Below are 54,538 nucleotides of genomic sequence, written 5' to 3'. Positions count from 1 at the left end.
ACGAAGTCCGGGTCGGTTTGGATGGCGGTGGTGGTTAGGGCGTGTTCCATCCGGGTGATGGTGTCTTCGTCGGTGAGGTTCCGGACCTTGTCCAGGGCGGTGCTGATGATGGTCGCGGACCGGGACGGCACCAAAGCGGCCTCAACCGCTGCGGCGAGGACTTCGCGGCGGGCCGGGATTTCCTGCCCGGTCATCCCGGTTTGGGGGAGGACGTCGGGTGCGAGGGCGAGCCTGCGCCGGGCTTCACCGATGCCGATCCGCAACCGCGCCCGAAGGAACTCCGCCGCATTCCGGTACCCGTCATCCAGGGGATTGGTCCGTGCAGGACTTTCGGCGCCGGACCCATTGGAGCCTGAGCCACCGGGTCCCGGCACTCCGGGAGAAGAATTTCCCGGCGACACGCCTGCCCCGGCCTCTTCCGAGCCTGCATCGCTCGTTGAATCTGATGAGGTTCCGGTGCCTGCTGTCCGTTCGGTCCAGCCGGTCCGCCACATGGTGGCCGCCGCTGAAGCCTGTCCGGCCGCCGAATCCTTGCCGGCCGACGACCTGCACGGCTGCGCATGCTGTGCCTCAACGCGGGTCCGCTCCACAGCCTGCGCCGCAACAACCTGCACATACTCCAGCGCCCTAGCGATCTCCTCTACCCTGCCCGCGAAATCCGCGGCCTCAATGAACCCAAACAAGCGCGCTTCCGAGGCCGCAGACGAACGCACGGACTCCACCGCCGCAGCGCATTCAAGCAACGCCGTGATGAGTCCAGACGCGTCATCGGCGGAACCCAACCGTGGGGGAAGACCATCAAGGGACCCAAGTGGCGAAGTGCACAACAAATCAGCGGAGCTGGACTCCGGTGAGCCGGCCAAAGGCTCAGTGCGAGCCAACCCAAAGCCAGGCAATCCGGCGCCCCGGGAGATATCCGCGGTGGGAGCTACCGCCGTCGTGACCTTGAAAGCCGCGAGCCGGGCGGAGCCGCTTGCAGCCCTCAGGGACCGTTGACGCAGCAGTTCACTGGCGCGCGGCGAACCTGCCCGCCGTGCCACGATCTGCCCGATGATTCCCATAACTAAACCCTGTCACGAGGCTCTGACATTTTTAGCCACTTGCCTCCCGGACGTTGGGAAAGCTCCTACAGGAAGGGATTCGTCCAAGGTGCCTAGAGTGTCGGCAGCAGGAATGCCGGTTCAGGCCGATGCACGCCGCGGGGCCGGTATCCCAAAGCTTCGGCGCTCCCGAGAAGGTCCGCGAGGTACCAGATGATGGCCAGCCACATCTCGGTTCCTTGAAGGGTTGGCAAATGCTGACTGCCGCTTTCCGGCGCAGCGCTGAAGGCAATTCCCTCGCCCGGATGCCACCGGGCAAGGGCCTGCTTCAGCTGAGTGCCAGCCCACGCCTTCATCTCTTCCCGGCGGTACGAGGTCTGCTTCGACGCCAGCCATAAGGGATGGACAACGTCCAGGACATTGCACGCGTTCTGCCGGCCGGGGGCGAAATACCGCGGGTCCTTGGAGTGCTCAAGGACGGTATCCACCAGCCGCTCAACATTGGGCACCGGCAAGCCGAACTGGGCGAATGTGCCACGCGTCAGGCGGTAGTACCCGTTGACTACTTTCAACCGGGTGTCGGCCGTGGGGGTACCCCATGTCCCGGTCCCTGGATTGACGTGCGTCAACAGCCAACCGAACATCGCCTCAACTGAACCAGGGGAGTTCGGATGCATTTGGGCAAGGTTCCAGTAGGCAGCGGTTCCCCAAGCGTCCACCCACGCACCGGATTCCCAGGCTTCCTTTCGCCAAGGCAGGCCCTCCAGGGACGCCACCAACGCAGTTGGGTCCATCTCTGCCACGGCATGCACCGGGTAACGGAACCGGCTGCCCAGAAGATCCAGTGCGTAACCGACAGACAACACATGGTAGGTGGCGGGGCCGGAACCGAACCGAAGTTTGTTATCTGAACCCTGTGGATCACAACCCAGCTCCGGAACCAGGCCTGTCGAAGGATCCTGGAGACTCTGCAGTTGCGATATGTGCTCCTCCCGCGACAGTTCCAACGGGGCACAACCCAAAAGCAGGTCCGCTATTTCAATCGCGTCGCAGTGCGCCCTGACGGTCGGCGCAGCGCCAGGCCGGTCAACATAACGGCCGCCGGCGGCAGACGTCCAATTCCTCGAAAGAATCGCAGGAGCGTCAGCGCGTGCTGCATCGGCGAAGGCCGCCACCCAGGCCAACAACCCGCCGTCGAACGCGGTTTCCCCGGCACCGGACGGTCCGGCCGAAGCGGCATCCCGCCTGTCCCGGATCCGGCGGGCGGGGTTCCCTCCAACAATCGTCCATTCCGGGACGTCCTTGGTGACCACCGCGCCGGCGGCAAGTACTGCGTGCGATCCGACGGTGACGCCATCAAGGACAACCACGTTGGAACCGATCCAGACGTCGTCCCCTAGGTGGATACCCTTGCGGGTTAGCGGCTGCTTGAAGACAGGTTCGGACGGATCCATTGAATGGTTGAAGCCAAGGATGGACGTATGGGCACCTATCCGCACGCCGTTGCCCATGGTGACGTTGCCTCGAACCACGGTGAAGGCATTGACGGTGCAGTCGTCGCCGATGGTGATGGTGCCGGTGACGTATGCGTGAGCAGCAATAAACGAATCGTCGCCGATGGAGAGGGCATCGGGGTCCACACTGGCAAGGGGCGACAGGAATGCCCGTTCACCTATGGTCACTCCCGCCCGCTCCGCGAAGACCTTTTGATACTCGTATTGTGCTTCGCGCTCGGCATCGGATGCGGAACTCCAGAACGTCCAAGGGGAGTAGTCGTAGCTGAGGTGGTGAGGGGAATTCACGTCGTTGACTCCGCGGTGAGTGAGGGAAAGCGCTTCCCCTATTATTCGCGCCGGTCACACGCCGGTCAATGCGCCCATCACAAACGATCACGTTCGTTCACTCCGGGTAGCCGTACTCCTCGTCGCTGACCAACTCGCCCCAGGTCGTCTCGGAACCGTCAGCAACCCCGGTGGTTTCCCACATGGCTAAGTGGCTCATGAAGTGGTCAGGGGCAGCGCCGTGCCAGTGCCACTCTCCTGGTGGTGTGTAGATGGTTTGTCCCTGCTGGACCACCTTTACCTCGCCACCGCGGGCCTGAACCAAGCAGACTCCGTCAGTGACGTGCAGGGTTTGCCCGGCGGCATGGGTGTGCCATGCGGTGCGGGAACACGGTGCGAAGCGGACGATATTGACCCGGAGCTGCGAGGGATCTTCCCCCTTGGCAATGACGTCAAAGTAGACGTCGCCCGTGAAGAGTTCCGCCGGTCCTTTGGTGCTGATGGTCTTAGGGAAGATGTCCATGGTTCCTTTATCGTTCTGGGTTACTGGTTGTGGATGTTTCGGACAGGTACTGGTTCCCCGGGAAGCTCCAGCGTGGTGGCGGCCCAGCTTGCGAGCAGTTGCAAGGCGTCCGCTGTGCCCGTGCCGGGCTCGGCGTTGTAGACGGTCAGGGTCAAGCCGGCGTCGGCGGATAGATCCAGTGCCTCGTACAACAGATGCAGGTCGCCTACGATCTTGTGACGGAAGTGCTTCTTCCCGGTGTAGTGCTGGCGGACATTGTGGGACGCCCATCGGACCCGGAATTCCTCGCTGCGGGTAGACAGCTCGCCTACCAAGTCACTGAGCCCCCTGTCATAGGGATCCCTGCCCGCTTCGGTCCGCATGATGGCCACGGTGTCGTTGGCGGCGCGTTCCCAGTCCGTGTAGAAATCGCGGCTGCGTGGGTCAAGGAAGAGGAACCGGGCATGGTTGGGTGGTCCGGCCGGGCTGTCGTAGATGTCCGAGTACAGGGCCCGCCCCAATGCGTTCGTAGCCAGCAAATCCAGGCGACCGTTGCGGATGAATGCGGGCGATCCGGTGATTGCATCCAGAGTAAGTTGCACGCCTGGCCGGATGGCCTGCTTTCGGACCGGACGACGGCGGGACCTGCCGCCGTCGCTCGCTGCCCGGGCGAGGTCGTAAAGGTGGGCGCGTTCAGCGTCGTCGAGCTGCAGTGCGTTGGCCAGGGACTCCAGCACGCTTTCGGAGACGCCGGAAAGGTTTCCGCGCTCCAAGCGGGTGTAATACTCCACACTCACTCCGGCGAGCATGGCCACTTCCCCGCGACGAAGTCCCGGGACACGGCGGTTGCCGCCATAAGCCGCCAGTCCAGCCTGCTCCGGGGTAATTTTCGCCCTCCGGGTAGCAAGAAAGTCGCGTGTCTCAGTCCGGTTGTCCATGCTTCCAACGGTATGGCCTTTGACAAGCTAAGGGAGTCCCTGTCATTACCCCTAACAGCAGTAACTCCTTCCGTTCAGGGAATCAGGGTTAGATGGAGTCATCCAACAAAGTGAACCACGCAGGAGAAACATGCCTACCGCTAACGCTTACGCTGCACCTTCGGCCACGGGCGACCTGGCCCTGACCACCATCGAACGTCGCGAGGTTGGCCCGAACGACGTCCACATTGACATCAAGTTCGCCGGCATCTGCCACTCGGACATCCACACGGTCCGGGGTGACTGGGGCCCGCAGCAGTATCCGCTGGCTCCCGGACATGAAATCGCCGGCATCGTCACTGAGGTCGGCCCGGAGGTCACCAAACACAAGGTGGGCGACCGTGTTGGCGTCGGCTGCATGGTCAACTCCTGCAAGGAGTGCAAGAACTGCCTGGCCGGAGAAGAGCAGTACTGCCTCAAGGGAAACGTGGGCACCTACGGCGCCGTTGACCGCGACGGCACCATCACCCAGGGCGGCTACTCCAGCAACGTCGTGGTGAATGAAGACTTCGTGGTCACCATTCCGGAAGGTCTGGACCTCGACGTCGCCGCTCCGCTGCTGTGCGCCGGCATCACCACCTACTCGCCCCTGCACCACTGGGGCGCCGGCCCCGGCAAGAAGGTTGCCGTCGTCGGACTCGGCGGACTCGGCCATATGGCCGTCAAGATCGCTCACGCCATGGGCGCTGAAGTCACGGTCCTTTCGCAGTCCCTCAAGAAGATGGAGGACGGGCTCCAGCTTGGCGCGGACCACTACTACGCCACCAGCGATCCCACCACATTTGAACAGCTCGGCGGTACGTTCGACCTCATCATCAACACGGTCAGCGCCTCTATCGACATCAGTGCGTACCTTCAGCTGCTGACGCTTGACGGAACGTTGGTCAACGTTGGCGCTCCGGCCGAACCACTGCCGGTGAACGTGTTCTCGCTGATCACGGGCCGTCGCCGGTTCGCCGGTTCCGCCATTGGCGGCATTCGCGAAACGCAGGAAATGCTGAACTTCTGCGCAGAACACGGATTGGGCGCTGAGATCGAGGTCATCCCGGCCAGCAAGATCAACGATGCGTACGAACGTGTCCTTGCCTCGGACGTCCGCTACCGCTTTGTCATCGACGCCTCCACTATCGGCTAGAAGTCACAGCACTACAGAAGACTCAGCATTACAAAAGACACAGCACCGTAGAAGAAGCCAGAGGAAGGCCACGCCCGTTTCAATGGGCGTGGCCTTTCCCATGCCGGGCACCAGCGACAATGGTCTGGTGACTTTCAGACTGGACACCATCGGTAAGGGCTTGGTCTTCGCTGATTCCCTTGAGGCCTTGGCAAACGCCTTGAAAAGCCAGGGCGACGGCGGCACTGCAGTCGTGCAGGCACCACCTGGTACGGGCAAGACCACCTTGGTTCCACCGTTGTTGGCCAACCTCATCGATCAACGGCAGGCGGGCCGGACGCGCGTCGTCGTCACCCAGCCTCGGCGTGTTGCTGCCCGCTCGGCAGCCCGCCGTTTGGCGTCATTGGACGGCAGCCGCCTGGGCGGCAGAGTGGGCTACACCGTCCGCGGTGAGAGCAAGACCTGTCCGGAAACCATGGTGGAGTTCGTCACTCCCGGCATCCTTCTCCGACGCCTCCTCGCCGACCCCGGCCTGGAAAGCACCGAAGCTGTGGTGCTGGACGAGGTCCACGAGCGGGGCCTTGAAACGGACCTTCTCGTCGGCATGCTCAGCGAGGTCCGTGAGCTCCGGGGCGACCTCATGTTAGTGGCCATGTCGGCTACCCTCGACGCCGCACGCTTTGCCGCATTGCTGGGGCGGAACGGGTCAGGGGAGGACGACGACGGCGGGCCGGCTCCCGTGGTCGACTGCCCATCCGCGCTGTATCCCTTGGGCGTTCAATGGGCTCCTGCCGCTGAACACCGGCTCAACGACCGGGGCGTTGCCCGCAGCTTCCTGGATCACATCGCCCGCACCGCGGCGACAGCCCACGCTGAGGCGTTGGCCAAACACGACGACGTGGACGCGCTGGTTTTCCTTCCTGGCGCCCGTGAAGTGTCCGACGTCGCCACCCGCCTTCGCACTCAGGTGCCGAGGGGCGTGGAGGTACTTGAGTTGCACGGCCAGATCGGGCCGGACGCCCAGGATCGTGCCGTATCCGGCCGTGCGCCCGGAGGCCAGCCGCGGATCATTGTCTCGACTGCCCTGGCAGAATCGTCCCTTACCGTTCCCGGCGTGCGGTTGGTCATTGATTCGGGTCTGTCAAGGGAACCGCGTCGGGACTCAGGCCGTGGAATGTCCGGCCTCGTGACAGTGTCCTGTTCGCGGGCTTCGGCAGAGCAACGTGCCGGCCGCGCTGCGCGGCAAGGACCGGGGACCGTGGTGCGCTGCTACGACCAACAGGCTTTAGCGGCCTCCCCGGCACATCAGACGCCCGAAATCTCGGTCGCAGACCTGACCGGAGCAGCGCTCGTCCTCGCGTGCTGGGGTGCGCCGGGCGGCAACGGCCTGCAGTTGCCTGATGCGCCTCCGCCCGGAGCCATGAACGATGCCATGGAGATCCTTCGGGAACTGGGCGCTGCCGCAGCAGACGGCACAGTGACCGCCTTGGGCAAGACCTTGGCCCGTGTACCCGCAGATCCACGGCTTGCCCGCGCCCTCCTGGATGGATCTGCTGTGGTTGGCAAACGTGCAGCGGCTGAGACGGTAGCCCTGGTGGCCGGTGACCAGCGCGCGCAGGGCGCCGACCTCACAAGGCTCCTGGCCTCCCTGCGGTCCGGCTCCGACCCAAGCGCCCGGCGATTCGCTGAGGACGCGAAGCGGATGGAATCGATCGCGCGTCAGGAGGCGGCCGCCGTCGTGCATTCACTACCGAAGACAGAGGTCACTGCGAGGGAAGCGCCCGGCTTTGTGGTCGCGTTGGCGTTCCCTGACCGGGTGGCCAGGCTTGTTCCCGGTGATGGATCCACCACGTACCTGCTGTCGTCCGGGACGCGGGCAGGGCTGCCGGCGGGAAGTTCACTGTCCGGGAATGACTGGCTTGCGGTGGCCGAAGTCTCGCGCGCACAGGGTCGCGATGCGGCTGGAACGGGTGCCGTGATCCGCTCAGCTGCCCCCTTGACGGCGGAACTGGCCGAAGCGGCGGCGCCGGATCTTCTGGTCAGCAGGGTGCAGGCGAAGTTTGACCAGGGCAAGGTGACTGCGCGGCTGGAACGCCGACTGGGCGCGATCGTCCTGTCGTCCACACCTGTCCGTCCCAGCGCGGAAGCCGGACGTCACGCTGTTGCTGCGGCGCTGGGGAAGTCCGGGTTATCGACCATTGGTTGGTCAGCCACAGCGGATGCCCTGCGAAGGCGACTGGCGTTGCTTCATCACGAGCTCGGCGATCCATGGCCCGACGTCCGCGAGCCCAATCTCCTGGCCCGGCTTGAGGACTGGCTGGCCCCGGAACTGGAAGCGATGGCCACAGGGACCTCCGCTGATTCCATCAATCTCACGGAACCCTTGCGGCGACTGCTGCCCTGGCCCGAGGCATCCCGTCTGGACAGCCTCGCGCCGGAAAGGCTTGAGGTTCCCAGCGGCTCGCGGGTGCGGATCGACTACCCCGAGGTTTCGGATCGTGCGGATACGGACGACGTCGGCAGGCCGGTTGTGGCGGTCAAACTCCAGGAATGCTTTGGCTGGGACCGCACGCCGCACCTCGTCGATGGCCGGGTACCGGTGCTTTTTCACTTGCTGTCCCCGGCAGGCAGGCCCCTGGCCGTCACTGATGATCTCGCGTCCTTCTGGTCCGGCCCGTACTCCCAGGTCCGGGCCGAGATGCGTGGTCGCTACCCCAGGCATCCCTGGCCCGAAGACCCGTGGACCGCGCCGGCCACCGCCAAGACGAAGAAACGGATGCAGTCCGGCCCCTCCAGCTAGGCCAGCCGTTCCAGCATGAACTGGATCTCGCCGTCCACGAACGTTCCCACTACAGCGCTGGCGGCCAACTCGTCCGGGGCAGTGGTCAGGGGGTCGTGCTCGAACGCCGTGAAGTCTGCCCGTTTGCCTACTGTGATGGAGCCCGACACATTCCACAGGCCAGCAGCCTTCGCCGCGTGCGAGGTGTACCCCTCAAGCGCTTGGAGTGCGGTGAGGGCCTGGGCCGGCGCGATGGGTTCCTGCTCCGGATGTCCGGATCGCCGCCGCAACTGCGCATCGGCGATGATCGGAAGTGGCTCAAAGGGTGCGATCGGCCAATCCGAACCGATGCCCAACGTCACGCCTTCTTCGCGAAGGTCCCTGCAGCGCCATGCCCGGTCTGCCCGTTCCGCGCCGAGGCGGGTGGACCAGTTGTCACTGTGGTCCGCAAGGGAGTAGTGGGTGCAATGTGTCGGTTGCATGCTGGCCACTACGCGCGTTCCCTTGAATCGTGCGACGAGCTCATCCGGGACGGTCTCGATGTGCTCGATCCTGTGGACGGTCTGGCTCAGGACGTCCGCTGGAACAATGCCGGGGAGCGACTCCAATGCGTTCAACACGTGCTCCACTCCCGCATCACCAATGGCGTGTGTCGCTGTCGGGATGCCGCGCGATGCGAAGTAGCGGACAGCCGCGGAGTATTCCTCCGGCCGTGGCCAGAATGGTGCGGTGGACTGGCCGTGAACGTCAGGTTCATAGAGCCAGGCTGTACCGTTATCCACGGTTCCATCGACGAAGAGTTTGATGGCTTCAACGGACCACCGGCGGCCACCCGTACCAATGGTGCGGGCGAGTTCCTTCCAGTTGCTTTCATCGCTGCCCGGCATGCACCATGGCGCTGTCCGCAACCGCAGCGGCAGCTCGCCGTCGGCCTCCAACGCCTGGAAGAGCGCGCTGGATTCGTCGCTGTGGTCCATGATGTGGCCACCCGTCAGTCCCGAGCGGGCGAAGTCCCTCAGGAGATCGGCGAGGCGTGCTTTGCGCTGGCTGAAGGTCTCCTGCGGGATGTGTCGCTGGACGAGTTCCATGGCCGCGGCTTCAAGCAACAAGCCGGTGGGAACGCCGTCGGAATCGCACACCACTTCTGCAGCCTGCGTGAATTCGTGCCGACCGTGGATGCCGGCCAGTTCCAGCGCCCGGCTGTTCGCCAAGGCCGAGTGACCATCGAACAACCTGATCATTGCGGGCTTGTGGCCGCTGACGTCGTCCAACACGCTGCGATGCAGCGGCACTGTCCCGAAAGCGTTGGGGTTCAGTCCCCATCCTCGCAACCAACCGGCGTCGTTGGTTGCCTCCGACTTCAGCAGGGCATGGACTTCATCCAGCGTCGACGCTCCGGACAAGTCAACGCCGATAGTCAGGTCCAGGCCGAACACCGGGTGGATATGGCAATCCACCAGGCCCGGAGTAAGTATGGCGCTGCCCAAGTCAACCACCCGGGTGCCGGCTTGCTGCCACTGCTGGGCATCTTGGCGGCTTCCGACGGCGGTAATCACGCCACCGCTGACAGCCACGGCCTGGACAGGCTGCCCGTGGGGTTGCCCATCCATCGTGTGGATGGTGTCGGCAAGGACGATGAGGTCAGGAGTCATGGGTTTCGAAGCTTCCAATCCGGGCGAAGATGTCTGGGCGGGTGGTGCGCAGGCTGCGGGCAATCAGGATGCCTGCCAGGAAAACGATGGGGGCAACCAGCAGCAGGATGGTGTTGGTCAGTGCATCTGCAAAGGTGAGGAGCTCGATGTTGATGGCGATCAGGGCCACGACACCGAAGAGGAGAATGGCCGAGGCAACGCTGAGCGGAATGAGCAGGCGGTGGGTGACCGCCGCGGGGTTGCGGCGCAGGTAGATGAACGCTGCGACCGACACCAGGCCCTGCAGTGCAACAATCCCGAAGATCCCTGGCGTGTTGACCCAGATCAGCAACTGCTTGTACGGGTCGGCTCCTGCGATGGCGCAAATGATGATGACGACGGCGGCCAGGACGGTTTGGATCTGTCCGGCACGGTGGGGCGACTTGTATTTGGGGTGTGTCCGGCCGAGGAAAGCCGGGAGTACGCCGTCCTTGGCGAGCATGTAGACGTAGCGGTTAATGGCATTGTGGAAGGCCAGTTGCGAGGCGTAGACGCTGGTGACGATCAGGACGTACATAACTACTTCTGCCCAAGGACCCACGTACTGGCTGATGGTGGCGAAGAACATTCCATCGGCCAGTTCGCCGGCAGCTGCGACCACGTTTCCGTCACCGTAAGCCTGGATCACGGTCCACACGATGAATGCGTAGAACACGGACATGAACCCAACGGCGATGTATGTGGCCCGCGGGACGGACTTGTCCGGATTGCGGGCCTCACGCCGGTACAGCACGGTGGATTCGAAGCCCATGAAGGCCGCGAAGCAGATCGCCAGGATGGCAAGGACTCCGGGGGTGAACGCGTGCTCCGGGGAGAACGAGGCGAAACTGATTCCTTGGGCGCCGCCACGGGCGAGGATTCCGACGCCCATGATGCCCAGGATGGCGGTCTCAGCGATGAGTAGGACTCCCAGGACTTTAGCGCCGACGTCGATCCCGCGGTAGCCGAGGAACCACACGGCCGCAATGGCCACCAAGGCAACAACCGGCCACGGTACGTCCAGGCCGAATAGGGTACGCAGCATGGCCTGGGTTTGGACGGCGAAGAGTCCGTAAACACCGATTTGGAGGCAGTTGTAGGACACGATCGCCAGGATGGCCGAGGCCAGCCCCACGGTCTTGCCCATGGCCAGGGTGATGTAGGTGTAGAAACCGCCGGCGGCCTTGACGTGTTTGGTCATCGCCATGAAAGAGATGGCGAAGACCAACAGGACTGCACCGGCAATGACGTAGCCCATGGGGGCGCCGATGCCCCCGATGCCAATGGCGACAGGGGCCACGCCGGCCATGACAGTCAACGGGGCTGCGGCCGAAATTACCAGGAAGGCGATGCCGCCGGTGCCGATGGCATTGCGTTTGAGCCCATTTCCAGCATCCGCTGCTGGAGGTCGGGTTTCGAGGTCAGACATGGGGGTCCTCTGTGGTGATTGGGGGAGGGAAGTTTCCAGGGGGGTGTGGAACATAAAGCGAAAGGCTTTCGTTTATCGTAGAGTCTTGTGACTCGCAGCACAATACTTCGACGCAAAGTTCTGGCTAGAGTCGTAACAACAACCCTGAATGGAGACACCCGTATGGCACGCCCGCTGGTCCCGCTGATATCCATCGATGCACTCGTCACCGCCGCCCTTGAGCTGGTGGACGAAGCAGGGGACTTCAGCCTGCCGAAACTGGCCAAACGGATCGGGGTCAGCCAATCGTCCATCTACAACCACGTCAGTGGGCGTGAGGAGATCCTTGAACTGATGCGCGGCCGCATCATCGCCGAGAGCCCCTATGCCCTCGGGGACGGGGAGGACTGGGAGGCCGCGCTGAGGGCGATCGTCCGCAGTTACCGTGACGCTTTCGCCCGCCATCCCCGGCTCGCTCCGCTGTTGGTCCTCCAAACCGTTCAGGACGATCAGGTTCTTGCCCTCTACGAGAACCTTGCCGTGGCACTTGAAGGTGCGGGATTCCGTGGCCGGGACGTGGTGTCGGCGATCTCCACCATCGACAGTTTCGCGCTTGGATTCGCACTGGACCTCGCCGCCCCGGACGTTGTTTGGGCGCCGCCCGCTCAGGGATACCCCACGCTTACCGGCGCCCTCACCCAAGCAGGTCCGCCTGAGGAGCGCGGTGAGGCGGCCTTCGATTTCGGACTCGAGATCCTCATCGCCGGCCTCCACGCGCGCCTGCAGTCGACGGTGCTGTGACCATGGACGGCGCTGGGAACCTGGCTCAAACCTGGTGGGACGCAGTGGCGCGCGGCTTCACAGAGACCCACACCACGGCAGTGCCGTTGCCTGCGCTGCTCGGCATCCTCGCCTGTGCCGTCATCCTGAGTATTCCGCGCGCCACGTGGCGCTGGTTCGGTCTGTACGTCACCTTCGTCCACGAACTCGGCCATGCTTATGCCGCGCTGATGACCGGCCGCTTCGTGCACAGCCTCCGGATCGGGCTGGACCATTCCGGCCGCCTTGTCAGCAGCGGCCGGGGCGCTTTTGGTGCGGCATGGTCAGGGTTCTGGGGCTATCCCGCGCCCGCCGTAGTCGGGCTGGGCCTGATTGCCGCCTGCGCCGCAGGCAGGTCAGGCGCGGCCATGTCCGTCGGAGCCGTGGTCCTGCTGGTGTCACTGATCTTCCTGCGAAACCTTACGGGGATCCTCGTAGCCGTCCTCAGTGCAGCCATTGCCCAGGTCCTGGTTTTGTTCGCAGCCCCCGCCACCGTCAACTATGTCGTGCTCGCCCTCGGCATTGCCCTGTCCGTCGGCGGCGTCCGGGACCTCTTCAAGCTTGCCGGCGTCCACACCCGGCGTCGGGAAAGGCTTGCGGCATCCGATGCGTTCATCCTTGGCCGCACCACGGGCGTCCCCGTATTCGTGTGGTTATCGGGTTTCACTGCGGTGATCGCGGGATGCGCAGCAGCATCCGCCTGGTTGTTGTGGAGCATGCTCGCCGCATAGCCCGCTGTTCGGCGGGGGCTGCCGCGGCTCGACGGCCGTCCGTGAGTTTTGCCCGCTGCCTGCCCCTTGCCCTGCGGTCGCCTTTGGGTGTCCAATCCTCTTTAACGTTCGAACTGCTTGGCATTCGGACTCCGTGCCGGGAGACAACACCAGGAGGTGCCCATGTCCGCGAAGGGCACGCGCGAAACGGCAAAAGGAAGCGGCACCGGAACGCCCGAGGCCAAGCGGAGTGATAGCGGATCGGCACTGGCAGCAAGCGATCCTGCCCGAATCCGGAACGTTGCACTCGTCGGCCATTCGGCGGCAGGGAAGTCGATGCTGGTCGAGGCCCTGCTCGCAGCAACGGGAGCCATCTCCCGGATGGGCTCCATCAGCGAGGGAACCACGGTCAGTGATTCCGACCCTTCCGCGATCCACCAACAACGGTCCGTGACCATGTCCGTCGCACCAATCCTGGTAGGAGACGTCAAGGTCAATCTTATTGATACCCCTGGCTACACCGACTTCACCGGCGAACTTCGCGCTGGTTTGAGGGCCGCCGATGCGGCCCTTTTTGTTGTGTCGGCTGTCGACGGCATTGACGGCGCCACCATTGCCTTGTGGGGCGAGTGCGAGAAGGTCCGCATGCCCCGGGCGGTGGTGCTCAGCAAACTGGACCACCCGCGCGCAGACTTCAGTGCCGCCGTCGTAAGATGCCAGGAAGCCTTTGGCGAGTCGGTCCTCCCGCTGTACCTTCCGGCGTCCGGCAATGCCCGCCTTGTCGGAGTGCTGGAGGGCACCGATGATCAAGACCTGCCGCCGGTGGCTGACGTCGAAGAAGCCAGGGGAACCTTGATCGAAGGCATCATCGCCGAGAGCGAAGACGAAACCCTCATGGACCGGTACCTCGGAGGCGAGGAGTTGCCACTGATGGACCTGATCAAGGATCTGGAAACCGCTGTGGCCAGAGGGAGTTTCTTCCCCGTTATCCCGACGTCCGCCGAGACGGGTTTGGGCCTTCCGGAGCTCATGGCCCTGCTGACCGATGCGCTGCCGTCGCCGTTGGAACGCATCACTCCCGCTGTGATGAAACTCGACGGTTCATCCCTGAAGGCCTTGGAGTGTGATCCAACCGGTCGTCTTGCCGCCGAGGTGGTGCGGACCACTGTAGATCCCTTCCTCGGCCGCGTGTGCTTGGTCCGGGTCTTCTCCGGGACCCTGCGCGAAGATTCGTCGATTCATGTCGGCGGCAGGGGACTCGCGGACAGGGGACACGATGACCACGACGCCGACGAACGCGTCACGCATCTCTACTCGCCTGTGGGCTCCAGCCTGAAAGCCGTTCCACAGTGTATTGCCGGTGATATCTGCGCCATCAGCAAGCTTGCCAGCGCAGAGACCGGAGACACTGTCTCGGACCGCGAAGCTCCGCTGTTGATCGAAACCTGGAACATGCCCGAGCCATTGATGCCCATTGCCATCGAGGGCGCCTCCCGCAGCGACGAAGACGCCCTGGCCAAGAGCATCGGGAAGGTGGCGGCTGCCGATCCTACTCTTCGATTGGAGCGCAACCAGGACACCCACCAGCTCATCCTCTGGTGCATGGGAGAGGCCCACGCGGAGGTGGTTCTGGACAGGCTACGCAATCAGGGCGTCAAACTGCAGACCGTGGACGTGATCACCCCGTTGAGGGAAACCTTCGCCAGCAAGGCTGTGGGACACGGGCGCCATGTCAAGCAATCAGGTGGCCATGGGCAGTTTGCCATCTGCGACATCGAGGTGGAGCCACTTGGCCGGGGTGAAGGGTTCGCATTCAACGACAAAATCGTGGGCGGCGCCATACCCGGGACGTTCGTCACCTCCGTGGAGAAGGGAGTCCGTTCGCAGATGCTCAAGGGTGTGTCTGCGGGGTTCCCTGTGGTGGACATCAAGGTGACTCTGGTGGGCGGAAAGACCCACAGCGTGGACTCTTCGGACGCAGCCTTCCAAGCGGCGGGGGCCTTGGCACTCCGCGAGGCCGCCGCGGCCGCCAAAATCCAGCTGCTGGAACCTGTCTCATCGGTAGTCGTCAGCGTTCCCGATGATTATGTGGGTGCGGTCATGAGCGATCTTTCGGGGCGGCGCGGCCGGGTCACCGGCACCACCGCCGCAGATGGTGAGGGAACGGAAATCAGTGCGGAGGTTCCCGATCAGGAACTGCTGCGCTACGCGATCGAACTCCGCGCACTCACGGCAGGCACAGGCCGGTTCCGCCGCTCCTACCTTCGCCACGAGCCGCTGCCGAAGTAGCTCCTAAGGGGTGGCCCGGATGAAGGCGGCCACTGCGGGGGCAAGGGACGCACCCACCTCGGCGGCACTTCGCTTCAGGCCTTTGACCGCGAACGAATGGTCACCGCCTTCGCTCCACTGGAGTGTCGCCGTCGGACCTATCCTGTCCACCACGCCCTCCAGCAGTTCCGGTGTTGCGAACGTATCCCGTGTGCCTTGGAGGAAGAGCATCGGCACCGTGACGCCGTAGAGGTGTTCATCGCGCAGTTTCTCCGGTTTTCCGGGCGCGTGCAGTGGATAGCCGAGATACACCAAGCCTTTGGCAGGCATGCCTTCGGCGACGGCCATGGACGCCATGCGCCCACCGAAGGATTTGCCGGCAGCCCAGAGAGGCTCGCCACTGCTGAGCCCGGCGGCCTTGTCCATCACCGTGCGCCAGGTGGTGATGGCCAGGGGCGGTCGGTCGGGGAAACGCCTGCCGGCCTCGCGGTAGGGGAAGTTGAACCGCAGGGTAGCCACCCCTTGGTCAGCCATAGCCTCAGCGAACCCCTGCAGGAACGGGTGTTCCATTCCCGCCCCGGCGCCGTGCGCCACCACCAACGTGGCAAAAGGATTATCCGGCCGGATGTGGAGGGCGGATATGTCGGACTCTCCGACAGTGATGGTGACAGGTGTTTGCGTGTTTGGCATGTATCCATTTTTGCCCATTGCAGCAAAAACGCCGTGGGTGCTGACGCGCGTGGCCTTAACGGGGTAGCTTGTGCCCATGGCGAGCGAAGCAACCACCGTTACTGTGCCCGGTCCCGATGGCCCCCGGGAGGTCCGGATTTCCAGTCCAAGCCGGGTAATGTGGCCGGAGGCGGGGCTGACGAAACTGGACCTTGCCAACTACCTCATCGACGTCGGCGAAGCGTTTGTCACTGCCAATGGGAACCGGCCTATCAGCCTTCAGCGATATTCCGGAAACATTGAAGGCGAGATGTTCTTCTCCAAGAATCCACCCAAAGGCGCCCCGGAATACGTCCGCTCGGTTGTGGTGACCTATCCCAGTGCCCGGTCGCATCCACAACTGGTGATCGATGAGCCGGCAGCGGCCGTGTGGGCTGCGCAGATGAATACGGTGGTGTTCCATCCGTGGGCGTCCCGGGCCAACGATCCCGACAATCCGGATCAATTGAGAATCGACCTCGACCCCCAACCCGGCACCGACTTCGCCGACGCGATACCTGCCGCGCAGGAACTGAGCAGCGTCCTGGAGGAGGCCGGACTGACGGCGTTCATCAAGACCTCCGGCAACCGCGGACTCCATGTGTACGCGCCGATCCACCCCAAGCATGAGTTCCTCGACGTTCGCCACGCCGTGATTGCCGCTGGACGGGAGTTGGAGCGCCGCATGCCGGAGAAGGTCACCACCGCGTGGTGGAAAGAGGAACGCGGGACGCGGATCTTCGTGGACTTCAACCAGGCCAACCGGGACCGGACCATTGCCGGGGCGTACAGCCCACGGGCCGTGCCGTTGGCCCAGGTGTCCTGTCCGTTGACGTGGGATGAACTGGAGAACGCCGACCCCGCGAAGTACACCATCGCCACAGTTCCGGACCGTTTGGCGTCGGTGGGGGACCCGTGGGCGTCCATGCACGAGCATCCTGGCGGCATCGACGTCCTGCTCCAGTGGTGGGAGCGGGACGTGAAGAATGGCCAAGGCGAGATGCCGTTCCCACCGGAATTCCCCAAGATGCCGGGCGAGCCCATGCGCGTGCAGCCGAGCCGGGCCCGCAAAACGGAGGAGTGAGCGGGAGTCCGCGTGCCGGGGAGTGCAGCGGGATGGGCCCTGATCACCGCATTCGCGTGCGGGGTGTTCCTTTGCGGTTGCACAGGCACGCCGGAGCCACTGCCGTCCCGGCCAACCACGCTCGTTGAGCCTTCCCCGTCACCAACACCGGAACCTTCGACGCCGGAGACGCTGGCTGTTACGCCGGCCTTCCAGGAGGTCCGGGCCACCTTGGAACTCTTCGCCAGGGAGAAGATGGACGAAGGCGCCTCGGCGGTGCTCATTAAAGCGAAGGCCGGCCAGCAGGAGTGGACGCACGCAACAGGAGTGCGCAGCCGTGCAGAGCGGGTTGCAGTCCGGGCCGGTGACCGCTTTGATGTTGGGGATCAACTCAGGACCATGGTGGCTGTGTCCGTGTTGAAGCTCATCGAAGAAGGCCGGCTGGCCCTGGACGACTCCATCAACACACACCTGCCAGGATCTGTCCCGGCGGGCAGTCCAGTGACGATCCGCCAGCTCCTTGGTGACGCCACGGAACTGCCTGCTGCACCATCGCCCCAGGCTGATGCTCTGCTGGGCCTGTTGGTTGAACGTTATCGGGGTGTGCCCCTCGGGACTGCCCTGCGAACAGACATCCTGTCGCCTTTGAACCTTGATTCCACGGCCGTGCTTGTACCGGGCTCGGACGCTCCGGATGATGTGGTCCACGGATACATCCAGCTGCAGGGGGAAACGGTGGACGTGACGTTCCCCCACATACCGAACGGGGCTTCATCCGTACGACTCATGTCCACGGTGGAGGACCTCACCACGTTCCAGGCCGCGCTGCTGGAGGGACGGCTGTTGGCGACGCAGAGTCTCATTTCGATGAAAGGGAGCGTGTTCGCCGGCTACGGCCTTGGCCTGGACCATTGGGAAGACCATTGCACGAACGGCTCTTACTACGGCCATGCCGGTGATGTTCCCGGCTACGGGAGCATCAGCATGAGCAGCGCCGATGGGAACCGACAGCTGGCCATCTTCATGGCATATCCACCGCAACCCGTTGCACTACAGCCGTCAGCTCTGGCCTTGGAAATGACGGGAGTCGCGCAGGTGGCGTTGAATTCGAGTTGCCGTTTCCAGTTCCGCTGAGCCTACTCGAAGCGTGAAGGATCGCCCGTTCCGCGGCGCACAACTTCGGCCGCTCCACTGGAGAAATCGACAACGGTGGTGGGCTCGGATCCTGTGTCCCCGGCGTCGATCACGCCGTCCACCTGGTTGTCCAACCGTTCCTTGATCTCCCAGCCCTGGGTTAGGGGCTCTTCCTCGTCCGGCAGCAGGAGCGTGCTGGACAACAGGGGTTCACCCAGCTCCGCCAGGAGCGCCTGGACCACCTTGTGATCCGGAATGCGTACGCCTACAGTCTTCTTCTTGGGGTGCAGGAGCCGTTTGGGCACTTCGCGGGTGGCAGGGAGGATGAAAGTGTAACTGCCGGGCGTGACGGCCTTGATGCTCCTGAAAATGTCGTTGTCAATCATCACGAACTGGCCCATTTGGGCAAAGTCCTTGCAGACCAAGGTGAAGTGGTGTTTGTCATCCAGGTGCCGGATGCTCCTGATGCGGTCCAGTGCTTCCCTGTTGCCGATCTGGGCGCCAAGCGCGTAGCAGGAATCCGTAGGGTAGGCGATCAGGCCGCCGCCTTGGAGCATGTTCACCACTTGGCCAATGGCGCGTGGTTGAGGATCGTCCGGGTGCACGTCAAAGAATCTGGCCATGGAAAGAGCCTACGACAAAGCTAGGACAGGACGTCCTTGTTGGAGAATTTTGCGTAAGCCAGCGCGCCGCAGACTGCGATATATCCGGCTTGGAGGAGCCCATTGTCAGCGAACGACGTCCAGGATATTGGCTGGCGCAGCAGATCGGCGAACCCCAGCCAGTGGTGGCTGAAGAGCCATGGATGAAGCCATTCAAGCTGGGGCAGGTTGTCCAGTACTTGTGAAACCACCGAAAGGACGATCGTGGCAGCCATGGCACCCACCGGAACATCGGTGAACGTGGAGATCAGCAGTCCGATCGCGGACAGCCCAAGGAGTGACACCGTGATGTAGGCAGCGATCAGCAGTGACCTCAAGGCTGACTCGCCCACGCTGATGGTGTCGCCGGACAGCAAAGTCACCGGGCCCACGGGAAAAAGTACGACGCCGGCCAGGGCGCCTGAGGCAGCGACGGTCGCCGTCGCTGCGAAACAGAAAGCAACGGCGCCGGCATATTTCACCAGCAGCAGGCGGATCCGTCCCGCCGGAGCAAGGAGCAGATAGCGCAGGGTTCCCAGGCTGGCTTCGCCGGCGATGGTATCGCCGGCCACCACGCCGACCGTAAGTGGCAGGAACAGAGGAACGCACACCACCAGGGCAGTCACTGCGACGAACAGGCCGTTCTGGGTGATCCGGTCCAGGAACAGGGGTCCCCGCCCGGGTGTCGTGGGCCGGGAGGACAATTTGACGGCTACTGCAATCAGGATGGGCACGGCAGCCAGGGCGATCAGCATGGCCCACGTGCGGAGCCGGCGGAACAGGACGGACAACTCGGAGCCCAATAGTGCCCATCCGATTCCCGGGCGGACTATGCCGGCGCTGTGAGGCGCGGCAGTTTCAGCCGACAACGTCGAACCCCTCTCCGGTCAGCGACACGAACCTCGCGTTTTCCACGGTGAAGCCGCGGACTCGGACACCCTCCGCCACCAGCGCGGCCACGATCTTCTCGGGTTCGAGTCCGTTGAGTCCGGTGCCCAACAATGCCGTGGAGCCCCACGCACTTCCAGTGCCCGGAGCTTCGCCGGGAACCAGTCCAAGGCGCGTCAAGACACCGGCTGCTCGTTCGACGTCGGGCGTTTGAACCACAACGTGGGCCTGCCCGGCAGCACGCAACTCTTCCAAAGGCCCTTGGGCCACCAGGCGGCCGGCGCTCATGACGCCCACATGGGTACACATCTGTTCGACCTCAGCCAGTAGATGGCTGGAAACGAACACCGTGGTCCCGCCTGCTGCAAGGGAACGAACCAACCCCCGGACCTCACGTGTCCCTTGTGGGTCAAGGCCATTGGTTGGCTCGTCGAGGACCAGCAGCTCCCGGGGCCTGAGCATGGCGTTGGCCAAACCCAGCCGCTGTTTCATGCCAAGCGAGTAAGCACGGACCTTTTTTCCGGCGGCGTGGCTGAGCCCAACGCGTTCCAAGGCGTCATGGACGCGCTGCCGCCGGGTAGAGGACAAGGCATGCCGATCGGCGGAATCCAAGCGCATGAGGTTGCCAGTACCTGAGAGGAAAGGATAAAAGCCGGGCCCCTCCACCAATGCCCCCACGTCAGGCAGCACAGTTGCCAGGGCCGCCGGCATCGGCTTACCAAGGACGCGCACCTCCCCACTGTTCGCCGAAGCCAGGCCCAGCAGCACACGGATGGTGGTGGTCTTTCCTGAACCGTTGGGCCCAAGGAAGCCGAACACGGACCCACGGGGGACCGAAAGATCAATTCCATCGACGGCGGATCGGTGGCCGAAACGCTTGACCAAGCCGTGCGTTTCTATGGCGAGCTCAGCAGGGACGGGTTCCTTCACTGTGCGGCAGCGGCTGACTGAAGCCGTTCCAGGGGCACCAGGCCCGCGTAGATGCGGCCGTCGTCGAGAATCAGTACGCTCACCAGCGATGTCGTCAAGGCCCGGCCGCCGGGAACCGGCTGCATCGTTTGCGCGAACTGGGGATTGGAGGTGAGCTCGGGCGGAGCAGATCCGGCGGGCAAGGCAATGATCGAATCCCAGCCCTGTCCTGTGACCGAGGGGCGGGGCTGGCTGGTAGCCGGGGAGCCCTCAGGTGTCGGCATAGTGGGAACGGGCTTGGCCGGGAGTGCCTTCTCCATCACAGTGGCGCCCGGAGGTGGGGCGAACTCGAACAACGCAGCATCCGGTGTGGACAGGTGCAGCTCAGTAAAGGCGAGCGAATACGCAGGTTCAGATTGACCTTTGGCGCGAACTTCGACGCCCAACGGAAGGCCGGTCTCCGAGTCGACGTCGATGGTCACGGAGTCAACCAAGGTTTCCGTGCTGCGCGGGTGCAGGCTCACACGGTAAGCGCTGCGGCCGGCAACAGAGGAGGACTCGCCGACGGATACCTCTGTGGTGTCGTCAATTGCAGCAAGGAAACGGCTTGCCATGGCCTCCGGAGTGGGCACGTCCCGCGCAGACATGTCCGGCGATGGCGTGGGAGGGAGCGATTCCCTCGGCCCCGCGAAGGACGGGACTTCCGCACTGCTTGGCACCGGGGCGGTCAGATGCGTCGCGCTGTTGTCCGCCGAGTTGTAGAACCATGCGTCGCCTCCGTTGACCACGACGTCACGCTCAGCCAGGCGGTCCAGGAGCTGCAACCGGGCCTTGAACGGGCCGTCAAGGTAAACCCGGGCCGTGTGCGAGCCGGTCAACAATTCCATGGCCGAGGCCGATCCCGGGGCAACCCCCGCTCCTGTCGCAGGAACTTCAGGTAACCCAAGTTCGGCGGTCTGTTCCACGGTGCCGGACAATGCCCGCACCTCCGTGCGCGCGATCATGGCCAGGATCTCGTCAGCGGTCCTGGGCGGGAGGGACACTGTGGCGCTGGCCTGTACTGAGCCGAACAATACCGCCATCGCCACCACAAGGGTGATCAGGACGGCCGGCAGCCACCGCTGCTTGGTCCGCGCCACTGCTACCAACCACCACACGTGAAAGGCATGAATCCAGACTACTCCGGATAACGGTCCGGATCACCTGCCCCGCTATCAGCTCCGGATGAGTTGGCGGGCCAGTTCCACCGCCCCGTGGACTGGGGTTTGAGTGAGGATCCGGATCGACGACGGATCTTCCAAGGACACCTTTCGGGCAACTGACCCGGCAAGTTGGGTGTGGTTCACCAACAAGCTGCCTGCCATAACCAGCGGCAGGTCCAAGCCAAGCTCTCCCAATACCTGTCGGGCCAGCGTGGCCAGATGGTGGGCTGCCTCTGCCTGGATCCGCAAGGCAGCAGGATCGCCTTCAGTTGCCAGTTCAAGGACCAGCGGGGCGAGCACCGCCCAGTGGTCCGGCTCAGGCTTCGCATAGAAGGAGTCCATGAGTTGCAACGCATCCACGCTGGCCGTCGCAGCCATGAGCGCGCGGACAAGAGTGCCGGGTTCCAGCCCCGCATAATACTCCCGCAGCGCCTCGCGGACGGCGTCACGGACCACTGAGTAGCCGCCGCCTTCATCGCCCAGCAGGTAGCCATATCCACCGCTGCGTGCTTCGCGTCCGTCATGGTTACGGCCCCACGCCACCGATCCGGTGCCTGCAACCAGGACGGCTCCGGCGTCGAGTCCGGCCGCTGCGAGCACGATCCGCGTGTCATGGACCACCTCGATCCGGGCGCCAGGGAAATGCTCCGTGAGCAGGGCGGACAGAACTGCCCGGCTTGCCGGGGTGTCCGCGCCGGCTGCTCCTGCGCACACGGCCTCGATTCCGCCGCCGACGCTTGCGGCAATCCTGCGCAGTACGGCATCGGCGCCCTGATGGCCCACCGAGGAAAGGTTGGCACTCGCTTCAGTAATCTCGACGCCGTTTTTGGCATCGGCCCCGCCGGGCTCTTGGCTCGGGAGTGTGTCGCCGGAGCGGACGGCATGTGTCTTGGAACCGCCGATGTGCAGGCCCAGAACTGCGGGCGTCACTGTATGGCCGCCGCTTCATCGGCTTTGGCTGAAGGAACGGCAGGGGTGCCGGCCTCAACGTGGGGCCATTTACCGCCGTTTTCCCAGAACTGCTGTATTTCCTCCAACTGACGTCCCTTCGTTTCGGGTGCGAACTTTCGGACAAACATAAACCCGAGGATAGCCAGTACACCGAACACTGCGAAGGTTCCTGCTCCTCCGAGTCGCTGCAGCATCGTCAGGAAGAACGCGGCAACCAGTACGTTGGCCACCAAGTCCGAGGTCAGCATGGCGCTCGCTCCGAGGGAACGCAGCCGCGAAGGAAAGCTCTCGCCGGCGTAGACCCAAACCAGGGCGCCGAAGCCGAAAGTGAAACCCACGGTGAAAAGAAGGACGCCGAGGAAGCCCAGCACAGTGAGCAGGCCGCCGAAGTTCTGTCCTGCCATGAAGACACCTACCAAGAGGATATTGGCCACCACCATCATGCCGATGCCCGTCAGGAGCACCGGGCGGCGCCCCAACCGGTCCACCAGGGACAGGGACACGAAGACAGCAAACAAAGCAGCAACCTGAACTGCTGCGGGGAGGAGCAGCAGAGCAGCATTGCCGCTGAAGCCCATGGCCTCGAAGATGCGGGGACTGTAGTAGACCACCGCGTTGATCCCTGTTATCTGGATGAAGAAGCCCAAGCCCACCACAAACACTGTTGCCCTCAGGTAGGGCGTACGAAGCATTTCGCGAAGGCCACCCCCGCGTTCTTCACTGATGGCCCGCTGCATCTCAGCGAGTTCGGCCTCGACGTCCGTGTCCGGCTCGATGGCGGAGAGCGTCCTCCTGGCATCCGCAGTCCGTCCGCGCATCATGTACCACCGCGCGGTATCCGGGAGTTTGATGACGATGGCCAGGACAATGACTGCCGGGACGGCGGCCAAACCCAGCATCCAACGCCAGGAGCCGGTGCCGGCCAAGGCATAGGCGGCCACATAGCCCACAATAATTCCGATGACAGTTGCCACTTGATAAGCAACCAGGAGGGCGCCGCGAACTTTGGCCGGCGCAGACTCGGCGACGAAAACCGGGACGACCACCACGGACACCCCGATGGTCAGGCCCAGGAGGAGCCGTGCGATCAGCAGGGTGGGAACATCGTTCGACATTGCGCTGAGCACGGCGAAAAGCGCGTAACCCACGGCGAGGCCCACCATGCAGGCTTTGCGGCCAAGACGGTTGGAGAGCCAACCGCCCACCAGCGCACCGAGGACTTCTCCTGCAACGACGGCGGTGGTCACCAGTTCCTGCTGGGAAGTGGTGAGGTTGAACTGCTTGGTGATGAACAGGAGCGCACCGGCAATATTCGACATGTCGTAGCCGTAAATCACTCCGACGGTTGCGGCAGCGCCGCCCACCAGGAGCCCGAGCCGGGGTGTTTGCCGTAGGTCGTGCAGGATCGACATCTTTGTCCTTGAATCTGTGGAAAAGTAGGGTCTTGCCGGATTGGTTCCGGAATTGGTTTAGACCAACCTGCTCAAGATTGGCATAGACCAATAGTGTTGTCTACAAGTAGGATGTCCAATATGTCCACAGACGTCGGGGCGGCAACGCCCAAGTACTACCTCCTCAAGATCGAAGTACTTGGCCTTATCGCCGGTCTCCAGCCCGGTACGCTCATCCCCACGGAGCGTGCGCTCGCCGAGAAATACGCGACGTCACGCACCACCGTCAGGCAAGCAATCAGTGAGCTCGTGGCAGAGGGGAAATTGGGCCGCATCCAGGGGCACGGCACGTTCGTCGCGCCCCCCAAAGTGACGCACGTCAGGCAGTTGACGTCCTTCTCCGATGATGCCCGCAATCAAGGTTTGCGTCCGGATTCCAGGGTGCTGGCCCTCGACATCGTGAAGTCCGACACCGACGTCGCAGCCCACCTGGGTCTTGACCAAGGCGATCCGGTGACCCGGCTTGAGCGCATCCGCTTGATTGACGGGGAACCGCTGGCGCACGAGATCGCCCGGCTGCCCGGCAAGCTTCCGAGATTCAAGTCGAACCTCGCCAAGGCGGGCTCGCTGTACGCCGTATTGGCAGATGTCTACGGGATCCATATCGCCGACGTCGAGGACACCGTGGAGACCGCGCTCGCTGGTCCGGCCGATGTCAGGCTGTTGGGAATCGAGATGGGGGCGCCCTTGCTGGTGGTCCATCGCCTGGCACGCGACGCCGCTGGAGCCCCGGTGGAGTGGACCCGCAGCGCGTTTCGCGGGGACAGGTTCCGGTTCGTATCCCGCGTGAAGTCCGGAGCCTGATGTGGCCAACTCGTCCTCGGGGGAGTCGGTTATCCGGCGCGTAGTCCGGTTGGTCGGTGCGTTCGATGACGCGCACCGCACCATGAGCGTCGCCACCTTGGCCAGGCGTTCAGGGCTCCCCGTCACGACGACGTACCGCCTGGTGGACGAACTCCTCGCCGAAGGGTTGCTGGAGCGGGAAGCAAGCGCCGAGGTTCGGATCGGCACGCGGCTGTGGGAATTGGTGTCCAGGAGCTCACGGATGGTTGGCCTCCGTGAAGCGGCCCTGCCCTTCATGGAGGACGTGCAATCGGTAGTCCAGCACTCCACCACTTTGGGGATCCTGGACTCCGACGAAGTTCTCTACATCGAACGGATCGGCTCGCGGGATTCCATGGTGGACATCACCAAGGTTGCCGGCCGCCTGCCGGTTCACGGAACCTCCTCCGGCTTGGTGCTGCTGGCCTATTCTCCGCCTGCCTACCAGGACCTGTTCCTGGGACGAACGCTGGAAAAATTCACCGAAGCCACGCTCACCAATCCTGCTGAACTCCGCCGCCATCTGGCCGGCATCCGGCAACGCGGATTCGCCTCCATGCCCGGGATCATCGTCCCCGAATCGAGCGGCATCGCAGTCCCCGTCTTCGGGCGCGCTAATACAGTGGTAGCCGCCCTGAGCGTCGTGGTCCCAAGGAATGAAGAAAACGCCGCTACCCGGGTGCCGGTCCTGATGACGGCAGCCCGCGGCATTTCCCGGGCACTCGGATGGCGGGGAGAGCTCAAAGGCGCCCTCCGCCAAAGCAATGGAAGCATCTGATTCCCGTTCATCGGTAACGCTGTGGTTCCACTCACACGCTCGCTGGCAGAGTGGAACCCAGCAGGGCATTTCGCCCGGTAACCACACACAAACGGCCCCCTTGGGCTCCGTTCCGTGCTGCCCTGCGTCTTAACCAGGTTTCAGCAGCCGCAATGCCGCGGCAGGAGGAGTTGGTCATGGAGACCGCAACGCAGGCACATCAGGAAGCCAAAGCCCGACGGGTCGCCGGCAAGGTGGCCGTCATTACCGGGGGCAGGGGAGACCTTGGGAGCGCAACGGCCCGCTTGCTGGCCGATCACGGGGCCACCGTTGCCAGCCTGGACCGGGCCGGAACGCCCGCCACGGCCAGCCACCCCGGCATTACCGAGTACGACGTCGATGTCACCGATGAAGCCAGCGTTGCCGAAACAGTCCGGCTGCTCAGCGCAGAACTCGGTAGGCCGGATGTCCTGGTCAATGCCGCAGGCATCATTGGGCCTGCCGGGGCCAGCCACACAGCCACGGTGGAGGACTTCGACGTTATTTTTGACGTCAACGTCAAAGGTGTCTGGCTCCTGACCAAGTACGTCGTTCCGTCCATGATCGAGAAGAAATCAGGCAGCATCATCAACTTTTCCTCCATCCATGGACTGACCGGCGGGCGAAACGTGCCGCTGTACCACGCCACCAAAGGAGCCGTCCGTCTCCTCAGCAAGTCCGACGCCGCAGCTTATGGCGCCCACGGCGTAAGGGTGAACTCCATCCACCCTGGCTCCATGAATACCCGGATGAGCAGGCGCTCGGCAGAACAGTCGGACATCGGCGCGGAGGCGTACTACAAGCAGTTGGTCGGTGGAAACCCGCTTCCCCGGCAGGGTGAACCGGACGAGATCGCCTATGGCGTTCTCTACCTCGCTTCCGATGAGTCCCGGTTCACCACTGGTTCCGAGCTCGTCATCGACGGCGGCTACACCGCGGTCTGAGACACCCAACCACGCCAAACGAGAGGTACCACCATGAAATTCCTGAACTGCACACCCTCCGATACCTATGACGTCGTCGTCGTTGGTTCCGGCGCGGGCGCCCTGACCGCAGCGGCGACGGCCGCACGTGCCGGTAAGTCCGTCGTCGTACTTGAAAAGACCGAACTGCTTGGCGGTACTTCCGCCGTTTCTGGCGGCATGCTGTGGGTGGCGGACAACCATCACGCCCGCGAAGCGGGGTTGAGCGACTCAAAGGAGGCCGCCGCACAGTACATCCGGGCCGTGGCCCGGGGCCGCAGTCGTGAAGAACTGCTTGACGCGGCGTTGGAACACGGGGACACCATGCTCCGTTTCACGGAAGACGAATGCGGGGTCCGTTTCATTTTCCTCGACAACTTCCCGGACTATCGCCAGGATCTGCCGGGATCCGTGGAGGGCGGCCGGACAGTTGAGCCTGAGCTGTACAACATCCGCGAAGCGCTCGGCGAACTTGCGGTCCATGTGCGCTCTGACGGCCGGGCTCCGTTCACCATGCAGGAATACGAAACCTGGGGTGCTTTCACCAAGTTTCCCTGGGCGGAGTTGGGCCAACGGCAGGATGAGGGGCTCGTTGCCAAGGGCCAGGCGCTGGTTTCGATGTTGTTGGCGAGCCTGGTCCGTGATGATGCAGCGCTGGTGGTTGGCGCCCGCGGGCATCGGCTAGTGAACGACGGCGGCAAAGTAGTTGGCGTCCAACTCGAGTCGGGCGAGACTTTCCACGCCAACGACGGCGTCGTGCTGGCTACGGGCGGATTTGAATGGGACAAGGCCCTGGCGGATTCACTGTTGGCATCGCGCCTGTACATCATGTGCTCGCCTCCCTCGAATACCGGAGATGGCCTCAAGATGGCACAGCGGGTAGGGGCCCAGACGCGGGGAACCCGGGAAGCCTGGTGGGCGCCGATGTCCATCACGGGCGAGACCAGGGACGGCGCGCCGGTTGGAACGCTGCTTCGCTTCGAACGGCAGGGGCCAGGTTCGCTGATGGTCAACCGCCACGGCCGCCGTTTTGCCAACGAGTCCCAAAACTACAACGACCTGGCGCGCTGCCTTCAGTCGTGGGACTCGCCCAACAACCAGACGTTGAACACCCCGGCACATGTGGTGTTCGATCACAGCTATCTGGAACGGTACGGGGTCCTTGCACATCGGGCGGGCCAGCCGACGCCGGCTTACCTGATACAGGCTCCCACGCTGGGGGAACTTGCCGCCAAGATCGGGGTGCCTGCGGAGAACCTTGCTGCTACTGTGCAGCGGTTCAACCACTACGCAGTCAGAGGCGAGGACCCCGACTTCGGCCGTGGTGAGAGTGCCTACGACAAGTACTGGGGCGACGACGAGTGCCCCTGGCCCAACCCGTCCCTCGGCCCGCTCCAAACTGGCCCGTTCTACGCGATGGAAGTTGTCAACGGAGCCTTCGGCAGCAACGGAGGCGTCGCCACTGACGGTTTGGCAAGGGTGTTGGACGTGGACGGCCAACCCATCCCCGGACTGTTCGCCGCCGGAAACACCACGGAGAACGCCTATGCTGCGGGCTACCCGGGCGCCGGTGCCACGCTGGGCCCGATCATGACCATGGGCTACCTGGCCGGCCGCACCATCTCGGGCCAACCGGCAGAATACACCGCCGCTGACGTCCGGGCAGGAGTTGGAGCATGATCCGCCACGCAGTGCTCTTCAAGTTCAAGGACGACTTCCCCGATGCGGACAAGGCTGCCTGGATAGCGGGGTTGAACCGGATGGACGGCAACATCCCCGGGCTGGTGAAGCTCACCCACGGCGCCGACGTACTCCGCCACGACCGTTCCTTCGATTACGCCATTGTGGCTGACTTCAAATCCGTCGAGGACATCGAGGTCTACAACACGCACGCGCTTCATGAGCCACTCAAGAAGTACTCGTTTCCCAACAGCGAGCAGATCATCGCCGTTGATTTTCCGCTCTAGCTTTCGAGCTGTTCGAACCTGCGCATTCAAAGGAGAATCGCCATGTCAACATCAACCCAGCAGCCTTCAACGTTGCGTAAGACCCCTGGTAAAGCGGCCCTCGCCTCCTTCTTGGGAAGCACGCTTGAGTACTACGACTTCTTTATCTACGGCTCCGCCGCTGCGTTGGTCTTCGGACCACTGTTCTTCCCGTCCGAGGATCCCGCCGTCGGCCTGATCGGCGCTTTCGCCACCTTTGGCGTGGCGTATGTGGCCCGTCCGGTGGGTGGGCTGGTGATGGGCCATTTCGGCGACAAACTCGGCCGGAAGAGGATTCTGTTCATCACTCTGGGCGTTATGGGACTCGCGTCTCTTGGCATCGGCTTCCTTCCCAGTTACAGCCAGATCGGCGTCTGGGCGCCCATCCTGTTGGTGCTTGGCCGCCTGGCACAGGGATTCTCCGCCGGCGCCTCCACGCTGACTTTGGAGCATTCTCCGGAAGGGCGCCGCGGGTTCTTCACCAGCTTCGTCATGACCGGATACGCCTCAGGGATGGTACTCGCCACGCTGGTGTTCATCCCTGTTGCTGCGTTGCCGACCGAAGCCCTCATGAGCTGGGGTTGGCGCATCCCGTTCTGGTTGTCAATTGTTGTCCTGGCCATCGCTTACTGGGTGAGGACGCACTTGGACGAGACACCCGTGTTCGAGGCAGCCAAAGACCGACAGGCGGTTGCACCCATGCCGCTCCGGGAAGTCCTGCGCTTCCAATCCGCAGACGTCGTCCGCGTAGTTGGGATGTCCATCATGTCGGTCATGCAGACCATCTTCACGGTATTCGGCCTCTCCTATGCAACCGGCGCTGCAGGGTTCGACAAGGCGTCGATCCTTACGGTCAATGCCGTAGCAATCGGATTATCGATGTTCGTGATGCCCTTGACCGCCAAGCTCTCGGACCGGGTGGGCCGCAGGCCGCTCCTCTTGACGGCAGCCATCGGGTGCTCGGTCACGATCTTCGCCTACTTCGGGGCGTTGTCCACCGGCAACATCCTTCTGGTCTTCGCAGCGGCTTTTGTCAACATGACCCTGCTCTACTCCTGCTTCAACGGGATCTGGCCCGCTTATTTCGCAGAACTCTTTGCCGCCCCGGTTCGGTATTCCGGCATGGCCTTAGGCAACCAGCTGGGTTTGGTAGTGGCGGGATTCGCGCCCCTGATCGCGGGCCTGATCCTCGGCAAAGGACACGACGGCTGGCTCCCGGTGGCTGGCTTCGCGGTCCTGTGCATGACTATCGCCGGTGTTGCTGCCTTCTTCTCACGGGAGACGGCCAAGACGCCTATCGAAGATCTCGGCGAGCCGTACTGGCGGGGAGTCTCAACCAGAAACCGGACCTAGCAGTCAGGACACCGCAGCGCCGGCAGTTTCCAGCAATGTGTTGCGCACGAACTGTGCGCTGGGTTCGGCGTAGCTGGCAACAATCCGGCTGAACAAAGCCGCACCATCGGCCCCGGGCCAGTCCGCAGGCAGGAATGCCGCCGGCAACCCGGGGTCGAGGTAGGGAATGATCCGCCAACGGTCAATGCACTGGACATACGTGGAAAAGGCGTCAGGGGAAGGCTCCACCACGTCGCCGGCATTCACTGGACTGTCCGGTCCGTGATCGCTGCCCGAACCGTGCTCACGGATAAAATCCTTGTGCAATTCGGCCACTGCATCCAGGTCCCACCACTTGGACGCAGCATCCCGGAGGCTGCCACCCACCAGCGGGGTTTCCGTCACGAAGATGGTGGCCATGGCCCGCAGCTCAAGGTCGGCAAGAATTTCCTCTACTTCCACACGCAGCGAGTCAGGACAGATCCACAGGCCGGCGGCCACGGTTCCGCAACCGATCCAGTGGAGCCTGCGCCGAAGCTGGTGCCGCTTCTCGCGCTCCGTCTCCGGAATGGAGAAAGAGATCAAGCACCAAGGATCCGACCCTGACATGCTGCGAGGGTTGTAGATCCGGCGGTCGCCGCGGGCCAACATGGTTGCAGCGCCCTCGGTAAGCGTGAACCCGGCGACACCATCGCGGGCCTCCTGCAACACCACATCTTTCTTTCGCAGCCGGCCCAGGGCCGTCCGGGTTACTGTTCCGGACGTACCCAACGCTTCCATGAGCGTGACTATGTCCTTGGCGGACATCCACCCCCCGGCATCACGCAGATACAGGCCAATGACAGTGCGGAGCAGCGAGGTTGTACTCCCGGGGCGGGAGTCCATGTCATCAAGGACGGCGCTCATTTCCGGCTCACAGCAATTCCGAGAGGGCATCGCGGATGGCTGCGACTCCCAGCTCAACCTCGGCGTAGCTGGTGCTCAAAGGTGACAGGCCGATGCGCAGGCCGTGAGGGGGCCGGAAATCGGGGATGACGCCCTTCTCCCACAGCTTGGCGGTGACATCCGCGAAGTGCGGATGGTCAACGGTGATGTGGGAGCCACGCTCGGCGGGATCCCTGGGACTCACGATTTCCGCACCAAGCGGCACCAAGTACTCTTCGGAAAGCGCGATTGCGTACTCGGTCAGCTTGATCGACTTCCCACGGACGGCGTCCATGCCCACGGAGGCGATCAGTTCCACCATGTCCTTGAGGGGCTGCATGGCCAGCACCGGAGGTGTTCCGGTGATGAACCGGCGCATACCCTGCGCCGGCTGGTACGAGTCCGTCATTCCAAACGGGTTGTCTGCACCCATCCAACCCCAGATGGGTTGCTGTAAACGGTCTTGCTGCGAAGCGTTGACATAGGCGAAAGCGGGTGAGCCCGGCCCGCCGTTGAGGTACTTGTAGGTGCAGCCGACGGCGAGGTCCACGCCCCACGCGTCCAGTTCCAGGGGCACGGAGCCAACGGAATGGCACAGGTCCCACAGCATCAGGGCACCGGCTTGGTGCACCTTCGCGGTGATCCCCTTGGCATCTGCCAGGAAACCGGAGCGGTAGGCAACATGACTGAGGACCACGATGGCGGTCCGCTCGCCCAGCAGTCCTTCCAGGTCTTCCGCCCGGACACCGCTGGCAGGGTTGGCGGCTATCCACTTGATGGTCGCACCCCTCTCCTTGGCGATGCCTTCGATGATGAACCGGTCGGTGGGGAAGTTATCGCGGTCGATGATGATTTCATCCCGGCCGGGCTGGGCGTCCACTGCCGCGCGGATCATCTTGTACAGCATGACGGACGTCGAATCGCCAACAGTGGTCTGTCCCGGGGCGGCCCCAAGTGTTACTTCGCCGATGCGGTCACCCACAGCAGTGGGCTCGTCCATCCATTGCTCATCCCAACCACGGATGAGGCGGCTGCCCCAGGCCTCGTGGACGAAGGAGGCGAGGTTTCCTGCCGTAACCTTCAGCGGACGCCCCAGCGAGTTGCCGTCCAAATAGGAGGTGAGCTGATCGGCGTCGGGCGTGTAGAAGGCGTCACGCTGTGCGGCGAGGGGATCGGCAGCATCCAGTTCGGCCGACGTTGGCCGTTGGGTTTGCTGTGCTGTGGTCATGGTTCCTCCTACGGAAGTGTTGGGCCGGCGATGGTCCGGATGGTTGCTTAGTTGCCGATTTCGGTGCGTACGGCGTAGAGCTCGGGGAAGAAGGTCAGGTCCAGTGCCCGCTTGAGGAAGTCAACGCCGGAGGATCCGCCGGTGCCCACCTTGAAACCGATGGTTCGCTGGACCGTCCGGAGGTGGCGGAAGCGCCAGGCCTGGAAGTTGTCTTCAATGTCCACCAGGTCTTCGCAGGCTTCATAGAGGCCCCACGGGGTGTCATCCGATTCGTAGATCTTTTGGAAAATGGGGACGAGGTCTTTGCGGAAGGTCCAAGGTTCGCTGGTGTCCCGCTCGAGGATGTCAGCGGGGATGTCATAACCGGCGCGTGCCAGGACCCTTAGGAAAGCGTCGTAGAGTGTGTGCTCTTCCAGCAGGGTGCTGAGCAGCTCGTGGGCTTCGGGTTCGCTTTCGAAGACGCGCAGCATCCCACGGTTCTTGTTGCCCAGCAGGAATTCAACACCGCGGTACTGATACGACTGGAACCCGGATGAGCTCCCCAGGAAACCACGGAACTGGGCGTATTCACGGGGAGTGAGGGTACCGAGGACGGACCACTGCTCGGTCATGGTGCGCTGGATGGCCTTCACCCGGGCGATGCACTTCAGGGCCTTGCCGAGGTTGTCAGCGTCGAAAAGCCTCCGGGCTTCCAGCAGTTCATGCAGGACCAGTTTCAGCCAAAGCTCGCTGGTCTGGTGCTGGATGATGAACAGCAGTTCGTCGTGGTGCTCAGGCTTGCTGAGGGGGTGCTGGGAGCTGAGCAGGCGGTCAAGGTCCAGGTACCCGCCATAAGACATCGCGTGCCGGAAATCAGTTCGGACGGTGTCCTCGATATCGCGGACGCTCTGGGCGGAATGGACTGTGGGCTTTTCCATGGTTTGAGATTATCACTTCCATGACGAACGTCAAGAGTTTGATTTCTTCTGATCACGCTGGTCCCGTCCCGTAGGCTGAAGTTCAATCGTTGGGGAGGGGGAGTGAACGTGGGTTTCGAGGAAAACGCCGTTGTGCCGGTGTCGATTTATTTGGACGTCGACGGCGTCGTGAACCCGTTCAGCCCCATGGGTACCACTGATTGGGGTGGCGAATGGACCATCGCCGACGCCGGCATCCTTGAGGTCGCCTTCGCACCCGAACTGGTGGCCGAGCTTAATGACCTTGCCGAACATCCGGCCGCGCGTTTCGTCTGGCTGACTACATGGGAGCGCCTCGCTCCGGAGTTTCTCTGCCCAGCCATAGGGCTCAGGGGACAGGACTGGCCGGTCTTGTCCAGCCAAGGCTGGGACCAGGCCTCCGAATGGTGGAAGCTCGTGGCCCTCCAGAAGGATCTTGCTGCAACGGGCAGCGAGCGGATCATTTGGCTGGACGACCAGCTCAGCCAGGAATCCGAGGCCCGGTCCTGGGCTGAATACCAGCACGATCGTGTGCTTTGCATCTCACCTGATCCCCGCAAGGGACTGTCCCGTCGCGACCTTGCGGCCGTAAGGGCCTACCTGGGGTGAATGGCAGCTCCGGTACGTTTGTCCGCTCACCGTAAGGCACGTAGGATTCTTAAGGTTTCAAGCCCGCCAGAGTGAATCCCGCAAGCCGAGTCAGTTGAACAATTGCTGAACTATGCTGTGGATGGCAGGTATGGGGAAGTGAAACTGCTGAACGTCGACGACTCTGCAGATTGGGCAACAGGTGGATATCACCTTCATGGTCGCGCTGGTAATAGCGTTGGCCCTATTCTTTGACTTCACCAACGGTTTTCACGACACTGCCAATGCGATGGCCACGCCCATCGCTACGGGGGCGATCAAGCCCAAGACGGCTGTAGCCCTGGCAGCCGTGCTCAACCTCGTCGGCGCCTTCCTTTCCACGGAAGTGGCCAAGACCATTTCCGGCGGGCTGATCCGGGAAGGCTCGGACGGCATCCACATCACTCCGGACATCATTTTTGCCGGACTCATGGGGGCAGTGCTCTGGAACATGGTCACGTGGCTCAAGGGCCTGCCGTCAAGTTCCTCGCACGCATTGTTCGGCGGCCTGATCGGCGCAGCGGTGGTGGGCATCGGATTCCATTCCATCAATTTTGAAACCGTGCTGCAGAAAGTCATCCTGCCAGCAATTTTCGCGCCCCTCATCGCCGGCCTTGTGGCGTACCTCTGCACCCGCCTCGCCTATGCGCTTACCTCACGGCATGATCCGGAGACCGGCGACAAGCTCACCCAGAAACGTGGCGGATTCCGTACCGGACAGATTTTCACGTCCAGCCTGGTTGCCCTGGCGCACGGCACGAATGATGCCCAGAAGACCATGGGCATCATCACTCTTGTCCTTATTGCGGCCGGTACCCAGGCTCCTGGCAGCGGCCCGCAGTTCTGGGTTATCGCGGCCTGTGCGTTCGCCATCGCCATCGGTACCTATGCAGGCGGCTGGCGCATCATCCGAACCATGGGATCGGGCCTGACCGAAGTGAAGCCTGCCCAGGGATTCTCCGCAGAAACCAGCACCGCGTCAGCTATTTTGGCTTCTTCGCACCTGGGCTTCGCCCTCTCCACAACGCAGGTCGCCTCGGGCTCGGTCATCGGCTCCGGCCTGGGCCGCAAAGGAACTTCAGTTCGCTGGGGCACTGCAGGCAAGATTGCCCTGGGGTGGCTCTTTACCCTCCCGGCCTCGGCCATTGTTGGTGCGTTGACGGCCCTGCTGGTGGGCACCGGCGTGGTGGGCGTCATCATTGCCGCCGTGGCTGGTACAGCGGCGGTCCTGTTCATGTTCGTTGTCTCGCGGAGGTCGCATGTTGGCCACCACAACGCCGTCGAGGTGGAGGAAGCCGGGCACGCTGTCCGTTTCCGGAAGAAAAAGAAGTCTCGAAAGACCACGCCGAGTAAGGATGTGCAGCGATGAAATGGTTGGAATTGCTGCAGGTAGCTGGAGTAACCCTCTTCTCCGCGGTGACACTTGTGGTCCTGTATTCGCTGGGTGTGCGTCTCACGGCCATCGCCGGTGACGCACAGCAGAAGTCGCCGGGACTCATGCGTTCACTTGCCTACGCGTGCTTCGCTGTCTGTGGCGCGGCTGTGCTCTTCGGCATCTACCTCATCGTTCCGTACTTCGGAAAGTAGCCGGCTCTCTGGCAGTCACGCCCATTCGGGAGAATAATCAGCAGTGTGGTTATACACGTAACTGCGTGGTTGTGATCCGGCAGATGTGGGGCTGTCATGAAATGCCAATCCCGTTTCCATCCCATCGGACTGGCACTTGTTCCGGTCATGGTGCTTGGGCTCTCTGCCTGCCTTCCTCCCTCCTCTGACGGCGCACCGTCGGATCCTGGATCCACGTCCTCCGCATCCGGTACATCGGCGCAACCCATGCCTTCCGCCGTCGTTCCTACTGCCAATCAACCCGTTGGTCCGGCGGGTCCTGGCGCACCCCAGGCGGAAGGGCCCGTAGTTCGGTGGGTCCCCATCGGACCGGTCGGACCCAATGACCCGACGTCCGGCCAGCGTTACCTCCTCCTCCAGCAATTCCAATGCGATGCCTTGGCCCAGAGCGTGGAAGGCGCCGATGACGCGGCCGTCTGGCTGGCGGGCGCAGCCGTCTGCAGGGCGCTGCAAAGTGGAAGCCAGCAAGACTGGCAACGGGCGTCCATCGCGGTCGCCGCCACGCCAAGGATTTCACAAACACAATGCCTCGAGTTCAGGGTGGCAGCCACGTCCGCCACGCTCCTTGCGCAGCACCGAAGCAATCCGGGTGCGGTCTTCACAGTGGAACCTGGCCAAGGTGAAGCGTGCCCGCGGCAGCTGGTTGGTCTGACGGTGGTTGACAGTGAGCTCAGGCCCATTCCGGGAACGGCACGGGCCTCAGGGCCCGGTTCGGGCGGCACTATTGTTCGCTTGGACGGGTACTACGTGCGTGTGGGTGACGTGCTCTTCGACGGCGTTGCGGTGGACGCTGAATTTGTCGGCACCAGGGACGACTACCAGCCGGTGTATCTACGGATGCCTCCGTCCGGTGGCCGGGACTCGATCCGGATCTCCATCACGGACACAGTGGATATCGCCGGAACAGGGACCTTCTTCTATGACGACCCGGGTGGTTCCACAAGCGCGCCCGTACCTACGGAGAGTTCCAGCCCAGCCCCGTCCTCCGAGGCACCCTCCAGTCCGCCCGCAACGCTACCCCCTGGTGAAGCAACCCCGACGGCCGCCCCGTGAGCACGGTGCAGGAACCCGAAGAGCGCAGCATCATCAACACCCGTTGGCAAAGGACCCTTGAGGTCCTCTCCGTCATCGGTCCGCCGTTGACTGTAGCCACGGCATTGTTGGTCTACTTCGGTTGGGCACGTACGGATGCGCAGGCCAAAGCAATGGGCTTGGATGTCAGCCTGTTCGGCTACACGGTTCAGGACTTTATCCTGAGGAGCATCCAATCGCTGTTCCAGCCGTTGGCCTGGCTGGTGGTCATTGGTTTGCTTTGGCTCATGCTGGATCGGGCAGTATCCCGTCTCCTTGAGGCGGGCCGGCACAGGAAGCCTGTCCGTCTGACCGCCACCATCGTGATGTTTCTCGGCTTCGCCTACGCGGCAGTGATGTGGCTGGCGATCTCTGCGCGTCCTGGGCAAATCGTGCTCTACGCTCCGTTCCTGATCGCTGGAGGCCTGGTTGTCGGGGCGTGGGGACTGAGTGTGCGTCGCCGCGCTGTAGAGCCCTCGGGGCGGGCCCTGAGGATCACGCCCAGGGCCCTGGAGCGGTCCCTGGTCTTCGTACTCGTCACGCTGTTGCTCTTTTGGGGCACGTCCGATTACGCCCAGGCCCTGGGGCGGGGCGCAGCACTCGATTACCAGGAACGCTCAAGCTTGCTGCCCACCGCTGTCGTCTACAGCAAGGAGCGGCTGGCGGTCACGGCACCCAATGTCCGGGAAGAGTCGGCGGGTTCGGAGGCGGCGCCGCTGTATCGGTACACGGGGTTGCGCCTGCTGGTAGTCAGTGGGGGACGGATTTTCCTTCTGAACGACGGGTGGTCCCTGGCGCGGGGCCGCGTTGTGGTCCTGCCGGACGACGGCAGTGTCCGCGTGGAGTATGGGAACCCCGCCGCGGACTGACTAGTCTGGCCACATGTCGACCTTCCAGTACTACGTAGCATCCACCATCGACGGCTTCATAGCCTCCCCGGAAGACGACCTCGGTTGGCTCCTGCAGTTCGACCGGGTTGAGGGCGTGAACGAAAGCATCGAGTCCTTCATGGCGGGCGTCGGTTGCATCGCCATGGGTGGCGACACCTACCGCTGGCTCATGGAGCATGAACCGGGCAAGTGGCCTTACCCAGACACGCCTTGCTGGGTCTTCACCCACCATGAGTACTCCGCCCCGGCGGGCTCGGACATCACCTTCGTCCGCGGTGACGTGCGCGAGTTCGCGCCGGACCTGCTCAAGGACGCGGGCGGGAAGAATGTGTGGCTGGTGGGCGGAGGCGACCTTGTGGCGCAATTCGCCAATGCCGGCTTGCTCCAGGAGATGATTGTCACCATCATCCCAGTGGTGTTGGGCGCAGGAAAGCGGCTCTTGCCTCTTGACGGCCCGACGGCGCCCCTGGAGTTGGTCTCGCACAAGATCCTTGGCGGGGCCGCGGCCGAGTTGCACTACCGGTTGCCGCAGCGCCCGGTTTAGGCGCCCCGCCGTATACAGTCTCGGGGTTCAGTGGCGGTTGTCCCGGATCATGTTGGTGATCCGGGCAGTGGAGAGCCGGCGGCCCTTGTCATCGGTGATGACGATTTCATGCGTGGCCAAGGTGCCGCCAAGATGGATGGCCGTGCAGGTACCTGTCACCAGGCCGCTGGCCACTGAGCGGTGATGTGTTGCCCCCACCTCGATGCCCACTGCGTGCCGGCCCCTGCCGGCATGAAGCGACGCGGCGAACGATCCCAACGTCTCGGCGAGGACTACGTGGGCTCCGCCATGGAGGATGCCCGCAACCTGGGTGTTTCCTTCCACGGGCATGGTGGCCACCGTGCGCTCTGCGCTCATTTCCGTGAACCGGATACCCAGTTTCACCACCAGCGCACCAACGCCATGAGCCGAGAGCCAATCGTGGAACTCTTCGGGTACACCTGCCTCGTTGAGCTCATCGACAAACGGGTTCGGCGTGAAATTGTCCATCATGCCAACTAGGCTGGCACCTGTGAGTGAAACAACCAAACCGGACCAGGTTCCAACGGCCCAAGCTGCTGCCATCGCGACAGCACCCACCCCTTCTGCCACAGCATCCGCCAGCACCGTGGGGGAGGGCCGGCCCAGGTTGCTGGTCCTGGACGGCCACTCCATGGCGTTCCGGGCTTTCTACGCCCTGCCGGCAGAAAACTTCTCCACGGCCAGGGGGCAGTACACCAACGCCGTACACGGGTTCACGTCCATGCTGATCAACCTGATCAAGGACCAGAAGCCAACCCACGTCGCCGTGGCATTCGACGTTTCTGACGACACCACGTTCCGCAAAGCCGAATACAGCGAATACAAAGGCGGGCGTAACGCCACGCCCGCGGAGTTCGCCGGGCAGATCGGCCTCATCGCCAAGGTCATGGAAGCGTGGGGCATCAGGACCATCGCCATGCCCGGCTACGAAGCCGATGACGTGCTGGCCACACTCGCATCACAGGGCGACGCCGCAGGCTTCGAGGTCCTGCTGGTGTCCGGTGACAGGGACGCATTCCAGCTCATCAACGACAACGTCTTTGTGCTCTACCCCAAGCAGGGTGTCAGCAACATCCCCAGGATGGACGCCGCGGCCATCGAGGAGAAGTACTTCGTCAAGCCCGGCTTGTACTCGGACCTCGCAGCCCTCGTCGGGGAAACAGCGGACAACCTTCCCGGCGTTCCGGGCGTGGGCCCCAAGACAGCCGCCAAATGGATCAACCTCTACGGCGGACTCGAAGGCATCCTCGAAAACCTTGATTCCATCGGTGGCAAGGTTGGCGGGGCCCTCAAGGAGAACCTTGAGAACGTCAAGCGCAACCGCAGGCTCAATCATCTGCTGACCGACCTCGACCTGCCCCTGACGTTGGCTGACCTGCACGAGCCTCGCCCGGACCGCCAGGCGATAGAGGAACTCTTCGAGGAACTCGAGTTCCGGACGCTGCGCACCCGCCTTTTCGATCTCTACGGTGACGACACTACCGGCGACGCTCCTGACACCATTGAGGCCCCCGAGTTCGAGGTGCTCACGGAGGCTTCCGGGCTGGAAGCCTTTTTTGCCGCGGGATCCGGTGTTCGTTCTGCCGTTGCTGTTCAGTTGGTGCCGGGACGAATCGGCGACGACGCCAGCGCGCTTGCTGTGGTCCGGAACAATGCGGCTGCCTACATCGACCTCACAGGCTTGGACGCGGCCGCAGAGTCGGTGGTGGCCCGGTGGTTGCTGGACCCCGAAGAAGCCAAAGTCCTGCACGAGTTCAAGTCTGCACTCAAGGCCTTGCACAACCGCGGCCTTGGCCTTGAGGGCGTGGTGGATGACACCTCGATCTCCGGTTACTTGATCCAGCCCGACCGCCGCAGCTATGACCTTGCCGAACTCGCCCAGGTGCACCTGAAGATTTCCATCGCCACGGCAGCCTCCCAGTCCGGCCAGCTGGAACTGGACCTTTCCGGCGGCACCGACCAGGCTGCCGCCGCAACGCTCGTCCAGCACGCCGCCGTCGTGCATGCCCTCAGCAAGCACTTCGAAAAGGAACTCGCCGAAATCAAGGCTGATGCCCTGTTGACCACGTTGGAACTTCCGGTGGCACGTGTGCTGGCGCAGATGGAACTGACCGGCATCTTTGTGTCTACGGACCGCATGGACGAGCAACTCGCGGACCTCACCAAGGTGATCGAGAACGCCCAGGAGCAGGCGTTCGCCGCGATCGGGCACGAGGTAAACCTCGGATCGCCCAAGCAACTGCAGACGGTCCTATTCGACGAATTGGGACTGCCCAAGACCAAGAAAATCAAGTCGGGCTACACCACCGATGCCGCCTCCCTGAAGGGCTTGCTTGAGAAGACCGGACACGAATTCCTGGTCCAGCTCATGGCGCACCGTGAGTCCTCCAAGCTGGCCCAGATGGTGGAGACGCTCAAGAAGTCCGTGGCCGACGACGGCCGCATCCACACCACCTACGCGCAGAACATCGCCGCCACGGGCCGTATCTCGTCGAACAATCCCAACCTGCAGAACATCCCGGTCCGCAGCGAAGAAGGCCGGCGGGTTCGCGGCATTTTCGTCGTCAGCGAAGGCTACGAGTGCCTGCTGTCTGCCGACTACTCGCAGATCGAGATGCGCATCATGGCGCACCTCTCCGGCGACGAAGCCCTCATCCAGGCCTACCGCGACGGCGAGGATCTGCACCGCTTCGTGGGTTCCCGGATCTTCAACGTGGAGCCGGCCGAAGTCACCAGCGCCATGCGGTCCAAGGTCAAGGCCATGTCCTACGGCCTGGCGTATGGGCTCACGTCCTTCGGCCTCTCCAAGCAGTTGGAGATTTCCGTGGACGAGGCACGCACGCTCATGAAGGACTACTTCGACCGCTTTGGCGGCGTCCGTGACTACCTGCGGGGCGTCGTGGATGAGGCCAGGACGGACGGCTATACGGCCACCATTGAAGGCCGTCGCCGCTACCTCCCGGACCTGACCAGCACCAACCGGCAGGCGCGCGAAGCGGCAGAGCGCATTGCCTTGAACTCGCCTATCCAGGGCTCGGCTGCGGACCTCATCAAGCGGGCCATGCTGGGCGTCTCCGCCGAGCTTGCCAGCCAGGGCCTCAAATCCCGGATGCTCCTGCAGGTCCACGACGAACTTGTCCTGGAAGTGGCGCCCGGAGAGCGCGAAGCCGTGGAGAAGCTGGTCATCGAACAGATGGGCTCAGCCGCGGAACTGTCCGTTCCCCTCGACGTGCAGATCGGTGTTGGCTCCAGCTGGTACGAGGCCGGCCACTAGTACTGGGCAGCATTCAAAGGTACTGGGCAGCATTCAAAGGATCGCCGCAGGGCGCGCCGCCGAGATGGTGGCGCGCCCTGCGGCGTCTGGCTAGGCTCGAGGACGTGGCTGATCCCAATGAAACAACTTCCGAAAAATACTCTGTCCAGCGCTTCCCCGCCGTAGCCGACAAGGACGACGCCGCCGGCTACAGCCGCTGCGCCACTTGGCTGCAGGCGGTTTCGCACGGATTCCACCAGCAACGGCGCGATGACGACTACGTGGCCAAGACCCTGGACGCATATCAGACGGACAAGCGTGAACTGACCGGCGTGTACGTCAACGGCACCGTTCCCGAGCACTCCCTTGGCGCCAATGTGCCGGTCGCAACGTATGCCACCATGCGCAAGGCCTTGAACATCGGCTTTGGCCGGCAACTGGCGTCCAACCTGGTCACCGCTGTAACGGTCCGCGGAACACACCGCCGCAACGGAATCCTTCGTGGCATGATCACCGCAGACTTGGAAGGGGCCAAGGACGACGGCTTGGCCATGGCCGCTCTGACGGCTTCTGAAGGGTCCATCTATGGTCGCTTCGGCTTCGGCGTGGCTACTTTTGAGCGCAGCATCAAGGTTGATACCGGCCCCCGATTCCGGATGAAGGGACAGCCGGAGGGAACGGTCGAGGTCGCCGATCCTTCCGTGCTTTTGGAGTTGGCGCCGAAGGTGTTCGAACGGGTCCAGCGGCTTTCCCCCGGTTCGGTGGACCGGCAGGAGTATTACCGGCTCGTTGCCTCCGGGTCCATTGGCCACGAGGGCAAGCCTGACACCAGCGTCCGCTGCGCCCTGCACTACGATCTGTCCGGGGCACTGGATGGCTTCGTTTCCTACCGCTTCAAGGGGTGGGAGCACAAGCCGTACACCATGGAAATCGTGGACCTGGTGGCCGCCACCAATACCGGCTACCTCGATCTGTGGCGCTTCCTGGGCAGCATCGACCTCATTGAGGAAGTGACGTGGGCCGAAGCCCCGGTGGACGACGCCTTGGCATGGGCGCTCGAGGATCCACGCTGCATCGAGGCCTCCGAGGTCCGCGACATGCTGTGGCTGCGGATCCTGGACATTCAGTCCGCCTTGCAGGCCCGGCAGTACGCCTCGACAGGTCGCCTGGTTCTGGAAGTGACGGACCCGCTTTCCCTGGCGGGTGGCACCTGGGTCCTGGAGTCCGACGGCGGTGCTGCCGCCGTCGTGACTGAGGCCTCGGGACAAGCGCCCGACCTGAGTATGGACGTGGCCGATCTCGCGTCCATCTATCTTGGCGCGGTGTCGCCGGTAACCCTGGCCGCTGCCGGCCGCATCCAGGAGAAGTCGGCGGGTGCCGCGTTCCTGGCCCAGCAACTGTTTGCGGTCGAGCGTCCTGCGCATTGCTTAACGCACTTCTAAGCTGCACCACTTCGTCACAATCACATAGCCACATTTAAGTAAGGACATCCATGGGGGATTCCAAGCGGCGGCCTTTGGCCGGCCGGCGATCAGTGCTGCTTGGAATGGCGGGCCTCGTGTCCGCCGCCTTGGCCGGATGCGCTGACGGCGCATCCGGCGAAACACCTTCGGGCGCAGCCGCGCCCTCCGTGCCGGCGCGGACGGGCCCGGCCACACCACCGCCGTCGATAGCTGCCAAATCGAGCGAGCAGGCTGCCGCTGCCCTCGCGCCAGCGGCGACGTCCAAACCTGTCGCCGTACCGTCCAGGCAGCAGATCCTGGCGGAGTTCGCTGCCAGGCATCCCAAAGAATGGGGGCTGCACGTCACCGGAGTGGTCAACAACTCGCCATCGCAGCACGTGGCCTTGACGTTTGACGCCTGCGGCGGGCCGGGCGGCGCGGGGTGCGACAACGCATTGTTGCGTACCCTCCGTCGGCTCAATGTCCCTGCCACGCTGTTCATCAACAGCCGGTGGATCCATGCCAATCGTTCGTTATCAGAAGAGTTGGCGGCAGACCCCCTGTTCGAACTCGCCAACCACGGCACCTTGCACCAACCGCTTTCCGTAAACGGGAGGTCTGCCTACGGGATCCCCGGGACGGCCACCGCCGCTGCTGCCTATGACGAGCTGATGGGGAACCATGCGCTGCTGCAGGAACTCACCGGCGTGGCCCCGAAATTCTTCCGGCCGGGGACTGCGTTCTACGACGACGTAGCGGCGGAAATGACTCGCAGGCTGGGCATGCTGCCGGTCAATTTCACGGTTAATGGCGACGGCGGCGCCACCTATTCCGCAGCCACCGTCGCCGCCGAGGTAGGGCGTGTGGCGGCCGGTGACATCGTCATTTCACACTTCAACAGGCCAGCGGCCGGGACCGCGGAGGGATACGCGCGGGTTTTGCCGGTACTGCTCGACCGGGGCGTCTCCTTCGGCCGCCTGCGGGACGTGCTGAGCGTGTGACACTCCTTTTGACCCTGCTTTGCCAATGCGACTAGAATAAACGGGCGTGTACTACGTGCATGCATCCATTTTGTATTAATCCACAAATCAGGATGACCCGGCAATTTGCCGTGTTCTGCCGTCCGGACCCGGGCGGCAGCGGTTTGCCTGACCGACTAACTATCCACAACGGAGCCCCTACTACATGACCATCACCTCCACCGAGAAGCCCGGTACCCCCGTAGTCGCCATTAACGACATCGGTACCGCTGAGGACTTCCTCGCAGCTGTCGACGCCACCATCAAGTACTTCAACGACGGAGACCTCGTCGAAGGTACCGTCGTCAAGGTCGACCGCGACGAAGTTCTGCTCGACATCGGTTACAAGACCGAAGGTGTCATCCCTTCCCGCGAGCTTTCCATCAAGCACGATGTTGATCCCGGTGACGTTGTCGCCGTTGGCGATCAGGTCGAAGCTTTGGTTCTCACCAAGGAAGACAAAGAAGGCCGTCTGATCCTCTCCAAGAAGCGTGCTCAGTACGAGCGTGCCTGGGGCGACATCGAGAAGGTCAAGGAAGAAGACGGTGTCGTTACCGGTACCGTCATCGAGGTTGTCAAGGGTGGCCTCATCCTGGACATCGGCCTGCGCGGCTTCCTGCCCGCATCCCTCGTCGAGATGCGTCGCGTCCGCGACCTGGCTCCGTACATCGGTCAGCAGATCGAAGCCAAGATCATCGAGCTGGACAAGAACCGCAACAACGTTGTGCTGTCCCGCCGTGCATGGCTCGAGCAGACCCAGTCCGAGGTTCGCTCCACGTTCCTCAACAAGCTGGAAAAGGGCCAGGTTCGTCCGGGCGTTGTTTCCTCCATCGTCAACTTCGGTGCATTCGTGGACCTCGGCGGCGTAGACGGCCTCGTTCACGTTTCCGAGCTGTCCTGGAAGCACATCGACCACCCGTCCGAGGTTGTCGAGGTTGGCCAGGAAGTCACCGTCGAGGTCCTCGAAGTGGATCTGGACCGCGAGCGTGTCTCCCTGTCGCTCAAGGCTACGCAGGAAGATCCGTGGCAGACCTTCGCCCGCACCCACGCCCTCGGCCAGGTTGTTCCGGGTAAGGTCACCAAGCTGGTTCCGTTCGGTGCGTTCGTTCGCGTCGAAGACGGCATCGAAGGCCTCGTGCACATCTCCGAGCTGGCTGTCCGCCACGTGGAGCTCGCAGAGCAGGTTGTCTCCGTTGGCGACGAACTGTTCGTCAAGGTCATCGACATCGACCTCGAGCGTCGCCGCATCTCCCTCTCCCTCAAGCAGGCTAACGAGGGCGTTGACGCTGACAGCACCGAGTTCGATCCCGCTCTGTACGGCATGGCCGCTGAGTACGACGAAGAGGGCAACTACAAGTACCCCGAGGGCTTCGACCCCGAGTCGAACGAATGGCTCGAAGGTTACGAGACCCAGCGTGCAGCTTGGGAGCAGCAGTACGCTGACGCCCAGACCCGTTGGGAAGCCCACAAGAAGCAGGTTGCCCAGCACGCTGCTGACGACGCTGCCGCTGCAACGTCCGGTGAGAGCGATTCCGGCACCACGAGCTACTCCTCGGAGCCGGCTGCTGCAGAGTCCAACGCTGGTACCCTGGCGTCCGACGAAGCACTCGCCGCACTGCGTGAGAAGCTGACCGGCAACTAATTCCGCCTCCCTCACGGGATGTGCTGAATAGCCAAAGAAGGACCCCTGCCTCCGGGCGGGGGTCCTTCTGTTTAAGTGCCCTGCTTAACAGCCGCGAAGTGGGGCGAATGGCGGGCCTCGCAGGGCAGCTGCGACTGCCCGGGCGGGAGTCAGCGGGGAAGGTCAACCCATTCGGTTCCCTGTGGCCGCAGCTCCAGATTCCCTGACGTCAGGGAAGCCAGACGGGCGTGCGCCTCGGAAATGGTTGCCGCTTCGTCGGGAAGCGCAATGCGGAGTGTGGCATGCCTGGCTCCATAGCCGGTGTCCGCCATGACATACCCGGTGCTGCGAAGTTCGTTCTCCAAGCGACCGGCGTCGGCGTGGGGAACGTCAATGGCGCATAACCGTAGCCTCCGCCGCTGGACCAACGGAGCCAGATCCAGGGCAACAGAGACAGATTCGGAGTACGCGCGGACCAGCCCGCCGGCACCCAGGAGAATCCCCCCGAAGTAGCGTACGACGACGGCACTCACGTCAGTGAGGTCGGCCACCCCCGGCGTTGCCTCGCGTTTGATGAGCGCTTCGAGCATGGGGATGCCGGCGGTGCCCGAAGGTTCGCCGTCGTCACTGGAGCGCTGGATCATCCGATCCGGTCCAATGACGAACGCCGAGCAGTGGTGGCGGGCATCGTGGAATTCACGCCGCAGGTCTGCCACCAGCGAGCGGGCAGTTTCCTCATCAGGGGACCGCCGGAGAACCGTGATGAAGCGTGACCGGCGTATTTCCAGCTCGTGGCGGAAGTCCGGACCTGCAAACAATGTCGTGTAGGTGGTCGCACGGCTGTTGTCTTCCTCGTTTTCCACCGCTTCAGTCTAGTGTTGAGGAGTGCTGAAGATCGGGCTGACGGGCGGCATCGCCTCGGGAAAATCATTGGTTGCCACCAGGTTGCAGGAACTGGGTGCCCTGCTCATTGACGCAGACCTCATTGCAAGGCAAGTGGTGGAACCCGGTACTCCAGGCCTCAGCCGTGTCGTTGAGGCGTTCGGTCCGGGCATCCTCGACGCAGAGGGCAGGCTGGATCGGCCCAAGCTCGGAGCCATCGTGTTCCAGGATCCATCCCGACGCGAAATGCTCAACAGCATCATTCATCCGCTGGTTCGCGAGGCCGCTGCCACCATCATGGCCGGGGCCGGTGCCGGCGACATCGTCGTGCAGGACATCCCGCTCCTTGTCGAAACCGGCCAGGGCAGCAATTTCCACTTGGTGGTAGTTGTGGATGCTCCCGACGACGTGCGCATTCACCGCATGGTCGAATTCCGAGGGATGACCCTGGAAGACGCACAGGCCCGCATGGCGGCGCAGGCCACTCGTGAAGAGCGCAATGCCGCGGCCGACGTTGTCCTCCTCAACGCGGGGGGCCGTGACGAACTGCGGGCCGAAGTTGACGCCTTGTGGACTGGGAGGCTGTTGCCTTTCGCGGAGAACATCAGCCGGGGGACAAGGGCGGCTCGACACAGTGGCCCGGCCATGACCCCATCGACACCTGACTGGAGCCGTCAGGCCGCCCACCTCGGGGCCCGTATTGCGGCTGTGGCACCCCAGGACTTCCTGGCCGTGGACCATATCGGCTCCACGTCGGTACCCGGGTTGGCAGCAAAGGACGTCTTGGACCTCCAGGTAGCTGTCGCCGATCTTGGGGTGGCAGATCGTCTCGCAGTCCAGCTCGCCCAAGCCGGTTTCCCTGCAGTGCCCGGAGTCAACCAGGACACGCCCAAACCCACCCATCCTGAGCCCGCACAGTGGCAGAAGCGGTTCCACGCCAACGCAGATCCGGGCCGGCCGGTGAACCTGCACGTCCGGGTCGCGGGATCGACAGGGTGGCGTTATGCGTTGCTCTTCCGCGACTGGCTGCGGTCCGAGCCCCCAGCCGTCACGATGTATGAAGCGTATAAGCGCGAAATCGCCGCAGCGCACGCGGGGGACAGCAGCACCGCGGGCTACGCGGACGCCAAGGAGCCGTGGTTCACGGACGTTGCGTGGCCGCTCATGGAGGACTGGGCCAACCGCACGGGGTGGCAGCCGCCGTCGTATATGTCTTCCGCCGAGGGCAAACGCGGACAGTAGCTGTCCGGGGCCGGGGGTAGATTTGTCCTATGAGCCTTGCCCAGGAAATCAATCGTGTCGTCGCGCCGTTCGAAGTGATCAGCGAGTTCAAACCCGCCGGTGACCAGCCCACCGCCATCGCGGAACTGACCGAACGCATCAATAACGGGGAAAAGGACGTTGTCCTCCTCGGCGCCACTGGTACTGGCAAGAGTGCCACTACGGCGTGGCTTATTGAGCAAGTCCAGCGACCCACCCTGGTCATGGTTCAGAACAAGACCCTCGCCGCGCAACTGGCCAATGAATTCCGGGAGCTGCTGCCAAACAATGCCGTGGAGTACTTCGTCTCGTACTACGACTACTACCAGCCTGAGGCGTATGTAGCCCAGACGGACACCTTCATTGAGAAGGATTCCTCCATCAACGAGGAAGTTGAACGCCTCCGCCACTCGGCCACCAACGCGCTGTTGACCCGCCGCGACGTTATCGTCGTGGCCACAGTCTCCTGCATCTACGGCCTGGGTACGCCGGAGGAGTACATCGCGGGCATGGTCACGCTGCGCAAGGGCGCGGAGATGAACCGCGACCATCTCCTCCGGAAATTCGTTTCCATGCAGTACGCCCGGAATGACATGGACTTCCACCGGGGCACGTTCCGGGTCCGCGGCGACACAGTCGAGATCATCCCCATGTACGAGGAACTCGCCATCAGGATTGAATTCTTCGGAGATGAAATCGAGAACATCCACACCCTCCATCCCCTGACCGGAGAGGTTCTCCGCGACGAAGAAGAGATGTACGTGTTCCCGGCGTCGCACTACGTGGCCGGCCCGGAACGGATGGCCCGTGCCATCAAGCGCATCGAGGATGAACTTGCCGACCGCCTGAAGGTGCTCGAAAGCCAGAACAAGCTCGTGGAGGCCCAGCGCCTTCGGATGCGCACCACATACGACCTCGAAATGATGCAGCAGATGGGCTTCTGCAACGGCATCGAGAACTACTCCGTGCACATTGACGGCCGTAATCCCGGGACTGCTCCGCACTGCCTCATCGACTACTTCCCGGACGATTTCCTGCTGGTGGTGGATGAATCCCACGTCACCATCCCGCAGATTGGCGCCATGTATGAAGGCGATATGTCCCGAAAGCGGAACCTGGTGGACTTCGGCTTCCGCCTGCCATCAGCCATGGACAACCGACCGCTGAAGTGGGACGAGTTCCTCGAACGCATCGGCCAGACGGTGTACCTGTCCGCAACGCCCGGTAAATACGAGCTGGGCAAGGCTGACGGCTACGTCCAGCAGATCATCCGTCCCACGGGCCTCATCGACCCCGAGGTAGTAGTCAAGCCCACCAAGGGGCAGATTGATGACCTGCTGGGCGAGATCAGGACCCGTACAGAGAAGAACGAGCGCGTCCTTGTCACGACATTGACCAAGCGGATGGCGGAGGACCTCACTGACTACCTTGTGGGACACGGGGTCAAGGTGGAGTACTTGCACTCCGATGTCGACACCCTGAGGCGGGTGGAATTGCTCCGGGAACTTCGCATGGGCGTCTTCGACGTCCTGGTGGGCATCAACCTGCTCCGCGAAGGCCTGGACCTTCCTGAAGTATCACTCGTAAGCATTCTGGACGCTGACAAAGAAGGCTTCCTGCGGTCTTCGACGTCGTTGATCCAGACAATCGGCCGCGCAGCCCGTAACGTTTCGGGCCAGGTCCATATGTATGCGGACCGGATCACCGATTCCATGGCCCATGCCATTGATGAAACCAACCGCCGCCGTGCCATCCAGGTCCAGTACAACACCGATCACGGCATCGACCCCCAGCCTTTGCGCAAGAAGATCGCAGACATCACCGATCAGCTGGCCAAGGAAGATGCCGATACCCAGGAGCTCCTGAACAACAACCGGCTCGCAAAGGGTGGTAAGCGCGGGAAGTCTGCTGCCAAGGGCGCAGCGACAGTTCGCCAAGATGGCCTCGCCGCCGCGCCGGCCGAGGACCTGGTGGGCCTCATTGAACAACTGACCGAACAGATGCACGGCGCGGCAGCGGAATTGCAGTTCGAGGTCGCAGCCCGGATCCGCGATGAAGTCAAGGAGTTGAAGCGCGAATTACGTCAGATGCAGTCCGCCGGGCACGCCTAAGGTAAGGTTGAGGTCACGTAGGGGAGTATCCCAAGCGCTACGTCCGTCAGCACGCAAGGCACAGATGCCTCGCCGGATCTAGCGGGCCGCCAACATTTGCATTCACCGCACCCTGGCAGGCCGGAGAGACTTACACCGCTTTCCCGTACCCTGCGAAAGGCACCTTTAATGCAGCTTCCCGTCTGGTTTGAGGTCGGCTCCTTTGTCGTCCTCGGAATCATCCTGCTGATCGACCTTCTCTTGGTCGTCAAGCGTCCCCATGAACCTTCCATGAAAGAGGCCGGCCTGTGGGTCGGCTTCTATGTAGGACTGGCCCTGCTCTTTGCAGTTGCCATGTTCTTCTTTGCCGGCCCTGAATACGGCGGCCAGTTCATCGCCGGCTGGGTCACTGAATACAGCCTCAGCATCGACAACCTCTTTGTCTTCATCATCATCATGGCCCGCTTCTCCGTGCCCCGTAAGTACCAGCAGGAAGTGCTGATGGTGGGCATCATCATTGCGCTGATCCTCCGCGGTATCTTCATTGCCCTCGGCGCCGTGGTGATCGAACAGTTCAGCTGGGTCTTCTATATCTTTGGCGCGTTCCTCCTGTGGACGGCCTGGAAGCAGGCCAAGGATTCCGGCGAGGATGAAGAAGAGGGTGCTGAGAACCCGCTGATTGCCCGCCTCCGCAAGGTCCTGCCGATGTCCGAAAAGTTCGACGGCGGCAAGTTGCGGACCACTGTTGAGGGCAAGAAGGTCTTCACCCCAATGCTGATCGTCTTCGTGACCATCGGCCTGACCGACCTTCTCTTCGCTGTGGACTCCATCCCGGCGATCTTCGGCCTCACCCAGAGCGCCTTCATCGTCTTCACGGCGAACATCTTCGCGCTGATGGGCCTGCGCCAGCTGTACTTCCTGCTCGGTGGCCTCATGACCCGTTTGGTGTACCTGAAGCACGCCCTGTCCGTGATCCTCGCGTTCATCGGCGTCAAGCTCGTCCTGCACGCCATGCACGTGAACGAGCTTCCGTTCATCAACGGAGGCCACCACATCGAGTGGGCTCCTGAGATTCCCACCTACGTGTCGCTGGCCGTCATTGTCGGAACCATCATCGTGGCGGTCGTTGCCAGCCTCCTGAGCCCGCAAGCACGGCAAGCCAAGCTGGATGCCCGGCTTGAGGAAGATGCCAAAAAGAGCATGAGCGAGGCTGAGTAACTCTCCTCGAAAAGTTGTAGTCTCGTGAAGTGACTACCACTTCACCTACGGCGCTGGACCCACAAAGGGTTCAGCGCCGTACTGTTTTCCTGCTCAGTTCGGCACAGCTGCTCAGCGGCGTTGGCAACGGAGCCACGCTTTCCATCGGATCGTTGCTGGCGGTGGACCTGTCTGGTTCCGAAGCTTGGGCGGGCTCCATCACTACCGTCCTGACACTTGCAGCGGCGATCGCCGCGCTGCCCTTGGCGCGCCTCGCGGAATCGCGGGGCCGCCGGGTAGGACTGGTGACCGGGCTGGTGGCCGCCATGGTCGGGGCACTCCTCATCATCGCGTCCGTGATGGGGCAGTCCTTCGTGCTGCTCTTGCTGGGGGCGGCCTTCCTTGGCCTTGGCACGGCCGCGAACCTCCAGGCGAGGTTCGCCGCCGTCGACCTCGCTGAACCTGAGCACCGTGGGCGGTCGCTGTCCACGGTGGTCTGGGCTATCACCATCGGTGCTGTCGCCGGTCCCAACCTGATCCAGCCAGGGGCGGTGGTGGGCGCGGCCCTTGGGCTGCCGCCGATCGCTGGACCGTTCGTGTTCTCTGCGGCCGGGCTGTTCCTGGCGGCCGCGCTGCTGTTCGTGGGCCTGAGGCCTGACCCGCTGATGTTTTCCCGGAAGCTGGCTTCGTTGGCCGACGGCAACGGAGATGCCGCGGCGAAGCCGGTTCGGGGAACAATCCGTTCCGGGCTGCGTGCCGTCCGCACATCGCCCCTGGCCTTGTTGGCTTTGGCCGCCGTGGTGGCGGCACATGGGGTCATGGTGGCAGTGATGTCCATGACGCCCCTTCACCTGCAACAACTCGTGGGCGGTTCCCATGAGGGGCATCACGGTGGAGCAACCGACAGCACGGACGCACTGGTGGTCATAGGCATCACGATTTCGCTCCACATCGCAGGAATGTTTGCGCTTTCCCCACTGTGGGGCTGGCTGACCGACAGAGCGGGGCGGTTGCAGACCATTGCCATGGGGCACGGAATGCTGTTGGTGGCGGTGTTCATCGCCGGATTCGGACAACATGAGCCCGTGCTTGTCACCGCAGGACTGGTTCTCCTGGGCTTGGGGTGGTCTGCTGCAACCATCGCCGGATCAACCCTGTTGGCCGAAAGCGTTGCACCTGACGAACGCGTTACAGTGCAGGGCGTCTCAGATACGCTCATGGGTGGCGCCGGCGCAATCGGCGGCGCCACCTCAGGCCTACTCCTGGCCTGGATCGGCTATCAAGGCCTCAACATTGCTTCCAGCATCCTGGCTGCAGCCGTGTTGGCCCTGACCGCCGTCACGGCAGTCCGCCGGATACCGCTGGCAGAGCAGGACCGAACCGATAGTTCAGCGGTCTAGCGAGTGGCGCGGACCATCCCGATAAGCCGGCCGAAGATGCCTTCGCCGTCTTCTCCAATGCCGTCATGGTGGAAGTCCGAGGTAACCCAAGGCTGAAGGCCACGCACTGCTGCAGCCGTTTCGAGTGACAGATCGTGATCCACGTAGATGTCGTCCTTATACACGGCAGCGGCCACAGGCACTGTGTTGACGGCCAATCGCGCGGGGTCGTACAACGGCTTCCAGTCCTTCTTGACGGCCAGCTGTTCAGCTACGTCACGGAGGGGGAGGAGTGCCGGGTCCTGTTCGAAATACCAGGGGTACACCATCTCGCCTGTCAGCAGCGGTTCCTTGGCATCGGGCTTGAACTCCGGGTAGTCCTCCAACACGCGCCACGCGGCCCAGTTGGTTGCCCCACCCTGTCCGTAGATCGACTCGTGCAGGACGGCGTACAAGGGATTAGCGGCACGGCTGACGAGTCCGCGCGCTTGTTCGAGGAACGTTTCCGACAGGCGTTCTCCGGACGGAGTGTCGATGAAGGCGTCCTCCAGGAGATAGTGGAGGGCGTCCACGCGGGTGTTACCGCCCAGAAAAGATCCCACCATCTGGAAGCGCTCGGACGTCAGCCTTTCACCACTTGCCAGGAACTCAGGTTGCCGTTCCAGGTGGCGGGCGATCCTTGTGACCTTCTCCCGGTCTTCCGGGTACCAAGAGAAGTATTCGGCATTCCGTGCGGCGACGCGGTGGAACGTGGCGTGATACACCCGGTCGGCCGGACCTTGGAGCGGGGCCAGCCCACCGGTGATGAGCACCTCGCGCAGCCCCTCCGGCGCGAAGGAAAGATACGTCAACGCGCAGAAGCCACCGAAGCTCTGGCCGAGGACGGACCAGGGTCCTGAACCCAGGATTTTCCTTATGTATTCAGCGTCAGCCACGATGGAGTCGGCACGGAAGTGGGTCAGGTAATCGGCCTGGGCTGTGGTGTCGCCCCTGAGCCCCAGTGACTGTTGCTCAACGGGCGTGGACAACCCGGTGCCGCGCTGGTCCAGCATCAGGATACGGAAATCTTTGGCCGCGGCCTTCATCCAGCCGGACAGAGAGGTAACCCGGTTTCCCCGGCCGCCCGGACCGCCCTGCAGGAACAAGAGCCACGGCAGCCTGCCGGCCTGCTCAGCCGTGTGCTCCGTGGATGAGTACTCCCTGGCAAAGACCGTAATTGTCTCGCCGACGTGGCCGGATTCAGCAGATGCGTGCACCAAAGGGACCGTGAAATAGTGTTCCGCAGTCCGCACCCCACGGAATTCGTGGTGGGCGCGGATGCTGTGCGCTTCGATGGGGTGCCGGTCAGCCACGGGCAAGAGCCTCGTTGGCGTGGCCCACTTTCGCGCCGAAGGCGTTAAGTGCGTCGCCGGTCAGGCGGAACGTTGACCATTCCTCCATCGGGAAGGCGCCAAGGTTCTTGTAGAAGTTGATGGAGGGTTCGTTCCAGTTCAGGACGCTCCACTCCACGCGGGCATATCCATGCTCGACGGCGGTGGCGGCCAGATGCTGCAACAGTGCCTTGCCATGGCCTTCGCCGCGGGCATCGGGAATCACGTAGAGGTCTTCAAGGTAGATTCCGTGAACGCCTTCCCAGGTTGAGTAATTCAGGAACCAAAGGGCGAAACCCTGCACTGTGCCCGCACTGTTTTCGGCCATGGTGGCGTAGACACGGGGGTTCGCGCCGAAGAGTACTTCGGCAAGCATCTCCGGAGTGTTTTTGACAGCATCCGGTTCCTTCTCGTAGATCGCAAGATCGTGGATCATACGGAGGATGGCAGGGACGTCTTCAACAGTGGCTGGGCGGATTACACTCATGCCTTCGAGCTTACTAGGGGAGCCGTGGCTAGTGCCGCCAAGCCAGCGCCGAGATGCCATACCGTTCGGGGGCCCGGCCATAGCGAAGGGGAGCACCGTCAACCATCAACGGGGGGCCGACGAACCGGAGGTGGCCATAGGGACTCTCCGTTTCGAGGTACTCCGGTTCCGGCAGGGAACTCAGCGGGCCCGACGGCTCAGGTGCCGGCAAACAGAACAATTCCTCAGCTGTCCGCGCGAGGGAAAGCTGAGCTGTTCCGCCTCTGCCTGTCCTTCGCCGTTCGGCCAGCAAGGCCAGTGCGGCTGCTGCAAGACCGTACCCTGTTGCGTGGTCCAAGGCCTGGACGGGGAGCGCGCCCGGCTTCCACCCGTCGTCGTCATACCGTCCGTAGCGTTCGGCGATTCCGCAGGCTGCCTGCACCAGACTGTCGAAGCCGCGTCTGGCTTTCCAAGGTCCGCTGCCCCACGCACTCAAGGTCACCACCACAAGATCAGGCCTGGTGGCAAGCAATTCCTCAGGGCTTAGGCCGAATCTGTCCAGGCCGCCGCGGCGGTATCCGGTCACCACGACATCTGCCGACGCGAGCAGATGCTGCACGGCTGCCAAGACATCGGCATCGCCGAGGTCGGCTTCCGCGCTGCGCTTGTCGAAACCCGAGTCGACGAAGGCATCGGTGAGCTCTGGAAGACCGGGAGGATCGATACGGAGCACATCCGCACCCAAAGCGCCAAGGAAGCGGGTTGATGTTGGGCCCGCGAT

At 63.1% G+C, this 54,538-nt stretch carries 47 protein-coding genes and 1 pseudogene (1 of these 48 only partly in view); 27 read left to right on the top strand and 21 right to left on the bottom strand.

Annotated features, from left to right (window positions below; genetic code table 11):
- From GVL04_RS04050 to GVL04_RS04035, 4 genes and pseudogenes are all read right to left on the bottom strand, one after another.
- Window positions 1-1,061 (bottom strand): annotated as a pseudogene (locus tag GVL04_RS04050) (HNH endonuclease); the annotation flags it as partial.
- A gap of 92 nt (window positions 1,062-1,153) precedes the next feature.
- The gene (locus GVL04_RS04045) at window positions 1,154-2,842 is read right to left on the bottom strand and encodes a DapH/DapD/GlmU-related protein (protein WP_159699925.1); all 1,689 of its coding nucleotides are present in this window, start codon (window positions 2,840-2,842) and stop codon (window positions 1,154-1,156) included.
- Window positions 2,843-2,939: 97 nt separating this feature from the next.
- Entirely contained in the window at window positions 2,940-3,344 is a 405-nt protein-coding gene (locus GVL04_RS04040; RefSeq protein WP_159699922.1) for a cupin domain-containing protein, read from the bottom strand.
- A gap of 20 nt (window positions 3,345-3,364) precedes the next feature.
- Window positions 3,365-4,261, bottom strand: coding sequence for a helix-turn-helix transcriptional regulator (locus GVL04_RS04035; protein WP_159699919.1), 897 nt, complete (start codon window positions 4,259-4,261; stop codon window positions 3,365-3,367).
- A gap of 130 nt (window positions 4,262-4,391) precedes the next feature.
- On the opposite strand from GVL04_RS04035, the gene GVL04_RS04030 reads away from it, so the two are divergent.
- Both GVL04_RS04030 and hrpB read left to right on the top strand, forming a co-directional pair.
- Window positions 4,392-5,435, top strand: coding sequence for an NAD(P)-dependent alcohol dehydrogenase (locus tag GVL04_RS04030; RefSeq protein WP_159699916.1), 1,044 nt, complete (start codon window positions 4,392-4,394; stop codon window positions 5,433-5,435).
- 100 nt (window positions 5,436-5,535) lie between these two features.
- A complete protein-coding gene (gene hrpB, locus GVL04_RS04025; protein ID WP_200846737.1) occupies window positions 5,536-8,214 on the top strand; it encodes an ATP-dependent helicase HrpB in 2,679 nt (892 codons plus the stop codon).
- Here the strand turns inward: hrpB and GVL04_RS04020 are convergent.
- Together GVL04_RS04020 and GVL04_RS04015 are read right to left on the bottom strand one after the other, a co-directional pair.
- A complete protein-coding gene (locus GVL04_RS04020) occupies window positions 8,211-9,845 on the bottom strand; it encodes an amidohydrolase (RefSeq protein WP_159699910.1) in 1,635 nt (544 codons plus the stop codon). The genes hrpB and GVL04_RS04020 overlap by 4 nt on opposite strands.
- Window positions 9,835-11,292: an APC family permease gene (locus GVL04_RS04015; RefSeq protein WP_159699907.1), complete on the bottom strand. Its 1,458-nt coding sequence runs from the start codon at window positions 11,290-11,292 to the stop codon at window positions 9,835-9,837. The genes GVL04_RS04020 and GVL04_RS04015 overlap by 11 nt, the downstream gene beginning before the upstream one ends.
- 162 nt (window positions 11,293-11,454) lie before the next feature.
- On the opposite strand from GVL04_RS04015, the gene GVL04_RS04010 reads away from it, so the two are divergent.
- The 3 genes from GVL04_RS04010 to GVL04_RS04000 all read left to right on the top strand — a co-directional run bounded on the left by GVL04_RS04010 (window position 11,455) and on the right by GVL04_RS04000 (window position 15,089).
- Window positions 11,455-12,072 (top strand): TetR/AcrR family transcriptional regulator C-terminal domain-containing protein, encoded by a 618-nt coding sequence (locus GVL04_RS04010; RefSeq protein ID WP_159699904.1) that lies wholly within the window; start codon window positions 11,455-11,457, stop codon window positions 12,070-12,072.
- Between the two features lie 2 nt (window positions 12,073-12,074).
- Complete coding sequence (locus GVL04_RS04005; RefSeq protein WP_159699901.1) at window positions 12,075-12,821, top strand: M50 family metallopeptidase; 747 nt, start codon at window positions 12,075-12,077, stop codon at window positions 12,819-12,821.
- 162 nt (window positions 12,822-12,983) lie between these two features.
- Entirely contained in the window at window positions 12,984-15,089 is a 2,106-nt protein-coding gene (locus tag GVL04_RS04000; RefSeq protein WP_159699898.1) for an elongation factor G-like protein EF-G2, read from the top strand.
- Between the two features lie 3 nt (window positions 15,090-15,092).
- Here the strand turns inward: GVL04_RS04000 and GVL04_RS03995 are convergent, their stop codons facing one another.
- Entirely contained in the window at window positions 15,093-15,758 is a 666-nt protein-coding gene (locus GVL04_RS03995; protein ID WP_159699895.1) for an alpha/beta family hydrolase, read from the bottom strand.
- A 76-nt stretch (window positions 15,759-15,834) separates the two neighbouring features.
- Here GVL04_RS03995 and ligD point away from each other — a divergent pair, with 76 nt between their 5' ends.
- Entirely contained in the window at window positions 15,835-16,860 is a 1,026-nt protein-coding gene (ligD, locus tag GVL04_RS03990) for a non-homologous end-joining DNA ligase (protein ID WP_159699892.1), read from the top strand.
- Window positions 16,861-16,872: 12 nt separating this feature from the next.
- Window positions 16,873-17,973, top strand: coding sequence for a serine hydrolase (locus tag GVL04_RS03985; RefSeq protein ID WP_159699889.1), 1,101 nt, complete (start codon window positions 16,873-16,875; stop codon window positions 17,971-17,973).
- Between the two features lie 2 nt (window positions 17,974-17,975).
- Here GVL04_RS03985 and GVL04_RS03980 read toward each other — a convergent pair whose 3' ends face one another.
- From GVL04_RS03980 to GVL04_RS03955, 6 genes are all read right to left on the bottom strand, one after another.
- Window positions 17,976-18,596: an L-threonylcarbamoyladenylate synthase gene (locus tag GVL04_RS03980; protein WP_159699886.1), complete on the bottom strand. Its 621-nt coding sequence runs from the start codon at window positions 18,594-18,596 to the stop codon at window positions 17,976-17,978.
- 20 nt (window positions 18,597-18,616) lie between these two features.
- Complete coding sequence (locus tag GVL04_RS03975) at window positions 18,617-19,483, bottom strand: ABC transporter permease (RefSeq protein WP_159699883.1); 867 nt, start codon at window positions 19,481-19,483, stop codon at window positions 18,617-18,619.
- On the bottom strand, window positions 19,473-20,432 hold the full coding sequence (locus GVL04_RS03970; protein ID WP_159699880.1) for an ABC transporter ATP-binding protein: 960 nt from the start codon (window positions 20,430-20,432) through the stop codon (window positions 19,473-19,475). The genes GVL04_RS03975 and GVL04_RS03970 overlap by 11 nt, the downstream gene beginning before the upstream one ends.
- Entirely contained in the window at window positions 20,429-21,550 is a 1,122-nt protein-coding gene (locus GVL04_RS03965) for a DUF2092 domain-containing protein (RefSeq protein WP_159699877.1), read from the bottom strand. Before GVL04_RS03965 ends, GVL04_RS03970 begins: the two co-directional genes overlap by 4 nt.
- A 75-nt stretch (window positions 21,551-21,625) precedes the next feature.
- Window positions 21,626-22,543: an N-acetylglucosamine kinase gene (locus GVL04_RS03960; protein ID WP_159699874.1), complete on the bottom strand. Its 918-nt coding sequence runs from the start codon at window positions 22,541-22,543 to the stop codon at window positions 21,626-21,628.
- The gene (locus GVL04_RS03955) at window positions 22,540-23,976 is read right to left on the bottom strand and encodes a sugar porter family MFS transporter (protein ID WP_159699871.1); all 1,437 of its coding nucleotides are present in this window, start codon (window positions 23,974-23,976) and stop codon (window positions 22,540-22,542) included. Before GVL04_RS03955 ends, GVL04_RS03960 begins: the two co-directional genes overlap by 4 nt.
- A gap of 111 nt (window positions 23,977-24,087) precedes the next feature.
- Here GVL04_RS03955 and GVL04_RS03950 point away from each other — a divergent pair, with 111 nt between their 5' ends.
- From GVL04_RS03950 to GVL04_RS03925, 6 genes are all read left to right on the top strand, one after another.
- Window positions 24,088-24,819, top strand: coding sequence for a GntR family transcriptional regulator (locus GVL04_RS03950; RefSeq protein WP_159699868.1), 732 nt, complete (start codon window positions 24,088-24,090; stop codon window positions 24,817-24,819).
- 1 nt (window position 24,820) lies between these two features.
- Window positions 24,821-25,615: an IclR family transcriptional regulator gene (locus GVL04_RS03945; protein ID WP_159699865.1), complete on the top strand. Its 795-nt coding sequence runs from the start codon at window positions 24,821-24,823 to the stop codon at window positions 25,613-25,615.
- A 176-nt stretch (window positions 25,616-25,791) separates the two neighbouring features.
- Window positions 25,792-26,577: an SDR family NAD(P)-dependent oxidoreductase gene (locus tag GVL04_RS03940; protein WP_159699862.1), complete on the top strand. Its 786-nt coding sequence runs from the start codon at window positions 25,792-25,794 to the stop codon at window positions 26,575-26,577.
- A 33-nt stretch (window positions 26,578-26,610) separates the two neighbouring features.
- Window positions 26,611-28,275, top strand: coding sequence for an FAD-dependent oxidoreductase (locus GVL04_RS03935; protein ID WP_159699859.1), 1,665 nt, complete (start codon window positions 26,611-26,613; stop codon window positions 28,273-28,275).
- Window positions 28,272-28,562 (top strand): Dabb family protein, encoded by a 291-nt coding sequence (locus GVL04_RS03930; RefSeq protein ID WP_159699856.1) that lies wholly within the window; start codon window positions 28,272-28,274, stop codon window positions 28,560-28,562. The genes GVL04_RS03935 and GVL04_RS03930 overlap by 4 nt, the downstream gene beginning before the upstream one ends.
- A gap of 42 nt (window positions 28,563-28,604) precedes the next feature.
- Entirely contained in the window at window positions 28,605-29,933 is a 1,329-nt protein-coding gene (locus GVL04_RS03925; protein ID WP_159699853.1) for an MFS transporter, read from the top strand.
- Window positions 29,934-29,936: 3 nt separating this feature from the next.
- Here the strand turns inward: GVL04_RS03925 and GVL04_RS03920 are convergent, their stop codons facing one another.
- Genes GVL04_RS03920 through kynA form a run of 3 tightly spaced genes read right to left on the bottom strand, consistent with a single transcriptional unit; the run spans window position 29,937 to window position 32,981 of the window.
- Window positions 29,937-30,818, bottom strand: coding sequence for a PaaX family transcriptional regulator C-terminal domain-containing protein (locus GVL04_RS03920; RefSeq protein ID WP_159699850.1), 882 nt, complete (start codon window positions 30,816-30,818; stop codon window positions 29,937-29,939).
- 7 nt (window positions 30,819-30,825) lie between these two features.
- Window positions 30,826-32,064, bottom strand: coding sequence for a kynureninase (gene kynU / locus GVL04_RS03915; protein WP_159699847.1), 1,239 nt, complete (start codon window positions 32,062-32,064; stop codon window positions 30,826-30,828).
- Between the two features lie 47 nt (window positions 32,065-32,111).
- Window positions 32,112-32,981, bottom strand: coding sequence for a tryptophan 2,3-dioxygenase (gene kynA / locus GVL04_RS03910; RefSeq protein ID WP_159699844.1), 870 nt, complete (start codon window positions 32,979-32,981; stop codon window positions 32,112-32,114).
- A gap of 108 nt (window positions 32,982-33,089) precedes the next feature.
- Here kynA and GVL04_RS03905 point away from each other — a divergent pair, with 108 nt between their 5' ends.
- The 6 genes from GVL04_RS03905 (at window position 33,090) to GVL04_RS03880 (ending at window position 37,757) form a co-directional block, all read left to right on the top strand.
- Window positions 33,090-33,608 (top strand): HAD domain-containing protein, encoded by a 519-nt coding sequence (locus GVL04_RS03905; protein WP_159699841.1) that lies wholly within the window; start codon window positions 33,090-33,092, stop codon window positions 33,606-33,608.
- A gap of 181 nt (window positions 33,609-33,789) precedes the next feature.
- A complete protein-coding gene (locus tag GVL04_RS03900; RefSeq protein WP_159699838.1) occupies window positions 33,790-34,995 on the top strand; it encodes an inorganic phosphate transporter in 1,206 nt (401 codons plus the stop codon).
- Window positions 34,992-35,213: a hypothetical protein gene (locus GVL04_RS03895; protein WP_159699835.1), complete on the top strand. Its 222-nt coding sequence runs from the start codon at window positions 34,992-34,994 to the stop codon at window positions 35,211-35,213. The genes GVL04_RS03900 and GVL04_RS03895 overlap by 4 nt, the downstream gene beginning before the upstream one ends.
- Window positions 35,214-35,459: 246 nt before the next feature.
- Window positions 35,460-36,305 (top strand): hypothetical protein, encoded by an 846-nt coding sequence (locus tag GVL04_RS03890; protein WP_159699832.1) that lies wholly within the window; start codon window positions 35,460-35,462, stop codon window positions 36,303-36,305.
- A complete protein-coding gene (locus GVL04_RS03885; RefSeq protein ID WP_235036146.1) occupies window positions 36,302-37,192 on the top strand; it encodes a hypothetical protein in 891 nt (296 codons plus the stop codon). Before GVL04_RS03890 ends, GVL04_RS03885 begins: the two co-directional genes overlap by 4 nt.
- 13 nt (window positions 37,193-37,205) lie before the next feature.
- Window positions 37,206-37,757, top strand: a complete 552-nt coding sequence (locus tag GVL04_RS03880; protein WP_159699829.1) for a dihydrofolate reductase family protein — start codon at window positions 37,206-37,208, stop codon at window positions 37,755-37,757.
- Window positions 37,758-37,784: 27 nt separating this feature from the next.
- On the opposite strand, the gene GVL04_RS03875 is transcribed toward GVL04_RS03880, so the two are convergent.
- The gene (locus tag GVL04_RS03875; RefSeq protein WP_159699826.1) at window positions 37,785-38,249 is read right to left on the bottom strand and encodes a hotdog fold thioesterase; all 465 of its coding nucleotides are present in this window, start codon (window positions 38,247-38,249) and stop codon (window positions 37,785-37,787) included.
- Window positions 38,250-38,409: 160 nt separating this feature from the next.
- Between GVL04_RS03875 and polA the strand changes: the two genes are divergently transcribed.
- The 4 genes from polA (at window position 38,410) to rpsA (ending at window position 45,134) form a co-directional block, all read left to right on the top strand.
- Window positions 38,410-41,052: a DNA polymerase I gene (polA, locus tag GVL04_RS03870; protein ID WP_235036148.1), complete on the top strand. Its 2,643-nt coding sequence runs from the start codon at window positions 38,410-38,412 to the stop codon at window positions 41,050-41,052.
- A gap of 104 nt (window positions 41,053-41,156) precedes the next feature.
- The gene (locus GVL04_RS03865; protein ID WP_159699820.1) at window positions 41,157-42,473 is read left to right on the top strand and encodes a GNAT family N-acetyltransferase; all 1,317 of its coding nucleotides are present in this window, start codon (window positions 41,157-41,159) and stop codon (window positions 42,471-42,473) included.
- A 50-nt stretch (window positions 42,474-42,523) separates the two neighbouring features.
- Window positions 42,524-43,474, top strand: coding sequence for a polysaccharide deacetylase family protein (locus GVL04_RS03860; RefSeq protein ID WP_159699817.1), 951 nt, complete (start codon window positions 42,524-42,526; stop codon window positions 43,472-43,474).
- A gap of 184 nt (window positions 43,475-43,658) precedes the next feature.
- On the top strand, window positions 43,659-45,134 hold the full coding sequence (rpsA, locus tag GVL04_RS03855) for a 30S ribosomal protein S1 (protein WP_011774756.1): 1,476 nt from the start codon (window positions 43,659-43,661) through the stop codon (window positions 45,132-45,134).
- Window positions 45,135-45,283: 149 nt separating this feature from the next.
- Here the strand turns inward: rpsA and GVL04_RS03850 are convergent, their stop codons facing one another.
- Window positions 45,284-45,976 (bottom strand): YigZ family protein, encoded by a 693-nt coding sequence (locus tag GVL04_RS03850; protein WP_159699814.1) that lies wholly within the window; start codon window positions 45,974-45,976, stop codon window positions 45,284-45,286.
- Window positions 45,977-45,998: 22 nt separating this feature from the next.
- On the opposite strand from GVL04_RS03850, the gene coaE reads away from it, so the two are divergent.
- From coaE to GVL04_RS03830, 4 genes are all read left to right on the top strand, one after another.
- Window positions 45,999-47,237, top strand: a complete 1,239-nt coding sequence (gene coaE / locus GVL04_RS03845) for a dephospho-CoA kinase (RefSeq protein WP_159699811.1) — start codon at window positions 45,999-46,001, stop codon at window positions 47,235-47,237.
- Window positions 47,238-47,266: 29 nt separating this feature from the next.
- The gene (gene uvrB / locus GVL04_RS03840; RefSeq protein WP_159699808.1) at window positions 47,267-49,366 is read left to right on the top strand and encodes an excinuclease ABC subunit UvrB; all 2,100 of its coding nucleotides are present in this window, start codon (window positions 47,267-47,269) and stop codon (window positions 49,364-49,366) included.
- A 168-nt stretch (window positions 49,367-49,534) separates the two neighbouring features.
- Window positions 49,535-50,563 (top strand): TerC family protein, encoded by a 1,029-nt coding sequence (locus GVL04_RS03835; RefSeq protein WP_159699805.1) that lies wholly within the window; start codon window positions 49,535-49,537, stop codon window positions 50,561-50,563.
- A 29-nt stretch (window positions 50,564-50,592) separates the two neighbouring features.
- Entirely contained in the window at window positions 50,593-51,942 is a 1,350-nt protein-coding gene (locus GVL04_RS03830) for an MFS transporter (RefSeq protein WP_159699802.1), read from the top strand.
- Here the strand turns inward: GVL04_RS03830 and GVL04_RS03825 are convergent.
- The 3 genes in view from GVL04_RS03825 to GVL04_RS03815 are tightly spaced (at most 28 nt apart) and all read right to left on the bottom strand, a layout consistent with a single transcriptional unit that may run on beyond the window.
- Window positions 51,939-53,273, bottom strand: a complete 1,335-nt coding sequence (locus GVL04_RS03825) for an alpha/beta fold hydrolase (RefSeq protein WP_159699799.1) — start codon at window positions 53,271-53,273, stop codon at window positions 51,939-51,941. The two genes, GVL04_RS03830 and GVL04_RS03825, sit on opposite strands and share 4 nt — an antisense overlap.
- On the bottom strand, window positions 53,266-53,778 hold the full coding sequence (locus GVL04_RS03820) for a GNAT family N-acetyltransferase (protein ID WP_159699796.1): 513 nt from the start codon (window positions 53,776-53,778) through the stop codon (window positions 53,266-53,268). The genes GVL04_RS03825 and GVL04_RS03820 overlap by 8 nt, the downstream gene beginning before the upstream one ends.
- Window positions 53,779-53,806: 28 nt before the next feature.
- On the bottom strand, window positions 53,807-54,538 hold the 3' portion of the coding sequence (locus GVL04_RS03815) for a CoA transferase (RefSeq protein WP_235036145.1). It continues 627 nt past the right edge of the window; 732 of the gene's 1,359 nt are visible here — the last part of the coding sequence; its start codon lies beyond the right edge, outside the window; it ends in the stop codon at window positions 53,807-53,809.

It is taken from the genome of Arthrobacter sp. 18067, assembly GCF_902706295.1.
In the GTDB taxonomy this organism is placed as follows: Bacteria; Actinomycetota; Actinomycetes; order Actinomycetales; family Micrococcaceae; genus Arthrobacter.
This window is presented reverse-complemented; position numbering and strand designations above follow the sequence as displayed.

What these genes read in the sequence shown, in the direction of transcription:
- GVL04_RS04040 (WP_159699922.1), bottom strand. Translation starts at nt 3,344, where the DNA reads ATGGACATCTTCCCTAAGACCATCAGCACCAAAGGACCGGCGGAACTC.
- GVL04_RS04035 (WP_159699919.1), bottom strand. Translation starts at nt 4,261, where the DNA reads ATGGACAACCGGACTGAGACACGCGACTTTCTTGCTACCCGGAGGGCG.
- GVL04_RS04030 (WP_159699916.1), top strand. Translation starts at nt 4,392, where the DNA reads ATGCCTACCGCTAACGCTTACGCTGCACCTTCGGCCACGGGCGACCTG.
- hrpB (WP_200846737.1), top strand. Translation starts at nt 5,536, where the DNA reads ATGCCGGGCACCAGCGACAATGGTCTGGTGACTTTCAGACTGGACACC.
- GVL04_RS04020 (WP_159699910.1), bottom strand. Translation starts at nt 9,845, where the DNA reads ATGACTCCTGACCTCATCGTCCTTGCCGACACCATCCACACGATGGAT.
- GVL04_RS04015 (WP_159699907.1), bottom strand. Translation starts at nt 11,292, where the DNA reads ATGTCTGACCTCGAAACCCGACCTCCAGCAGCGGATGCTGGAAATGGG.
- GVL04_RS04010 (WP_159699904.1), top strand. Translation starts at nt 11,455, where the DNA reads ATGGCACGCCCGCTGGTCCCGCTGATATCCATCGATGCACTCGTCACC.
- GVL04_RS04005 (WP_159699901.1), top strand. Translation starts at nt 12,075, where the DNA reads ATGGACGGCGCTGGGAACCTGGCTCAAACCTGGTGGGACGCAGTGGCG.
- GVL04_RS04000 (WP_159699898.1), top strand. Translation starts at nt 12,984, where the DNA reads ATGTCCGCGAAGGGCACGCGCGAAACGGCAAAAGGAAGCGGCACCGGA.
- GVL04_RS03995 (WP_159699895.1), bottom strand. Translation starts at nt 15,758, where the DNA reads ATGCCAAACACGCAAACACCTGTCACCATCACTGTCGGAGAGTCCGAC.
- ligD (WP_159699892.1), top strand. Translation starts at nt 15,835, where the DNA reads ATGGCGAGCGAAGCAACCACCGTTACTGTGCCCGGTCCCGATGGCCCC.
- GVL04_RS03980 (WP_159699886.1), bottom strand. Translation starts at nt 18,596, where the DNA reads ATGGCCAGATTCTTTGACGTGCACCCGGACGATCCTCAACCACGCGCC.
- GVL04_RS03955 (WP_159699871.1), bottom strand. Translation starts at nt 23,976, where the DNA reads ATGTCGATCCTGCACGACCTACGGCAAACACCCCGGCTCGGGCTCCTG.
- GVL04_RS03950 (WP_159699868.1), top strand. Translation starts at nt 24,088, where the DNA reads ATGTCCAATATGTCCACAGACGTCGGGGCGGCAACGCCCAAGTACTAC.
- GVL04_RS03940 (WP_159699862.1), top strand. Translation starts at nt 25,792, where the DNA reads ATGGAGACCGCAACGCAGGCACATCAGGAAGCCAAAGCCCGACGGGTC.
- GVL04_RS03935 (WP_159699859.1), top strand. Translation starts at nt 26,611, where the DNA reads ATGAAATTCCTGAACTGCACACCCTCCGATACCTATGACGTCGTCGTC.
- GVL04_RS03930 (WP_159699856.1), top strand. Translation starts at nt 28,272, where the DNA reads ATGATCCGCCACGCAGTGCTCTTCAAGTTCAAGGACGACTTCCCCGAT.
- GVL04_RS03925 (WP_159699853.1), top strand. Translation starts at nt 28,605, where the DNA reads ATGTCAACATCAACCCAGCAGCCTTCAACGTTGCGTAAGACCCCTGGT.
- GVL04_RS03920 (WP_159699850.1), bottom strand. Translation starts at nt 30,818, where the DNA reads ATGAGCGCCGTCCTTGATGACATGGACTCCCGCCCCGGGAGTACAACC.
- kynU (WP_159699847.1), bottom strand. Translation starts at nt 32,064, where the DNA reads ATGACCACAGCACAGCAAACCCAACGGCCAACGTCGGCCGAACTGGAT.
- kynA (WP_159699844.1), bottom strand. Translation starts at nt 32,981, where the DNA reads ATGGAAAAGCCCACAGTCCATTCCGCCCAGAGCGTCCGCGATATCGAG.
- GVL04_RS03895 (WP_159699835.1), top strand. Translation starts at nt 34,992, where the DNA reads ATGAAATGGTTGGAATTGCTGCAGGTAGCTGGAGTAACCCTCTTCTCC.
- GVL04_RS03890 (WP_159699832.1), top strand. Translation starts at nt 35,460, where the DNA reads ATGCCTTCCGCCGTCGTTCCTACTGCCAATCAACCCGTTGGTCCGGCG.
- GVL04_RS03880 (WP_159699829.1), top strand. Translation starts at nt 37,206, where the DNA reads ATGTCGACCTTCCAGTACTACGTAGCATCCACCATCGACGGCTTCATA.
- GVL04_RS03875 (WP_159699826.1), bottom strand. Translation starts at nt 38,249, where the DNA reads ATGATGGACAATTTCACGCCGAACCCGTTTGTCGATGAGCTCAACGAG.
- polA (WP_235036148.1), top strand. Translation starts at nt 38,410, where the DNA reads ATGGCGTTCCGGGCTTTCTACGCCCTGCCGGCAGAAAACTTCTCCACG.
- GVL04_RS03860 (WP_159699817.1), top strand. Translation starts at nt 42,524, where the DNA reads ATGGGGGATTCCAAGCGGCGGCCTTTGGCCGGCCGGCGATCAGTGCTG.
- rpsA (WP_011774756.1), top strand. Translation starts at nt 43,659, where the DNA reads ATGACCATCACCTCCACCGAGAAGCCCGGTACCCCCGTAGTCGCCATT.
- uvrB (WP_159699808.1), top strand. Translation starts at nt 47,267, where the DNA reads ATGAGCCTTGCCCAGGAAATCAATCGTGTCGTCGCGCCGTTCGAAGTG.
- GVL04_RS03835 (WP_159699805.1), top strand. Translation starts at nt 49,535, where the DNA reads ATGCAGCTTCCCGTCTGGTTTGAGGTCGGCTCCTTTGTCGTCCTCGGA.
- GVL04_RS03820 (WP_159699796.1), bottom strand. Translation starts at nt 53,778, where the DNA reads ATGAGTGTAATCCGCCCAGCCACTGTTGAAGACGTCCCTGCCATCCTC.